This is a genomic window from Streptomyces sp. 4N509B (genome assembly GCF_052245655.1).
GTDB lineage: Bacteria > Actinomycetota > Actinomycetes > Streptomycetales > Streptomycetaceae > Streptomyces.
This window is the reverse complement of sequence record NZ_JBQQBZ010000035.1, coordinates 1-57,671: the sequence shown is the minus strand read 5'-3', so window position 1 is coordinate 57,671 and position 57,671 is coordinate 1. Positions and strand designations below refer to the sequence as shown.

Annotated in this window: 50 protein-coding genes; 29 read left to right on the top strand and 21 right to left on the bottom strand. The window is 72.3% G+C overall.

The annotated features are described in order from the left end of the window. Positions 1-11: 11 nt before the first annotated feature. Positions 12-980 (bottom strand): Acg family FMN-binding oxidoreductase, encoded by a 969-nt coding sequence (locus tag ACTWP5_RS25815; protein ID WP_443223516.1) that lies wholly within the window; start codon positions 978-980, stop codon positions 12-14. 279 nt (positions 981-1,259) lie between these two features. On the opposite strand from ACTWP5_RS25815, the gene ACTWP5_RS25810 reads away from it, so the two are divergent. Next, positions 1,260-3,962, top strand: a complete 2,703-nt coding sequence (locus ACTWP5_RS25810; RefSeq protein ID WP_443223533.1) for a bifunctional acetate--CoA ligase family protein/GNAT family N-acetyltransferase — start codon at positions 1,260-1,262, stop codon at positions 3,960-3,962. Positions 3,963-4,043: 81 nt separating this feature from the next. On the opposite strand, the gene ACTWP5_RS25805 is transcribed toward ACTWP5_RS25810, so the two are convergent. After that, entirely contained in the window at positions 4,044-4,898 is an 855-nt protein-coding gene (locus ACTWP5_RS25805) for a universal stress protein (RefSeq protein ID WP_443223515.1), read from the bottom strand. A gap of 305 nt (positions 4,899-5,203) precedes the next feature. Here ACTWP5_RS25805 and ACTWP5_RS25800 point away from each other — a divergent pair, with 305 nt between their 5' ends. After that, on the top strand, positions 5,204-6,205 hold the full coding sequence (locus tag ACTWP5_RS25800) for an Acg family FMN-binding oxidoreductase (RefSeq protein WP_443223514.1): 1,002 nt from the start codon (positions 5,204-5,206) through the stop codon (positions 6,203-6,205). A gap of 315 nt (positions 6,206-6,520) precedes the next feature. Here ACTWP5_RS25800 and ACTWP5_RS25795 read toward each other — a convergent pair whose 3' ends face one another. From ACTWP5_RS25795 to ACTWP5_RS25780, 4 genes are all read right to left on the bottom strand, one after another. Beyond that, entirely contained in the window at positions 6,521-6,679 is a 159-nt protein-coding gene (locus ACTWP5_RS25795; RefSeq protein WP_443223513.1) for a hypothetical protein, read from the bottom strand. Further along, the gene (locus ACTWP5_RS25790) at positions 6,676-7,032 is read right to left on the bottom strand and encodes an HD domain-containing protein (RefSeq protein WP_443223532.1); all 357 of its coding nucleotides are present in this window, start codon (positions 7,030-7,032) and stop codon (positions 6,676-6,678) included. The genes ACTWP5_RS25795 and ACTWP5_RS25790 overlap by 4 nt, the downstream gene beginning before the upstream one ends. Positions 7,033-7,192: 160 nt before the next feature. Beyond that, the gene (locus ACTWP5_RS25785; RefSeq protein ID WP_443223512.1) at positions 7,193-7,675 is read right to left on the bottom strand and encodes an SAM-dependent methyltransferase; all 483 of its coding nucleotides are present in this window, start codon (positions 7,673-7,675) and stop codon (positions 7,193-7,195) included. 32 nt (positions 7,676-7,707) lie between these two features. Beyond that, a complete protein-coding gene (locus ACTWP5_RS25780; protein ID WP_443223511.1) occupies positions 7,708-8,442 on the bottom strand; it encodes a hypothetical protein in 735 nt (244 codons plus the stop codon). A gap of 234 nt (positions 8,443-8,676) precedes the next feature. On the opposite strand from ACTWP5_RS25780, the gene ACTWP5_RS25775 reads away from it, so the two are divergent. From ACTWP5_RS25775 to ACTWP5_RS25765, 3 genes are all read left to right on the top strand, one after another. Next, positions 8,677-9,912, top strand: a complete 1,236-nt coding sequence (locus ACTWP5_RS25775; protein WP_443223510.1) for a methyltransferase domain-containing protein — start codon at positions 8,677-8,679, stop codon at positions 9,910-9,912. A gap of 806 nt (positions 9,913-10,718) precedes the next feature. Next, positions 10,719-11,960: an ATP-binding protein gene (locus ACTWP5_RS25770; RefSeq protein ID WP_443223509.1), complete on the top strand. Its 1,242-nt coding sequence runs from the start codon at positions 10,719-10,721 to the stop codon at positions 11,958-11,960. Positions 11,961-12,090: 130 nt separating this feature from the next. Then, on the top strand, positions 12,091-12,978 hold the full coding sequence (locus ACTWP5_RS25765; RefSeq protein ID WP_443223508.1) for a hypothetical protein: 888 nt from the start codon (positions 12,091-12,093) through the stop codon (positions 12,976-12,978). Positions 12,979-13,195: 217 nt separating this feature from the next. Here the strand turns inward: ACTWP5_RS25765 and ACTWP5_RS25760 are convergent, their stop codons facing one another. From ACTWP5_RS25760 to ACTWP5_RS25750, 3 genes are all read right to left on the bottom strand, one after another. Next, on the bottom strand, positions 13,196-13,462 hold the full coding sequence (locus ACTWP5_RS25760; protein WP_443223507.1) for a hypothetical protein: 267 nt from the start codon (positions 13,460-13,462) through the stop codon (positions 13,196-13,198). Positions 13,463-13,676: 214 nt separating this feature from the next. Next, positions 13,677-13,895, bottom strand: coding sequence for a DUF4287 domain-containing protein (locus ACTWP5_RS25755; RefSeq protein ID WP_443223506.1), 219 nt, complete (start codon positions 13,893-13,895; stop codon positions 13,677-13,679). A 29-nt stretch (positions 13,896-13,924) separates the two neighbouring features. Further along, positions 13,925-14,668 carry a DUF998 domain-containing protein gene (locus ACTWP5_RS25750; RefSeq protein ID WP_443223505.1) on the bottom strand — a complete coding sequence of 248 codons (744 nt, stop codon included), beginning with the start codon at positions 14,666-14,668 and terminating at the stop codon, positions 13,925-13,927. Between the two features lie 125 nt (positions 14,669-14,793). On the opposite strand from ACTWP5_RS25750, the gene ACTWP5_RS25745 reads away from it, so the two are divergent. Next, positions 14,794-15,441 carry a winged helix-turn-helix transcriptional regulator gene (locus ACTWP5_RS25745; RefSeq protein WP_443223504.1) on the top strand — a complete coding sequence of 216 codons (648 nt, stop codon included), beginning with the start codon at positions 14,794-14,796 and terminating at the stop codon, positions 15,439-15,441. A gap of 163 nt (positions 15,442-15,604) precedes the next feature. Here the strand turns inward: ACTWP5_RS25745 and ACTWP5_RS25740 are convergent, their stop codons facing one another. Next, positions 15,605-15,730, bottom strand: a complete 126-nt coding sequence (locus ACTWP5_RS25740) for a hypothetical protein (RefSeq protein ID WP_443223503.1) — start codon at positions 15,728-15,730, stop codon at positions 15,605-15,607. A gap of 71 nt (positions 15,731-15,801) precedes the next feature. On the opposite strand from ACTWP5_RS25740, the gene ACTWP5_RS25735 reads away from it, so the two are divergent. From ACTWP5_RS25735 to ACTWP5_RS25725, 3 genes are all read left to right on the top strand, one after another. Further along, the gene (locus ACTWP5_RS25735; protein ID WP_443223502.1) at positions 15,802-16,527 is read left to right on the top strand and encodes a helix-turn-helix domain-containing protein; all 726 of its coding nucleotides are present in this window, start codon (positions 15,802-15,804) and stop codon (positions 16,525-16,527) included. A gap of 184 nt (positions 16,528-16,711) precedes the next feature. Beyond that, entirely contained in the window at positions 16,712-16,912 is a 201-nt protein-coding gene (locus tag ACTWP5_RS25730; RefSeq protein ID WP_443223501.1) for a superinfection immunity protein, read from the top strand. A gap of 366 nt (positions 16,913-17,278) precedes the next feature. Beyond that, positions 17,279-17,503, top strand: coding sequence for a hypothetical protein (locus ACTWP5_RS25725; RefSeq protein ID WP_443223500.1), 225 nt, complete (start codon positions 17,279-17,281; stop codon positions 17,501-17,503). 268 nt (positions 17,504-17,771) lie between these two features. Here ACTWP5_RS25725 and ACTWP5_RS25720 read toward each other — a convergent pair whose 3' ends face one another. The 4 genes from ACTWP5_RS25720 to ACTWP5_RS25705 form a co-directional block, all read right to left on the bottom strand. Then, positions 17,772-18,305, bottom strand: coding sequence for a hypothetical protein (locus ACTWP5_RS25720; protein WP_443223499.1), 534 nt, complete (start codon positions 18,303-18,305; stop codon positions 17,772-17,774). 752 nt (positions 18,306-19,057) lie between these two features. After that, positions 19,058-19,324 (bottom strand): hypothetical protein, encoded by a 267-nt coding sequence (locus ACTWP5_RS25715; RefSeq protein WP_443223498.1) that lies wholly within the window; start codon positions 19,322-19,324, stop codon positions 19,058-19,060. Positions 19,325-19,478: 154 nt separating this feature from the next. After that, complete coding sequence (locus ACTWP5_RS25710) at positions 19,479-21,044, bottom strand: DEAD/DEAH box helicase (RefSeq protein ID WP_443223497.1); 1,566 nt, start codon at positions 21,042-21,044, stop codon at positions 19,479-19,481. A gap of 87 nt (positions 21,045-21,131) precedes the next feature. Further along, the gene (locus tag ACTWP5_RS25705) at positions 21,132-21,335 is read right to left on the bottom strand and encodes a cold-shock protein (RefSeq protein WP_018549505.1); all 204 of its coding nucleotides are present in this window, start codon (positions 21,333-21,335) and stop codon (positions 21,132-21,134) included. Positions 21,336-21,650: 315 nt separating this feature from the next. Here ACTWP5_RS25705 and ACTWP5_RS25700 point away from each other — a divergent pair, with 315 nt between their 5' ends. From ACTWP5_RS25700 to ACTWP5_RS25690, 3 genes are read left to right on the top strand one after another with little or no spacing between them, the layout of a single operon-like run. Further along, positions 21,651-22,541: an ABC transporter ATP-binding protein gene (locus ACTWP5_RS25700; protein WP_443223531.1), complete on the top strand. Its 891-nt coding sequence runs from the start codon at positions 21,651-21,653 to the stop codon at positions 22,539-22,541. Positions 22,542-22,600: 59 nt separating this feature from the next. After that, the gene (locus tag ACTWP5_RS25695) at positions 22,601-23,611 is read left to right on the top strand and encodes an ABC transporter substrate-binding protein (protein WP_443223496.1); all 1,011 of its coding nucleotides are present in this window, start codon (positions 22,601-22,603) and stop codon (positions 23,609-23,611) included. Between the two features lie 4 nt (positions 23,612-23,615). Beyond that, positions 23,616-25,787, top strand: a complete 2,172-nt coding sequence (locus ACTWP5_RS25690; RefSeq protein WP_443223495.1) for an iron ABC transporter permease — start codon at positions 23,616-23,618, stop codon at positions 25,785-25,787. 9 nt (positions 25,788-25,796) lie between these two features. Here ACTWP5_RS25690 and ACTWP5_RS25685 read toward each other — a convergent pair whose 3' ends face one another. Then, a complete protein-coding gene (locus ACTWP5_RS25685; protein WP_443223494.1) occupies positions 25,797-26,117 on the bottom strand; it encodes a hypothetical protein in 321 nt (106 codons plus the stop codon). A 315-nt stretch (positions 26,118-26,432) separates the two neighbouring features. On the opposite strand from ACTWP5_RS25685, the gene ACTWP5_RS25680 reads away from it, so the two are divergent. The 12 genes from ACTWP5_RS25680 (at position 26,433) to ACTWP5_RS25625 (ending at position 42,785) form a co-directional block, all read left to right on the top strand. Next, positions 26,433-27,299, top strand: coding sequence for an IclR family transcriptional regulator (locus ACTWP5_RS25680; protein WP_443223493.1), 867 nt, complete (start codon positions 26,433-26,435; stop codon positions 27,297-27,299). Continuing rightward, positions 27,292-28,641: an FAD-dependent oxidoreductase gene (locus ACTWP5_RS25675; RefSeq protein ID WP_443223492.1), complete on the top strand. Its 1,350-nt coding sequence runs from the start codon at positions 27,292-27,294 to the stop codon at positions 28,639-28,641. Before ACTWP5_RS25680 ends, ACTWP5_RS25675 begins: the two co-directional genes overlap by 8 nt. Before the next feature lie 10 nt (positions 28,642-28,651). After that, a complete protein-coding gene (locus ACTWP5_RS25670; RefSeq protein WP_443223491.1) occupies positions 28,652-29,956 on the top strand; it encodes an ABC transporter substrate-binding protein in 1,305 nt (434 codons plus the stop codon). Next, the gene (locus tag ACTWP5_RS25665) at positions 29,953-30,900 is read left to right on the top strand and encodes a carbohydrate ABC transporter permease (protein WP_443223490.1); all 948 of its coding nucleotides are present in this window, start codon (positions 29,953-29,955) and stop codon (positions 30,898-30,900) included. The genes ACTWP5_RS25670 and ACTWP5_RS25665 overlap by 4 nt, the downstream gene beginning before the upstream one ends. Further along, complete coding sequence (locus ACTWP5_RS25660) at positions 30,897-31,730, top strand: carbohydrate ABC transporter permease (RefSeq protein ID WP_443223489.1); 834 nt, start codon at positions 30,897-30,899, stop codon at positions 31,728-31,730. Before ACTWP5_RS25665 ends, ACTWP5_RS25660 begins: the two co-directional genes overlap by 4 nt. 16 nt (positions 31,731-31,746) lie before the next feature. After that, complete coding sequence (locus tag ACTWP5_RS25655) at positions 31,747-33,753, top strand: hypothetical protein (protein ID WP_443223488.1); 2,007 nt, start codon at positions 31,747-31,749, stop codon at positions 33,751-33,753. Then, positions 33,747-36,266 carry a family 78 glycoside hydrolase catalytic domain gene (locus ACTWP5_RS25650; protein WP_443223487.1) on the top strand — a complete coding sequence of 840 codons (2,520 nt, stop codon included), beginning with the start codon at positions 33,747-33,749 and terminating at the stop codon, positions 36,264-36,266. The genes ACTWP5_RS25655 and ACTWP5_RS25650 overlap by 7 nt, the downstream gene beginning before the upstream one ends. A 330-nt stretch (positions 36,267-36,596) precedes the next feature. After that, positions 36,597-37,931: a hemolysin family protein gene (locus tag ACTWP5_RS25645; RefSeq protein WP_443223486.1), complete on the top strand. Its 1,335-nt coding sequence runs from the start codon at positions 36,597-36,599 to the stop codon at positions 37,929-37,931. Further along, positions 37,928-38,974, top strand: a complete 1,047-nt coding sequence (locus tag ACTWP5_RS25640) for a hemolysin family protein (protein ID WP_443223485.1) — start codon at positions 37,928-37,930, stop codon at positions 38,972-38,974. The genes ACTWP5_RS25645 and ACTWP5_RS25640 overlap by 4 nt, the downstream gene beginning before the upstream one ends. 118 nt (positions 38,975-39,092) lie before the next feature. Continuing rightward, positions 39,093-40,349, top strand: coding sequence for an NAD(P)/FAD-dependent oxidoreductase (locus ACTWP5_RS25635; RefSeq protein WP_443223484.1), 1,257 nt, complete (start codon positions 39,093-39,095; stop codon positions 40,347-40,349). 10 nt (positions 40,350-40,359) lie between these two features. Next, a complete protein-coding gene (locus ACTWP5_RS25630; protein WP_443223483.1) occupies positions 40,360-41,298 on the top strand; it encodes a sigma-70 family RNA polymerase sigma factor in 939 nt (312 codons plus the stop codon). A gap of 272 nt (positions 41,299-41,570) precedes the next feature. Continuing rightward, positions 41,571-42,785, top strand: a complete 1,215-nt coding sequence (locus ACTWP5_RS25625) for a GDSL-type esterase/lipase family protein (protein WP_443223482.1) — start codon at positions 41,571-41,573, stop codon at positions 42,783-42,785. A gap of 100 nt (positions 42,786-42,885) precedes the next feature. Here the strand turns inward: ACTWP5_RS25625 and ACTWP5_RS25620 are convergent, their stop codons facing one another. Next, positions 42,886-43,683, bottom strand: coding sequence for a calcium-binding protein (locus tag ACTWP5_RS25620; protein WP_443223481.1), 798 nt, complete (start codon positions 43,681-43,683; stop codon positions 42,886-42,888). Between the two features lie 428 nt (positions 43,684-44,111). On the opposite strand from ACTWP5_RS25620, the gene ACTWP5_RS25615 reads away from it, so the two are divergent. The 4 genes from ACTWP5_RS25615 to ACTWP5_RS25600 all read left to right on the top strand — a co-directional run bounded on the left by ACTWP5_RS25615 (position 44,112) and on the right by ACTWP5_RS25600 (position 50,263). After that, positions 44,112-44,579, top strand: a complete 468-nt coding sequence (locus ACTWP5_RS25615; protein ID WP_443223480.1) for an effector-associated constant component EACC1 — start codon at positions 44,112-44,114, stop codon at positions 44,577-44,579. A gap of 7 nt (positions 44,580-44,586) precedes the next feature. Continuing rightward, complete coding sequence (locus ACTWP5_RS25610) at positions 44,587-47,313, top strand: caspase, EACC1-associated type (protein ID WP_443223479.1); 2,727 nt, start codon at positions 44,587-44,589, stop codon at positions 47,311-47,313. A gap of 4 nt (positions 47,314-47,317) precedes the next feature. After that, a complete protein-coding gene (locus tag ACTWP5_RS25605) occupies positions 47,318-48,844 on the top strand; it encodes an extracellular solute-binding protein (RefSeq protein WP_443223478.1) in 1,527 nt (508 codons plus the stop codon). Between the two features lie 180 nt (positions 48,845-49,024). After that, positions 49,025-50,263, top strand: coding sequence for an RtcB family protein (locus tag ACTWP5_RS25600; RefSeq protein ID WP_443223477.1), 1,239 nt, complete (start codon positions 49,025-49,027; stop codon positions 50,261-50,263). A 39-nt stretch (positions 50,264-50,302) separates the two neighbouring features. Here ACTWP5_RS25600 and ACTWP5_RS25595 read toward each other — a convergent pair whose 3' ends face one another. From ACTWP5_RS25595 to ACTWP5_RS25575, 5 genes are all read right to left on the bottom strand, one after another. After that, a complete protein-coding gene (locus tag ACTWP5_RS25595) occupies positions 50,303-51,241 on the bottom strand; it encodes a hypothetical protein (RefSeq protein WP_443223476.1) in 939 nt (312 codons plus the stop codon). A gap of 19 nt (positions 51,242-51,260) precedes the next feature. Continuing rightward, positions 51,261-53,393: a hypothetical protein gene (locus tag ACTWP5_RS25590; protein WP_443223475.1), complete on the bottom strand. Its 2,133-nt coding sequence runs from the start codon at positions 53,391-53,393 to the stop codon at positions 51,261-51,263. Then, the gene (locus ACTWP5_RS25585) at positions 53,390-54,328 is read right to left on the bottom strand and encodes a hypothetical protein (RefSeq protein ID WP_443223474.1); all 939 of its coding nucleotides are present in this window, start codon (positions 54,326-54,328) and stop codon (positions 53,390-53,392) included. The genes ACTWP5_RS25590 and ACTWP5_RS25585 overlap by 4 nt, the downstream gene beginning before the upstream one ends. A gap of 180 nt (positions 54,329-54,508) precedes the next feature. After that, entirely contained in the window at positions 54,509-55,183 is a 675-nt protein-coding gene (locus tag ACTWP5_RS25580) for a Crp/Fnr family transcriptional regulator (RefSeq protein ID WP_443223473.1), read from the bottom strand. Positions 55,184-55,384: 201 nt separating this feature from the next. Further along, complete coding sequence (locus tag ACTWP5_RS25575) at positions 55,385-56,071, bottom strand: hypothetical protein (protein ID WP_443223472.1); 687 nt, start codon at positions 56,069-56,071, stop codon at positions 55,385-55,387. A 219-nt stretch (positions 56,072-56,290) separates the two neighbouring features. Here ACTWP5_RS25575 and ACTWP5_RS25570 point away from each other — a divergent pair, with 219 nt between their 5' ends. Next, entirely contained in the window at positions 56,291-57,649 is a 1,359-nt protein-coding gene (locus ACTWP5_RS25570; protein ID WP_443223471.1) for a helix-turn-helix domain-containing protein, read from the top strand. Positions 57,650-57,671: the final 22 nt, after the last annotated feature.

Below are 57,671 nucleotides of genomic sequence, written 5' to 3'. Positions count from 1 at the left end.
TCGACAGCCGCTTACTCGACGGTGAGGACCTCGCGGACCGGGCGTCGCGGGGTCGCGGGGGACTCGGGACCGTAGCCCAGGCGTAGCACCATGTGAACGAAGCGCATCGCCGAGAGGGGGTCCCGGGCGAGCCAGCGCAGTTCGTCCCACTCCAGGGCGTGGGAGGTGAGGGAGGTCGACAGACCCTCGCAGGTGGCCTGGAGCAGGACGCGTTCCATCGCCTGCCCGGCCGTGAGCCAGCCTCGCGGGTGGTCGTCGCCGCCGCCGAGCAGGGCGAGCTGGGGCGTCTGCTCGAAGTCCGCGGAACGCCGGCCGGCCACGGGGGCGTGGCCCGCGAAGTCCCGCACCGGTGCCCGGCCGCCCCGCCTGCGGGGTCCGTAGGCGGTGTCGGGGACGCCCTCCCCGACACCGGCGTGGCGGGTCCAGCGGGCCAGTTCGTCGCCGCGCTCGGCGTCGACGGCGTCGCGGCCCTCCGCGTCGAAGACCAGGTCGAGCAGCAGTCGGACGTGCCAGCTGTCGGGGAAGATCAACTGCCCGCCCTCGCGACGGGCGGCCTCGCCGAGGGCGTCCCGCACCTCTGACGGGATCCTCCTCCCGGAGAAGGGCAGACGGCTGGTGTGGCGGCGGCGGATCGCCGGGTGGAGCGCCACCAACTCCGCGGAGGCGCCGTCCGTCGGGACCAGGCGGACGGTCGCCAGCAGCCAGGAGTCGGAAGGGTCGGGGAGCAGCCGGGTTCGGGGCTCGAAGTCCGCGTGGGCGGCGGCGACGCGCAGGTTGAACAGGGCGGCGCCACAGCCCAGGTGCAGGGCGCGCGTGGTGGGGTCGGCGTGCGGCATGACACGGCCGGGGTCCATGCGCACCTGGAGGGTGGCGCTGTCGCGCAGGAAGTGGAACCGCCACGGCTGGGCGTTGTGCATCGACGGGGCCGCCGCCGCGTCCGCGACGAGGGAGGTCAGCGTCTCGTCGTCGACGACAGGCATCGGAGTGGTCCTCTCGTGAGACGGGACCATCATCTGCTATCCCACTATTCCACTCATTGACTGGAAAGGGCGAAGGATCTGGGCGATGCAGAGAACGTTGCCGACCCCGTGGGCGGCGTGGACCCACGCACGGCGGCAGCGGGCGCGGCGCAGCGGGTGTGCAGGGATAGGAGCGGATGCGTGAGGCGGATCTCCGGGCGACGATGAGCCCGTGGGTGCGGGCCGCCGGCCGACGGCCGGGTGGACGGCCCGCGCGGCCGGCACGGAGCGGGAGTGGACATGGTGGACGCCGAGCAGCGCGCGCGAGGTGTTCACGCGTTGCTGACCGACGGCTCCACGGTGCTGATCAGGCCGGTGGAGCCGTCGGACCACGACGAGGTGCTGAGGCTGTACGAGGGCATGACGCCGCAGCACGTGCGGGCACGGTTCTTCTCCGCGGGGGCCCACATGGGCCGGCAGGCCGCCGACCGGATGTGCGGCCCGCCCGCGCCGGGATACCGGGCCCTGGCGGCGCTGGTCGCCGCCCGCGTCGTCGGGGTCGCGGAGTACCGGCGCGTCGAGCCGGAGTCGACGACAACCGCGGAGTTGGCGCTGGCGGTGGCCGAGGGCTGGCACCACCGGGGCGTGGGGACACTCCTGCTGGAGCACTTGGTGGACGCCGCCCGCGAGGAGGGGATCACGGCGTTCACGGCCGACGCGCTGGCCGACAACCATCCCGTGCTGGAGGTCTTCGCCCACCTCGGCCTGCCGGTCTCCCGCCGGTTCTCCGACGGCGAGGTGCACTGCGCGGTCCGACTGGACACCGACGACGAGCACTACCTGCGGGCGGTCGACGAACGAGCTCGCGGCGCGGACGCCGCCAGCCTCCGCTTCGTCCTGCGCCCGGCCTGCGTGGCCGTGGTCGGGGCGGGGCGCAGGGCCGGCTCGGTCGGGCGCGAGGTGCTGCGGAACATCCGCCGTTCCCGCTACACCGGGTTGCTGTACGCGGTCAATCCGAACGCCCACTCCATCGCCGCGGTGCCGTGTTTTCCCTCGGTGACCGCGCTGCCCCACACCCCGGATCTCGCGGTCGTGGCCGTGCCGCCCGACGCGGTGCCGGGAGTCGCACGGGAGTGCGGCGCCACCGGCGTCCGCGGCCTGGTGGTGCTGACCTCCGGCCTGGATCGCGGCCAGGGCACCGCCCTGCTGGAGGCCTGCCGCGCCCACGGGATGCGGCTGGTGGGCCCGAACTGCCTGGGCGTCGCCAACACGCACGAGGAGGTGCGGCTGGAGGCCACCTTCGCGCCGCCGTGGGACCACGGGAGCGGAACGGCCGGGGTGGCCGTGCAGTCCGGCGGGGTGGGCATCGCGCTGCTGCGCGGGCTGGCCGGGCTCGGCATCGGCACCTCCAGCTTCGTGTCGCTGGGAGACAAGTACGACGTCAGCGGCAACGACCTGCTGCGCTGGTGGGAGAGCGACGAACGCACCACCATGGCCCTGCTCCACCTGGAGTCCTACGGCAACCCCCGCGCCTTCTCCCGAACCGCCCGTCGTGTCGCCCGCCGCATGCCGGTGCTGACCGTCGACGCGGGGCGTTCGGAGGCCGGCCGCCGGGGGGCCGCCTCGCACACCGCCGCGGCCGCGACGCCGACCATGAGCCGGCAGGCCCTGTTCACCCAGGCGGGCATCATCGCCACCCGCAGCATCAACGAACTGCTGTGCACCGCTGCCCTGCTCCACGCCCAGCCGCTGCCGGCGGGCACCTCGGTGGCCGTGGTGTCGAACGCGGGCGGCATGGGCGTCCTGGTCGCCGACGCGTGCGTCGAGGCGGGCCTGGCCGTCCCGCCGTTCCCCGCCGACCTGACCACCGCGCTGGGCGGGCGGCTCCCCGCCGGGTCCGGCACCGCGAACCCGGTCGACGTCACACCGGCCGTCACCGAGGAGCAGGTGACGTGGTGCGTGGACCTGCTGGCGGGGCACCCGGCCGTCGACGCCGTGGTGGTGGCGCTGGTGCCCACCGCCGTGTCGACGGCGCGCGGGGAGGACCTGGCGCGCGCGCTCACCGACGCCGGCGAGGGCACCGCCCCCGTCGCGGCGGTCCTGTTCGACCAGGTCGAGTCGGTGCGTCTGCTGCCGGCGCCCCACGGCCGAGCCGTGCCCGCCTACGCCGATCCCGCCTCGGCGGCCCACGCCCTGGCCCACGCCGCCGGGCGGGCCCGCTGGCGCGCCCGCCCGGTCGGCACCGTACCCGAGCTGGACGGCATCGACCGGGCGAGCGCCGGAGCGCTGGTGGACGCGTTCCTGGCGCAGAACCCCGGCGGCGGCTGGTTGGATCCGACCGGATGCGCCGGTCTGCTCGACGCCTACGGCATCCCTCAGGTGCCCTGGGCCTGGGTGACCGGTGAGGACGAGGCCGCCGAGGCCGCGGCACGCCTCGCGGGGCCGGGTGGTCGGGCCGTGCTGAAGGCGTACGGGCCCGGCCTGGTCCACAAGAGTGAACGCGGTGGCGTCCTGCTCGACCTGGCGGGCGAGGAGGCCGTACGGGCCTCCCACCGCGAGCTCGTGGCACGCTTCGGGGACGCCATGGCCGGCGTCCTGGTGCAGGCCATGGCCGAACGGGGCACGGAGCTGATCGCCGGCGTCGTTCAGGACGAGGTGTTCGGCCCGCTCGTGCTCTTCGGCCTCGGCGGCACGGCCACCAACGTGTTGGCCGACCACGCCGCCCGCCTCGCGCCACTGACCGACCGCGACGCACACGACCTGATCACCGCGCCGCGCTGCGCGCCGCTGCTCCTCGGCCACCACGGCGCCCCGCCGGCCGACCTGGCCGGTCTGGAGTCGCTGCTGCTGCGACTGTCCCGTCTGGCGAGCGACCTGCCGCAGCTCGCCGAGGCTGACCTCAACCCGGTCGTCGCCCGGCCCGACGGCGTCACCGTCCTGGACACCCGCGTCCGCCTCCTGCCACGGCGGGCCCACGACCCGTACCTGCGCCGTCTGCGCTGACCGCCCCGGTCGCCAGCGCCGCTGCGACGCCACACCCACCCTGTGGCGGATGGCGGATGGCGGATGGCGGAGGTCGGTCGGTCAGGGCTGCGGGACGACGGCCACCGGACACGGCGCGTGGTGGAGCAGCGCGTGGCTGACGAGCCCCAGCCGCAGGCCGACCGCCCCGCGGCGCTGGTGCGCGCCGACAACCAACAGGTCGGCGTCCTCGGCGGCCCGCAGCAGCGCCGGCCGGGCTGGGCCCTCCAGACTCGCCTGCTCCACGGACACACGGGAGTGGCGGCCCACGGCCTCGGCGAGGGCCTCGTCCAGTACCGACCGGGCCTCCTCCGCCTGGCCGCCGGCCCTGGCCCGATCGTCAGAGCGCCACCAGGTGTACACAGCACGTAGCTCGCAGCCCCGCACCTCCGCCTCCCGGAAGGCGAACTCCACGGCCGCGGCGCTGTGGGGCTCGCCGTCCGCGCCGAGCACCAGTCGGCCGAAGCGGCCGGCCTGGGCGGGCACGCTGCCCCGCACGACGATGGTGGGGCAGGCAGCGCGCCCGACGACCCCGAGGCTGACCGAGCCCAACAGCATGCCGGTGAGTGGGCCCCGCCCGCGGGAGCCGACGACGAGTGCGAACGCCCGCCGTCCCTCGTCGATCAGGGCCTCGACGGGGTGCCGGGTCAGGACGTCGAGGGAGAGCCTGACGTCGGGCTGGCGGAGGGCGGCACGCTGCTCGGCCGCGGCCAGCACGTTGCGGGCCATCATCCCGCCCTCGGGCCGCTCGATGCCCACGGACGGGCTGATGCCCTCGTACCGCTCCCACAGGGAGGAGTACACCAGCCGCAGGGCGCAGCCGTGGCGCGCGGCTTCGTCCGCCGCCCAGTCCAGCGCGAGCAGGCTCGACTCCGAGCCGTCGACCCCCACCACCATGGGCTGCTCCACCGACGTCACCGTGGTCTTCCTTCCTTCGGCTCGGCCCCGGTTCCACCCTCCAGCACACCACCGCCACACGTGTCGCGCCACGCGAACCGGACACGGTCGGTCCCTGTCCGGAACGGACGGGCAGGTGGGCGAGCGTGCTGTTCGCTCACGCGAAGCGGCTGTGCGACCGTGGAAACAGGTCCGGGCGCGGTACCGGTGGGCGGGCAGCTCGCCCGGGGCGACCGTCGGGTCCGGCGGTCCCGGCACTCGTCCGCCCGACCGGCGACGGAGGGCGCGGGCCGCACCGCACAGCGAGCAGGGAGGAAGGCGGCCTCATGGCACACACCGCTTCGCTGGACACCGCCACGGCCGAGAAGCTGCTCTCCTCGGCTGTGGCCGCCCCCTCGATCCACAACACCCAGCCCTGGCGCTTCCAGGTCGACACGGCGGCCCGCACCGTGCTGCTCCGAGCGGCCACCGAGCGGCTCCTGCCCGAGGCGGACCCGACCGGACGCGCCCTGCACGTCTCGGCGGGCGCGGCCCTGCTCAACCTGCGCGTCGCGGCGGCCCACCTGGGGTGGCGCGCCGAGGTCCGGCTGCTGCCCGCGCCCGGTGAGCCCGACCTGCTGGCCGCCGTCCACCTCACGGACGCCGCCGACGGGCCCGAGCCCGAGCCCGGCTCACGGACACGGCTCTACGACGCGGTGTGGCGCCGGCACAGCAGCCGCTTCCCGTTCAGCAACCGCCAGCTGCCACGCCGGGTCGTCGACGGCCTCGTCGAGGCCGCCCGGCGGGAGGATGCCGCCCTCGCCTTCCCCGACCGGGACGAGACGACACGCCTGCTGCGGTTGACGGCTGAGGCGGAACAGCGGAACGCCGACGACGCCGCCCGGATGGAGGAGAGCCGAGGCTGGGTCCGGGAGGGCGCCCCCTACGGTCTGACCTCCGGTGCCATGGGCCCCGGGGACAGCGCCTGGCGCGTCCCAATGCGGGACTTCGGCGGCACGCGCCCCCTGCTGCCCACGCAGGTCTTCGAGCGCAACCCGATCATCGCCGTCCTGACGACCGACCACGACCGGCGCGCCGACTGGCTGCGGGCCGGGCAGGCTCTGGAGCGCACCCTTCTGGTCGCGACGGCGCACTCCGTGCGCACCTCGCTCCTCCATCAGGCGCTGGAATGGCCCGACCTGCGCGCCGCCCTGCGCCGTCCACCCGACCGAGCGGGCCACGTGCAGATGCTGGTCCGGCTGGGCTACGGCCCCGCCGGCCGCCCCACCCCCCGCCGCGCGGCCCGTGCCGCGAACGGCCCGGCCGGAGAGGGACCCCGGAGGCGGTGACCGGTCGCACGGCGACGATGCGACCGACCCGGAGCCCGGCCGAAGGCTCGGGGGATCTCGCCACCGTCGGGACGGCCGGGCCCGGCGGTGAGGTACCACTCGAAGGTAAGCAGCCCTGGGTCGGCCTGTTTCCGACTGTCCCTTGGTGCCCCTGGTCACACGGTGGTCATGGTGCCCTGCGTCAGCTCACGTCGATCGACGCCACGTCCTACGGTCCTCTGCTGGCGCCTTGACCGCTGCTCCTCACCCATCGCCTACGCGCTTGGCGCGACACGGACTGATTCATGTACTCATGACCGGGACGCCAGGGCGTGGTTACCGCAGATAGGTGCGCCGCCACTCTGCTGAGGACATTCCCTGAGCGGCGATGGCCAGTGCGATCGCCGACTGCGTCCTCAGCTTCGCTCGTGTGCCGTCGACCCACTCCTGGGCGTTGCGGTAGCCCTGTTCCACGTACTCGATCCCCTGGATCATTCACTCCAACCTGTCCGCGTCGTGGGACCATGAGCACTTCGAGGGAGTCGCCGTTCTCCTACTCGCCCACGATGCTGGACTCCTGCAGCTACGGCCGGATGAGCGTCAGCGACCTGGTCGGCTGTGACAGCTTCGTTCTTGGTCGCAGTGAGGTAGCGGCGTCCGATACACGGAATGTCGCCGACGCGGGTCTCCTTCGTGTCGTGGAAGGAGCAGCGCAGCCTTCGCAGGATCGGCTCCTCCAGCATCGCCAGCACGGAGCCGATGATCGCCGTACGAAAGCTGTGCTCGGCAATCGTCTCCGGATCCTTCACACCAGCGATCCCACCACCCGCTGCTCTGAGTGCCCCCATCTCCATAAAATAGGTGACCGAACGCCGTGTGTGCTGCTCCTCGATCCTGCGACGCCTCACCGTTGATCAGACCTTGATAGTTGGATGGGTGCGGGCAGCGAGCCGCAGACCGTCATGCGACAGTTCCAGCCCTGTGCTCGCGACACGGCACCTGAAGTGGTTAGTCCGCCGGGGTGGCGTAGTACGCGGCGAGCATCTCGGTTGGCCACGTGGGCTGGTGGACTTCGCCTCGTGGGCCCATCTCCTGGAACCAGGGCTTGATGTCGAGCACGGGCGTGCCCTCCACGGCGTCCAGGTCTTCGACGTGCAGGTCCAGCCCGTCGATCCTGAGCAGGCGGCAGCGGGAGACGCCCAGCCAGTTGAGGCGGCGCATGTTGCGGTGGGCGAAGATTCCCCCGGCCGGCCAGTTCGGGTTGTTCCGAGGGCGTCGCGGTTCGGGGTGAAGGTCGGTGGGGTCGGTCAGGTGGAAGCGGAAGACGACTTCGAGGTGTGAGAAGTCCTCCAGGCCGACGACGGAGCCCTCGTTGAACCGTGTGGGGTCGATGCGGATGATGGCTCGGCTGCCGCCCCAGTAGTCGTCGGTCGGCTCGGTCCGCCCGCCCACCACATGGGCCACGGGGACGACGGTGAACTCTTCGGACATCAGCGGTCTCCTCTGGGGCTTGCGGCAGTGGATCAGGCCGTTTGGGCCAGGAAGGCGGCGGCTCGGCGGTCGAGGTCCATGACGGCCGGGATCCCTCGCACCCGGACCGGCGAGAGGGCGCGGCGCATGTCTGCCGCGGTTCGCCGCGCGCGTGCCGAGTGGACGCCGTCCATGATGTCCAGGGCACGGGACCAGGTGCCGCATGCTTCCTCGATCGCGCCTTGCCGTGCTTGTACCGACCCGAGGTACCCCAGGGTCACCGCGTGGGTCCGGGTGAAGGAGGACGCCTTGCGGGTTCGGACGCTTCGGCGGAACTCGCGCCTGGCTCCTTCGAGATCTCCGCTGTCCCTCAGGACGCAGGCGGTCTCGTGAGCGAGGCTGGCTTCGCTGAAGAAGAACACCCGGCCTGGCTCAACGTCGCCGGGGGAAGCCGCGGCCAGGTTCAGAGCCTCGGTGGGGTGGCCGAGTTCGACCGCCTGGTGAGCCATGGCACGTAGCACGTGGCCGGCCATGGGGGCATCGTCGGCTTCCGCCGCGAGGCTGACGGCGATGGTGAAATAACGTTGGGTGATCGGGTGCTCGCCGTTGTCGCACGCCATCCAGCCGGAGAGGTAGGCCAGCTCGCTGGCGGCCGAGTACATCCCCCTGCGTACCTGGTCGTCCAGGAAGCGGCCACCCAGGTAGCGGCTTACGTCGGTCGTGAGGTACTGCACCACTGCGGTGCGGGCATGGCCGCCGCCGTGTCGCTGGTCGATGCGCGAGAACATCGCCACCATCTCCCGTACGGCGTGGAGGTCTCCTCGTCCCACCGTCCGCCGACTCCTCGGCTGGCGGACCGTGCGCTCGGCACGCTCCGTCCACCAAGCGGGAGCCGGGACGGCGAGAGCCGTGATCGAGTAGCAGCGGCCGTCAGGGCGTGCCTACGCCGAAGGTCCAAGTCAACCCTCCCCAGCTCGGTGAGCGCTGCCAGCGTATCCGCACGCCAGTCCAGCACACCCCGCATGAGCCTGCTGACCGCTGAGGAAGCCCGCACCAGCCTGACGCAAGCGCTGGTCTCCACCGGTGCCCTCCGCACCCCCGGGTGGCAGGCGGCCTTCGCAGCCGTGCCCCGCGAGGTCTTCGCTCCCGCCTTCTCCGTCCGCACCAGCTCGGGCATGCGCGACTACACCCTGGCCGACCCGGACTTCTGGTCCACGGTGTACAGCGACGACTCCCTGATCACCCAGCGCGACACCGAAGGCACCGCCACCAGCAGCTCCAGCCAGCCGTCACTGATGGCCCGCATGCTCGAAGCCTTCACCGTCAGCGAAGGCGACCGGGTACTGGAGATCGGCACCGGCACCGGATACAACACCGCGCTGCTGTGCCACCGCCTGGGCGCCGAACACGTCGTGAGCGTGGACATCGACCCGGCACTGACCGAAGCAGCCCGCCACAAGCTCGGCAGCATCGGCTACGAGCCAGAGATCATCACCGGGGACGGCACCGCCGGCCACCCCGCGAGGGGGCCCTACGACGGCATCCTGGCCACCTGCGGCGTCCACCGCATCCCCCGCGCCTGGCTCCACCAGCTCCGCCCCGGCGCCGTCATCGTCACCAACATCGGCGCCGGCATCGTCCGCCTGGTCATGCAGGACGACGGCACCGCCACAGGCCGCTACCTCCCCGAAGAAGCCGGCTTCATGCCCGCCCGCCCCACCAACGACCACACCACCCCCACCCCAGCCCACTACACCGCACAGATCGTCAACGCCCCCGGCCACACCCGCACCGAACCCCTCCCCGTACCCCCAGAGAAGGCCGCCGACTTCTACCACTCCTGGGCACTCAGCCGCACCATGGAAGTCGTACTGCTCCACCACGACGTCCTGGGCATGACCCTCCACAACGCGGACACCACCATCCACGGCCTCATCCACCCACCCACCCAGTCCTGGGCCCGAGCCATCCCCAACACCACCGGCACCACCGCCGACGTCACCACCGCCGGCCCACGCGACCTGTGGACCGAACGCCTCGACCTCCTCACCCCCTGGCTCCACGCCGGACGCCCCCGGACCCGCCGCCTACAGCCTGACCGTGAACACCACAGGCAAGCACACCCTGCGGCGGGAACCCGACAACCTCACCTGGACCTTCTGAACGAACCCACCGCAAGGACCTTCGCCCGACCGGGACAGGATGGAGACGTCAGTCGACAGCGGACGTCCGTGACCTGCCAGGCAATCCCGACGTGATCGGCTGTACCAGGAGCGTCGTACCCGTCAGCTCGGTAGAGCACCACCCCCGCGTCGCCGGTCTCGAAAGCCAACGGCAGCCCAGCCTGCCGCAGCGCCTCCACCACCGGCCTCACCAGGTCCTCCGGCAGCCGCTGCTGCCCTGGGGTGGGCGTGACAGGACCCACGCCGGGCGCGGCAGAAATCGGCGAGGACGCCTCGTGTGCGGCCGACTTCTTCGTCCTGCCGCCATCCTCACGCGGCCAGCACCCACGGCGCAGCGCCTTGACCGCACCGTCACCCCATTCCCCGCAAGCTCTCACGCGGCTCGCCAGCGCGGGCACAGCCGCCGGATGTGACGTTCTCCTGACATCAGGACCGCACAGTCTCAGTTCTGGTCTCATTCAGCGGCGTCCAGCCCAGACCATGAGCCTTATGGTGGGCGTCGCCGTCGCAGGTCAGTACGGCTCGGGGCCGTCACGGACACCGGGACGAACAGTTGGAAAGCGTGTTGGGTTCACACCCTCACGAGTTCGAATCTCGTATCCTCCGCTCAGCTCTCACCGGGCTGCACGAAGGGTCCGACCGTATCGCGGCCGGACCCTTCGTCGTCCCGTGGTTGCAGTTTTGGTTGCATTTACATCGGCATATTTGGGTCATATCGTCCATCGCGCCGCCGCGCCCCACTCCGTCACCCTTGCGCAAGGGGGCGGCACACGCCCTTGGTCGCCCTTTGTGGGAGCCGGGGTTCACTCGTGCGCGTGAGCGGGAGCCGTGAATGCGTAAAAACGGGAGTGGAGCGTGCGTGAAACTGGGATGCTTGAGCGATGAAACCCACCTACCAGCCTCGTTTGGTCGATGCGCTCATCGGTGAGCTCCTCGCGGAAGTACCCGCGGTGTCGCTGGTCGGCCCGCGCGCCTCGGGTAAGACCACGACCGCACGGCAGCATGCGCATTCCGTGATCCACCTCGACCAGCCTGGCGTCGCCGAGGTCTTCCGTACCGACCCCGACGCGGCGCTGCGGGGCCTTGCCGAGCCGGTGCTTCTGGACGAGTGGCAAGAGGCTCCCCAGGTACTCGGCGCGGTCAAGCGCGCCGTCGATACGGACCCACGACCTGGCCGGTACATCCTGACCGGATCGGTCCGGGCCGAGCTCGACGCGCATACCTGGCCGGGCACCGGACGGGTCATCCACGTGCCCATGGCCGGCCTGACCATGCGAGAGAAGGTGGGGGAGACCGAACGCCCGCCCTTTGTCGACCGGATCGCCGCGTCCGGACTGTCCGGACTGCGCCTGCCCGAGCGCGTCCCCGATATTCGCGACTACGTCGATATGGCGCTCCGGGGCAGCTTCCCGGAGCCGGCGCTAAGGCTGTCGGACCGCGGCCGTCGCCGCTGGTTCGATTCCTACGTCCAGCAGCTGATCACCCGGGACGCCGCCGCCGTCGAACCCCGCAGAGACCCCGAGCGGCTGCGCCGGTACTTCGAGGCACTGGCCCTGAGCACCGCCGGCGTCGTCGACCACACGACGCTCTTCCAGGCCGCCGGGATCGACCGCAAGACCGCCCTCGCCTATGAGCGTCTGCTGAGCAACCTCTTCGTCCTCGACATCACGCCCGCCTGGTACACCAACAGGCTCAAGCGCCTCGGACAGCACCCGAAGCGCTATCTCGTGGACCCCGCCCTGGCCGGCGCCGTGACGGGAGCCGATGCCGACACCGTGCTGCTCGACTCAGACCTGCTCGGCCGCCTCATCGACACCTTCACCGTCGCCCAACTCCGCGCCGAACTCCCGCTCAGCGATCACCATCCACGCATCTACCACCTCCGCCAGGACGGCGGGCGGCGGGAGATCGACGCACTCATCGAGCTCTCCGGGCACCGCGTCATCGCCCTGGAGATCAAGTCCTCCGGCAATCCCAGCCGCTCCAGTACCCGCCACCTTGCCTGGCTCCGGGACCAACTGGGCGACCGCTTCGTCCACGGACTGCTGCTGCACACCGGTCAGTTCATCCAGGAGCTCGACGACCGCATCAGCGCGGCACCCGTCGCCACCCTCTGGTCCTGAAGACGGCAACGGCACGGCAGCCGTGGTTGCAGTTCTGGTTGCGTTCGTATCGACACACTCTGGATGGGAGGCCCCGCCTGTTCCTCTTCAGACGCCTGACCTCTACCCGCCGATGCCTGCTGGTTGCCGGATGGCCGGCCTGGGCAGCTCTGAGGGCGAGCACGAGCGTCGGGAGGGGAATCGTGGCACGGAGGAAGTGGCTGGCCGGACACTGCTGAAGGCGTACCAGGACGCGAGGAAGGCCAAGGCCGCCGCCGAGCGGCAGGCGAAACTGGCGCGAACCGAGGTGCTGAAGGTCGAAGCAGTGGAGCGCACGACGCAGATGCGGGAGCGGATCCAGTCCCTTGAAGGGGTCCTCCTGCATCGGCCGACGAGTCTGTACAGTCACCGGACTGCCGTGGAGAACGCCTTCAACAGCAACGGACCGGACGGCCTGGTCGAAGCGCTCGGAGGAGCCCTGGCGGAGCTGCCCGATTCAGAGAGTCTGCGGGGTGAGTGGCGTGCCGTGTTCGCGCCCGAGACACGAGAACTGGTCGTAGAAATGGACCTTCCAGGGCAGGAGGTCGTGCCCGCGGTCGCGCAGTACCGCTTCAAGGCCACCGCACCGGCCGCAGTCGTCCCCCAGCCCAGAAAAGAGGTGGAGGTAAAGCAGCAGTACTCACGCCTCGTCGCCCGTCTGGCACTGCGCGCCATCAACGAGGTGCTGGCCGCCAGCCCGCCGTCGCTAGTCGATGTCGTCGCCTTCAACGACCACGTCCGGAGCAAGAACCGGGCCACCGGGAAGGCCATTCGCCCCTGCCTGGTCAGTGTGCGCAGCAGTCGTGCGACTTCGAGGACCTTGTGCTGGACGAACCCGCGCTCGACCCGGTCCAGTGTCTGCGCCACCTCAACGCCATCGTTTCTCAGCACCCCTACGACCTCGAACCGGTCCGCCCCGTGGTCACGTTCGACCTCAGCAGGTACAAGTTCGCTCCCGAAGTGGATGTCGTGGCCGGACTCGACAGCAGACCGGACTTGATGACGCTGGATCCCATCGAGTTCGAGCACCTCATCCGTCGGCTCTTCGAGGCGACCCGATGGAGGCCGCCCAGCGGGGACGAGTCGGCTTCCGGTGGGACCTCTGAGCGCGGACTGTTGGCTCCGTCTTCAACGGTCGGTCCGGGACGGCGCACCGTCCAAAGAATTCCTCCGTCCAAAGAATCCCTCCACCTCCTCCAGGACGAACCAACGTCGCCTCACACCCCACCGCCGAGCTCAACCAGGAGACCCGCCACCTCCACGGCGCGCACCCGCGGCTCCTGGCCCCGCCTGGAGCCAAGCACCAACGGCCCGAGGCGAGGTACCTCCACATCCCCTTTCGCACCGCACCCGGCGACCGGCACCTCACCGACGACGAACGGGCCGGCGTCGCCCGCCGCGTCCTCCACGCCGCCCGCCACCTCGACACCCTCCCCACCGTCCTGACCCACGCGGACGAGCAGACGGCCACCGACCACATCCACGCCTTCGGCACCCTCTTCGACGCCGCAGCCGATGCCGTGCCCGTCCCGATCGCGCTGACCAGCTCTCCCGGCAGCACCAACGCCATCGGGCTGCGAGCACCGCGCCGCACACCGTCCAGGAGAGGGTCCCGCCGCCTACGGCAACGGCCTCCGAAGAGCCCGAGGCCGCGCGCTCGGGTAACGCGACCGTCATCGCGGCGTTCGCCGGCAGGACTCAGCGCCGGGTTCGGGTGGTGACTGTGGCGAAGGCCGCGACCAGTGCGTTGGCGTGGCCGTGGCCCAGGCCGTGCTCGGCCTTGAGCCAAGCGACGAGTTCCATGTGCTTGGTCAGCGGTGACGCGCGAACGATGTCGCGCCACTCCTCTATCGGTCGGCCGTACTTCTTCTCGATCGCGGGGAAGTAGCTGGCGGGGCCTTTGGCCGGTGTGGTCACGGGGGAGGTCTCCTGTCGGTCGGCGGTGGTCATCGTGCGGTGCCGCGGGCGGCGGAGCAGGGGCGCTGCTGCCGCGCGGGGAAGGCCAGGCGGGTGGCGACGGCGCTGAGGCCGAGCAGGCCGAGCCCTGCTCCGGCGGTGAAGGCCGCCGCGGTCACGGCGGAGGCCGCGAAGCCCGCCAGGACCCCGGCCGGCAGGAGGCGAGCGACGAGCGCCCAGCCGCGCTGTCGGTGTGCGGCGAAGTGCCGGGCGAGCACGAGGAACGCCGCGCACAGCGCGAGATAGCCGACCGAGCCGGCCAGCATGTGAATGGCGCCGTGTCCACTCAGCGAGGTGGCCCTGCCCTCCGGGGTACCGGCGGGAAACCCGGCCCCCGGGTCGGCGCGGAAGACCCCGGCGAGCAGGAAGGAGACGCCGAACGCACCGAGCAGCCGGGGCACCCAGGTGCCGCCCGGAGCGTCGCGTAGCGCCTGGCGCGTCGCCACTGCACCGCCGATGACCAGCAGGCCGGTGAGGAGGAAGGCGGTGACCTGGATCCAGCCGAGGGGGCCGAGGCTGAGCTGGCTGAGGGCGTTGCGGGTGAAGTCGAACCCGTCCCGGGTCAGTCCCTGGGTCAGGCCCGCCGCGAGGAAGAGCGGGCCTGCCGCGACGCCGGCGGCGGACGCGAGCCGGGGCACCGGGCGGGCCGGGGGCACGTCGAGAGCGGCCGGGGGCACGTCGCGAGTGGCGGAGGGCATGTCGCGAGTGGCCGGGGGGTCGAGCGTCTGGGACATGAGAGGTCCTTCCTGGTCATGGCTGTGGAGGGCGGCCAGTCGGGTCCACTCGCCGCCGAACGCGACGTTAGCTTGTCTTTTGCAAGTACACTTTGTCAATCGCATCATGGGTTAGGATTTGCACCATGGCGACTCGGGAGTACAAGCAGTTCTGCGGCCTCGCCCGCGCGATGGAGATGGTCGGCGAGCGGTGGTCGATGCTGATCGTCCGCGACCTGCTCAACGGACCCCGGCGCTACACGGACCTGCGCAGGGGACTGCCCGCCATCCCCACCAACATCCTCTCGACGCGTCTGAAGCAGCTCGAAGAGGCGGGACTGGCCACCCGGCGCGCGGTGTCGCACCCCGAGCGCGCGGTCGTCTACGAGCTCACCGACTACGGGCGGGACCTTGAGCCGGCGCTCGTCGCGCTGGGCCGCTGGGGTGCCCGGACGATGACCGAGCCCCGCCCGGGCGAAGCCATCACCGCCGAATCGGTGGCCATGTCGTTCCGTACCACCTTCCGACCCGAACGGGCCCGGGGCGCCACCGTCGGCTTCGAGGTCCGCATGGGCGGGTTCACCATCAGCGCGCAGATCACCGACGGTGCGCTCACCGTCGGCATCGGCACGCATCCCGCGCCCGACCTCGTCGTCGAGCGTCTGTCCGGCCACCCGGTCCGCGAGCTGATGAGCGGCAGCAGGACCGCCGACGAGGTCCTCGCCGACGGCAGCGTGCGCGTGGACGGCGATCCCGCTCTCCTCGGCCGGTTCGCCGAGATGTTCCGCTTCTGATCAACGCTCCTTCCGAGGACGCCGGAAGAAGAGCTCGCTCTCCGGCGCGCTGAGAACGGCACACGGACGGGGTCGGCAACGTCAGCCCGCCGCGCCCACGGACTGGGCCAGCGACTGGCTGTGTCTCGACGGCCCGCCCGCGAGACCAAGCGTGGGTGGCTGATCAGGTGAGGCCCGCGACGCCGCGACGGGCGGCGCCGCGGGGTGGGCGGGTGTCCGTGTCGACGGACGGCCTGCCCGCCGCCGACCGGTTCGACTGGTGGGGGCGGTTGATGCGGGAGGAGGTCATGGGGGTGACGATGACCAGCGAACGTCCCGCGCGCTTCCGTGCCGGACTCGAGAGCATCGACCTCCCGACCGTTGGAGGCCACCTTCCGCGGCGATGGCCGCCCGGTCCGGGTGGGGATGATCCGCCTGCCCAGGGCGCTGCTGCCGTTTCCCTTCGACGCGCTGGACCGGCTGCTGGCCGAGCGCCTGCCCGTTCAAACCGGGTCGGGCGCGCTGCTGGCCCAGTACCTGTCCGGACTCCTGAAGCGCGCGTCGGAGTACGGACCGGCCGAGCTGGTCGGGCTGGGTACCGTCGCGGTCGACCTGGCGGTGACGCTCCTCGCCGGACGGCTGGACACCGCCCATGTCGTCCCGCCGGAGAGCCGCAGGCAGGCACTGCTGGCCAGGATCGACGCCTTCATCGAGCGCAACCTTCACGACGCCGACCTGCGCCCGGCCGACATCGCCGCACACCACCACATCTCCGTGCGCACGCTGCACGAACTGTTCCGGGAAAGGCCGGAGACGGTCGGTGCGACGATCCGCCGTCGCCGGTTGGAACACTGCCGGTCCGACCTCGCGGATCCGCGGCTGCGGCACAGGACGATCGGGGAGATCGCGCTGGGGTGGGGGTTCCGCCACCCGTCGGACTTCAGCCGGGCCTTCCGCGCCGCCTACGGCGTGCCGCCCGGAGGATTCCGGCAGGCGGCACAGGCGGCACAGGCGGCACAGGCGGCGCAAGCCACGCAAGCGGCACAGGCGGCACAGGCGGCACAGGCGGCACTGCGCGGTGCGCCGAACGCGCAACGGGTGCGCTGAGCGACAAGTAACACCGCACGCGTAGCTGATTCCCCGCCGACGGAGCGGTGCCACGATGCGAGGGAACGGGGAGCGGGAGCGGGGAGCGGGAGAACGGCGCCTGGCGTCGTACGCAGCCCCTTCTCCTCCCGTCTCGTCCCGTCCCGTCGCGGTCGTCGACATCCGAGGTTCTCTGGAGGGGCGCATGGAAATTGGGACGACACTGGTGGTGGTCGCGGCCGCGCTGTACCTCCTCCCGACGTTCGTCGCGTTCGGCCGGGGTGTTCGGAACGCAGGTTCGGTACTGGTCGTGAACCTGTTCCTGGGGTGGACGCTCGTGGGCTGGGTGGTGGCCCTCGCGATGGCCGCGCGGTCATCCGACGGTCGCCCGCGATCGATGCGCTGACGGTGACCGAGAAGGGCACCCCGGCTGCTGCGCGGTCTCGAGCGGTCACTTCGCGGCCGATTCCCGCTTCACGACTCAGGGGCCGGCAGGATCAACGACGATCTCGACGCCGGAGCGGCCCGGTCGAGGCCGCGGCCAACGCCCGCCACCGCGCCCGGCTACCCCCCGTTGACCGAGGGGGGACGTGGCCTCTCCCGTCGGTCACCACCGCTCGGCGCGTCCGACCTACGCCATGGACGGGAACCGCAGCTCAGGCCGCACTGCCCGCCCGTGCGCCCGCGGTGGTGCTCGCTGTCAGGGGCCGTACGGAACGGCGGACGCGCACGGCCGCCGTCAACGGAGGCTCGCAGGCGCATACTGGTCGCAATGAAGAAGCCAGTCGCGCCGAAGCGCCGCCACTTGCCCACCAGCCCCTTCAAGACCCCGGTGACGCCACCCCCCGAGCAGTTCGCGGTGGGCGACCAGGTGACACACGACATGTACGGTCTCGGCCGAGTGATCGGCATCGAGGATGACGTCGCGGCTCTCGTCGACTTCGGCTCGGTGCGAGAGCGGATCCCGAGCCCCTACACCAAGATGAGCAAGCTGTAGGACGGCGGTGCCCGGTCACGGCGGCCGGGCTCCCCTCATGCCTCATGGCTCTGTGACGGTCGAGAGGACTCTCGTCAACCAGCGCTCAGCCCTCACCGGGCTGTCACGAGGGCCCCGACCAGGATCGTGGTCGGGGCCCTCGTCGTCTCCGCCTCAGCTTCCGTCCCGGCTGTCCGTCTCAGCTGTCCGTCGGAGTCCGGCGCCACGTGGGTGGTGGGCCGCCGCGCCTCGCGGAGGCGGCGTGACCCTCGTCACGGGCTGGGCGGGGTCAGAGGTTGAACTCGGCTTCCAGGTCAGCCAGTTCGAGGCCCATGCCCTCCAGGCTCTCGAACTTGGTGAACTCCTCGGTCCGGTCGTCCCACTCGATCGACAGGGTGTCGTCGCTGGTGAGGGTGAACGTGGTGTTCGCCACGCTGCCGTCGGAGCAGGTGAGGAGCACCGGCTCCCAGTCAAGGCTGCCCTGGAGCCCGGTCGGGCTGGTGCAGGTGGTGCCCGTCGCCTGGTCCCCCCACAGGACGGCGTTCTCCGTCGTGTAGACCTCCAGGTCACCGGAGGTCCACAGGGCGTACCAGGCGCCGCCGCCACCGCCACCACCGCCGCCACCGGCCTCGGCCTCGGCCTCGGCACCTTCACCAATACCGCCGGTGGTCTCCAGCTCCAGGTCGGACAGTTCGCCCGCGCCGTTGCCGCCGGTGAGGCCACCGGTGGGCGGGCCGCCGTCGCCGTCGTCGCTGCAGCCGGCGAGGAGCAGAGTGGCCGCAATCGCCGCTGCCGGGGCGATGAGTCGCATACGCGTGTGCACTGGTTGTTCCTTGTTGTTGGTTTGACGAGATGGGTGATCGGGGCGGGACCCAGGCTCAGTTAGCGGGAGCCGGGGTCGCCGACGCAGACGACGTGGGACACGCCGGGGCGGAGTACGGGCCGGGCCAGTACCGTGCGGGTGGTCGGGCCGCAGGTGCGGTCGGGCCCGGTGCCTCGTCTCTCCTGAGCGTCCTCAAGGGGCGTCAAGGACGGCCTCGGTCAGCGGGTCGGTCTCCCCCGCCGGTGGCCGGCTCGTCTGCGCACTCGCAGTTCTCCACCGCACGCTGGCCGCACCAAGGCAGGCCACTCGCACGGCCGTGGCCGTGCCGGTGACGAGAAGCTGCGCATGATTCCCCCTGGTAACGCCACGTTCCCCCTGTGGCACGTGGCGTTGGAACCATCCTCGTGAGCACGCTTTCCTCTGGCTTTCACGGGACGCACGTCGCGCGTCGCACGTCGCGCGTCGCACGTCGTCGTCCCGGCTCGGAAGTCCTGTCCCTGACGTCCGCGGCGACCTGCCGTGATCACCCGGCTCGATCCGGACCCTCACGGCGGGGCGCGGAAGGTCGGCGTGTGGTCCGTCACCGTGGTGCCGTCCAGGACTGCCGGCGTCGGCGGCTCCCGGCGGCCCGCACGGGTCTTCGTGGCCGCCGGCCTTCTCGCAACGCCCCGAGCCTCCGTGAGTCACGGATCACGGGATCACGGGATCACGGGCTGCGATACGTGCGTTTCCACTGCTGGCGGTGTCGTCGGTCACCCTTGCCCCCTGCCGTTGAGGGACAGCAACGCGGTCAGCGGCGTGCCGGTGTTCCGCCGGCCCAGCAGGTCCCGGTGGACGGCCAGGCCGTCGTTCTGGACGACCGTCCCCAGGAGGTACGGCCAGATCGTCGACCACGAGGCGGCGGCGACGCTGACCAGCAGGATCCCACCGCCGACCGCCCAGTTCCCTCGCCCTCCCCACCCCCTGCGAGCCGACGTGCGGCGCTCGCGCTGCGTGGCCTTCGCGTCCCCCTCCGTCACCGTGTCCGAGCACGAGCGGGCACCCCCTCACGCCTTGCACAGAACGCGCCGCCTGGCGTCAGGGAGGAGAGGACACGCCTCCGCGAGAGCTGAACGCCGGCGGGGGCGCCGGGTTCGGTGGTACGTCCCGGACATCGGCTCCGGGACGTACCACCTACGAGAGGCCGTCCCCGGCGCCGCCAACGCCCGACGCGGCGTGGCCGGCGGAGGGGGCGGAGGAGGCGGAGGCGCGGCGGCCGCCTCGACGGGCGGAGGCCCGGCCCTCCTTCCGGGTGGTAGCGCCGCCTGTCGCCGCCCTGGCTCCGCCACCGTTGCGGAGTCGGCGGCCGGCTCGCCTGCCGGGCTTGGCGCCGGGCTTCCGGTCCGGGCGGGACGCCGTCGGCGTCGCCGGCCGGGGGGCTTCGATGACGACGGCGACACCGGAGGGCTCACGGGCGCCGGTGAGGGTGGCGAGGTCCGCGTCTCGCGAGGTGACGCGGGCCGTCCGGGGGCTGATGCCCGCGTCCGACATGAGCCGGGTGATGTCCCGTTTCTGGGCGGGCAGGACCAGGGTGACCACGCTGCCGGAGCCGCCGGCGCGGGCCGTGCGGCCACCCCGGTGGAGGTAGTCCTTGTGGTCGGCGGGGGGATCGACGTTCACGACGAGGTCGAGGTCGTCGACGTGTATGCCCCGCGCCGCGACGTTCGTCGCCACCAGGGCGGTGACCTCGCCCTTCCTGAACTGTTCGAGGGTGCGGTTCCGCTGCGGCTGCGAGCGGCCTCCGTGCAGTGCCGCGGCGCGGACGCCGACGGCCAGGAGCCGCTTGGCGAGCCGGTCAGCGGACCTCTTGGTGTCGATGAAGAGGATGACCCGGCCGTCGCGGGCCGCGATGCGCGTGGTGACGGCCTTCTTCTCGGTCTCGTCCACGACGTGGAGGACGTGGTGATCCATGGTGGTCACCGCTCCCGCCGACGGGTCCACGGAGTGCACCACGGGGTCGGTCAGGAACCGCTGCACCAGGCGGTCGATGGTGCGGTCCAGGGTGGCCGAGAAGAGCATGTGCTGTCCGCCGGGCCGTACCTGCTGTATCAGCCGGGTGATCTGCGGCAGGAAGCCCATGTCGGTCATCTGGTCGGCTTCGTCCAGCACCGTGATGCGGACGTCGCCGAGCACGCAGTCCCCGCGTTCCACGAGGTCGTTGAGCCTGCCGGGAGTCGCCACCACCACCTCGGCGCCGCGCCGGAGCGCACCGGCCTGCTTGGTGATGGACAGCCCGCCGACCACGGTGGCCAGCCGGAGGCGCACGGCCGTCGCGTAGGGGGTCAGCGCGTCGGTCACCTGTTGGGCGAGCTCGCGGGTGGGCACCAGCACGAGGGCGAGGGGGGCCTTGGGCTCAGCGCGCTGTCCGGCCGTGCGGGTCAGGAGCGCCAGCCCGAACGCGAGGGTCTTGCCCGAGCCCGTACGTCCGCGTCCCAGCAGGTCGCGGCCGGCGAGCGAGTTGGGAAGGGTGGCTGCCTGGATGGGGAAAGGGCTGGTCACGCCCTGCGCGGTGAGGGTCTTCAGCAGCTCTTCGGGCATTCCGAGAGCGGCGAAGTCCTCGACGGCGGGAAGCGCGGGTGTCGTGCTTTTCGGCAGCCGGAACTCCTGCGGCGACGACGCGGAGGGTGGGGGTGACGGGGTGCGCGGGTTCGGCTTCTGGTGCCTGCGGGACGTGCGGGATGTACGGGACGTGCGGGGCATGCGGTTGTCTGCCTTCCTGTAAACCACACAAACCGGGGTCCGCACCATGACGGTGCGGACCCCGGTGAGCGGATACGCGTCCCTCGATCAGGCGGGGACGATGTTCTCCGCCTGCGGGCCCTTCTGGCCCTGCGTGACGTCGAAGGAGACCCGCTGGCCCTCCTGGAGCTCACGGAATCCCTGGGCCGCGATGTTCGAGTAGTGGGCGAAGACGTCGGGACCGCCGCCGTCCTGCTCGATGAAACCGAAACCCTTTTCGGAGTTGAACCACTTAACGGTTCCCTGTGCCATGACTTTCTCCTTCTGTAGGCAGAGGCCCCATCCGGAGATTACCGGGAACAAACTAAAGCGCCTGAAGGAGAAGCATTCCCGTCAGGCGCTCATAGATTCATGGGTACCACAACTGCGACACTTGAACTCTAGCACAGCCCGGCGGCCCGTGGTGGACCAACGGTGCGCGCCCGGCGTTCCTCACAGCCTCTCGATCACCGTCACGTTCCCGCCCGGCCGCCGCCGCGAGGGCCGGGCGGGCGGCATCGAGCCGTGCCGTACACCGACCGGGGCGCTCGCGGATGTTAGGTATGCCTTACCTTAGTGCGCGTGACAGTGACATCAGGGGACGCCGCCCCCGTCGCCTCCGCCGTCCCCGCCGCCCTCCGGGCCGACGAGGTGCGGGCCGGGTACCGGGGTGCGGTCGTGGTGGAGGACGCCTCGGTGCGGCTGAGGGCCGGGCGTGTGACCGCGCTCATCGGGCCCAACGGCAGCGGGAAGTCGACGCTGCTGCGCACCATGGCCGCGCTCCATCCCGCGATGGCGGGGAGGGTCACGGTCGACGGCGACCGCGCCGGCGACGGCACGGGCGGCGGCATGGGTGGTGGCACCTCCGTCCGTGACCTCGCCCCGCGCGAGCTCGCCCGCCGCGTCACCCTGCTGTCCCAGGCACGTCCGACGCCCGGTGGGGTGACCGTGCGGGAGGTCGTCGAGTACGGGCGGCATCCGCACCGGCCCCGGTGGGGGTCGGGGGACGCCGAGGGGCCCGAGGTGGTGCGGCGGGTCATGGAGATGACGGGGGTGACGGAGCTCGCGCTCCGGCCCGTGAACAGCCTGTCCGGTGGCCAGCTCCAGCGCGTCTGGCTCGCGAGCTGCCTCGCCCAGGACACCCCGGTGCTGCTGCTCGACGAGCCGACGACCTTTCTCGACCTGCGCTACCAGGTCGAACTGCTGGACATCGTCCGCGACCTCGCCGACCGCGACGGCATCGCGGTCGGCCTGGTGCTGCACGACCTCGACCAGGCCGCCGCGGTGGCGGACGACGTCGTGCTGCTCGTCGACGGTCGCGTCGCGGCCGCCGGGCCGCCCGCCACGGTGATGACCCCCGAGCTGCTCACCCGCGCCTACGGCATCGACGTCGACGTCAGCCGCCACCCCGTCTCCGGCCTCATCCACACCCGGGCCCGCGCGCGCCATCACGACCGCCTCGGCGCCCCGCTCCCGTAACCACCGCACACGCACACGCACACGCCGCCGCCAACGCGCCCGCGAAGGAACGAACACCCATGAGCTCCATCAGACAGACAGCCGCGTCCGCTCTCGCCGCCCTCGCCCTCGCGGGCGCGCTGGCCGCGTGTGGCACCACGGAGGACCCCGCCGAGGAGGAGACCCCCGAGGGGTCCGGGGGCGCCGAGCCCATCACCCTCACGGACGCCCGTGACCGGGAGGTCACGTTGGACGGCCCGGCCGTGCGGGTGGCCGCCACGGAGTGGAACGTCGTCGAGTACCTGATCTCGCTCGGGGTCCAGCCCGTCGGCGTCTCCGACATCGAGGGCTTCGAGACGTGGAACAACTCCGTCGAGCTCGACGACGCGGCCACGGACATCGGCACGCGGGGCGAGCCCAGCCTCGACACGCTCGCGACGCTGGACCTCGACGCGGTCTTCGTCACCGACCAGCTCGTGGAGGGCGCGGTCGAGCAGATCGAGGAGAACGTCCCGGTCATCGTCGTCCCCGGCGGCGACGCGGAGGACCCGATCGGCCAGATGTTCGCGAACATCGACCTCGTCGCCCAGGCGACCGGGACCGAGGACGCGGCCGTGGAGCTGCGTGAGGAGTTCGACGGCGCCGTGGCCGACGGCCGTGCCGCGCTCGCGGAGGCCGGCGCCGAGGGCGCGACCGTGGCGTTCAGCGACGCGTACCAGGCCGGCGAGACCGTCTCGATCCGGCCGTTCGGCGAGGGCTCCCTGATCGGCGGCGTCCTCGGCGAGCTCGGCCTCGTCAACGCCTGGAGCGGGGTCGCGGGGCTGGAGTTCGACCCGGTCTACGGGCTCGGCCAGACGGACGTGGAGGGGCTGTCGGCCCTGCCCGGGGACAGCGCGTTCTGGTACATCGCCAACGCGAGCGAGACCGACGTCTTCGGGGAGACGCTCGCCGACAACTCCGTCTGGACGTCGCTGCCGTTCGCCGCGGACGCCGTCCGGCTCCCCGACTCCATCTGGATGTTCGGCGGCCCCGCCTCGATGGCCCAGTTCATCGACGCGGCGGTCGACGCGGCGGCGCACACCGAGAGCTGAACCGGTGACGACGACGGGGACGGCCGGCGCGAGGGACACGGCCGGCGCGACGGGGACGGTCAGCATCGCGGGCGCGGCCGGAACGAGCGGCGCGGCCGGCGCGACGGGCACGGCCGCCGCGGCCGGCGCCGCCGACGCCCGGCCGTCGGGCGGGCGGCTGCTCGCGCTGACCGGCGCCCTGCTGCTCGCCGCCGTGGTGCTGTCGGCGCTCCACCTGGTGCAGGGCACCGCCACCGTTGGCCTCGGCGACCTCCTCTCGTGGGTCCTGGGCCGCGACTCCGGGCTGGAGACCGCCGTCGTCGTCGAGTCGCGCGTGCCCCGTCTGGCGGCGGGGCTCGCGGTCGGTGTCGCCCTCGGCGCCGCCGGCTGCGCCCTCCAGTCGATCTCCCGCAACCCGGTGGCCTCCCCGGACATCCTCGCGGTCAACGGCGGCGCGCACCTCGCGCTCGTCGTCGCCGCCGCGACGGGCCTCAGCCTGCCGTTCGTCGGCGACATCACCCTCGCGTTCGTGGGCGGCCTCCTGGCCTCGCTCCTCGTCGTCGCGCTGACCGGCGGCGAGTACGGCACGGTGCGGCTGGTGCTCGGCGGCACCGCGGTCTCCCTCGCCCTGACCTCCCTGACGACGTCGCTGCTCATCCTCTTCCCCGAGGAGGGGACGGGCCTGTACGCGTGGGCCTCGGGCTCGCTGAGCCAGAACGGCCTGGGCACCGTGCGGGTCGTCGCGCCGATCCTCCTCGCCGGGGTGGCGCTCCTGCTGCTGTACGGCCGGCGGCTCGACGTGATGATGCTCGGCGACGACGAGGCCCGTTCGCTCGGTATCCCCGTGCGGCGCACCCAGCTCGGGGTGCTCCTGGTGGCCGTCGTGATGTCCGCCGCCGCGGTCGCCGCCACGGGGCCGATCGGCTTCGTGGGCCTGGCCGCGCCGGCGCTCGCCCGTCTCCTCGTGCCCCACGTGCCGGGGCTGCACCGGCACCGGGCGCTCGTTCCGGTCTCGGCGCTGACGGGCGTGGTCGTGATCCTGGGCGCGGACGTCCTGTTGCGCGCCGTCATGGGGGCGCAGAGCGCCGTCCGGGTGCCGACCGGGGTCGTCACCTCCGTGCTCGGCGGCCTGCTCATGGTCGCGCTCGCGCTGCGGCTGCGCGCCACCCCGATCGGCGGGGCGGTGCCGACGCTGGAGGTCTCGGGGACGGGCACCCGTCACCGGGCGGCGCTGGTCGCCGCGCTGGCCACGGGGCTGTTCGGCCTCGTGGTCGTGGCCGCGCTCGTCGGCGACCGGACGTTCCTCGTCGGCGACCTCGCGCTGTGGGTGCGCGGCGAGGCGGGCCCCCTGGTCAGCACCGTGATGAGCACCCGGGTCCCGCGGCTGGCCGCCGCGCTGCTGGCCGGCGTGGCGCTCGCCGTGGCGGGCACCACGATCCAGGCCGTCACCCGCAACCCCCTGGCCGACCCGAGCATCATCGGCGTCAGCGGCGGCGCCTCGCTCGGCGCCGTGCTGGTGGTGACGTTCACCCCGCTCGCCGGCTTCTGGGCGGTCACCGGGAGCGCGGGGGCGGGCGCGGCGGTCACCGCCGCCGTCGTCTTCGCGCTGTCGGCGCGCGGTGGCTTCTCCTCCGACCGGCTCGTCCTCGTGGGCGTCGGCGTGTCGTTCATGACGACGGCCCTGGTGACGATGCTGATCGTCGCCACCGACCCGTTCAGCGCGGCCAAGGCGCTGACCTGGCTGTCGGGCTCGACCTACGGGCGGTCGTTCGAGCACCTGGTGCCGCTCGGCCTCGTCTGCCTCCTCGTCGTGCCCGTCGCCTGGGCCGGCCACCGGTACCTGGACCTCGTCTCGCTCAACGACGACACCCCACGGGTCCTGGGCCTCAACCTGCCGCTGGCCCGCTTCGTCCTCCTCGGCTGCGGCGTGGTGTTGACGGGAACGGCCGTCGCCGCGATCGGCGCCATCGGCTTCGTCGGGCTCGTCGCGCCGCACGCCGCGCGGACGTTGCTCGGTCGGCGCCACCGGTGGGTGGTTCCCGTCGCGGCGCTGCTCGGCGCCGCGCTCGTCGTCGTGGCGGACCTCCTCGGGCGGACCGTCATCGCCCCGGAGCAGCTGCCCGCCGGGCTGCTCACGGCCGTCATCGGCACCCCGTACTTCCTCTGGCTGCTGCGCCGCACGCACAGCCGCGCGTAGGGCGCCGCCTCAGGGGAGGGCCCGCCGTCCGGGGACGTCGCGGGCGGCCATCCAGACGGTGAGGTCCCGGGCGATGTCGTTGACGCTGGCCGAGGTGGTGACCTCGTGCTCGTCGCGGCTGGTGTCGCGGCGGACGACCTCGTATCCGCCCTGGTCCCGCAGCACGGTCACGGAGGCGGACCAGACGGGGTCCTCCCCGTCGGGCCGGATCACCAGGAACGTGTTGTCGGCGCCGTCGAGGTCGCTGATCATCATGAACAGCGCGTCCTCGGACGGGTCGTCGACACGGTCGCCGTTCTCGCTGTCGGCGCCGTAGTAGCGGGCTCCCACCGGGCGCGCCTCCCTCCGCTCGTCCCACCGTGGTGGCGGTCAGCATCGCACGCGCTGGTGCGGTGCCCCTCGGGCGCGGCGTCCCTCGGGCGCGGCGGCCGGTGACCGGATGTCGCCCACGTCAACAGGTCCGCGACACGGACGCGTTGACGTCGCGACGCGCCACACGGCCCCGCGCGCCGCGTTGCCCCCTTCCCGCGCTGGTCCGCGCTGCCCCGCACTGATTCTCGTCAGACCTCTTGCCGCAGGTGAGAGGTCATGCCACTGTGGCCGGCGACAAAGTCGAATCGCCTTCTACATTGCAGAACGAGGACCATGAGCGCAGAGCAGAAGCCCGAACCCCCACAGGGCGGAGCCGTCAAGAGCCCGATCCAGACCATCGACCGGGTGGCGGCGCTGCTGGAGGCGGTGGCGAACGCGGGCCCGGCCGGGATCGGGCTGTCCCAGGTGACCGACGCGGTCGGGCTGCGGGCGACGACCGGCCGCACGCTGCTCTCCGCGTTGGTGATGCACGGGCTCGTCGCGCAGATCGAGACCACCCGCCGGTACGTGCTCGGCCCGCGCTTCTTCGAGCTGAACCGCACCTACACGCTCCACAACGACCTCGGCGCCGTCGCCGCCCCGGTGATGCGCGACCTGTGGGAGGCCACGAGCGAGACGGTGCAGCTGGCCACGCTCCAGCACGGCCGTCGGGTCGACGTGAGCGTGCTCGTCAGCCCGCAGCTGCTCAACATCAACCCCACCGCGATGCGCTCGGCCCCCGAGCCGGTCGAGCCGCTCATCCACACGGCGGCGGGCAAGGTGCTGCTCGCCGGGCTCCCGGACGCCGAACGCGACCGGCTGCTGGCCTCCGGCCGCACCACGTTCGACCGGGCGCGGGTGCTGCGCGAACTCGCGACGGTGTCCGAGACGGGGTTCGCGACCAACCACGAGGAGGACATCACCGGCGTCTGCGGGATCGCCGCGCCCGTGCGCGACCACACCGGGCGGGTCGTCGCGGCGCTGTGCGTCGGGTACCCGTCGGTCCGCCGCACCCCGGAGTACGAGGAGCGGCTGCGCGCGGCGACGACCGCCGCAGCCGCGGCGCTGTCGGGCCTGCTCGGCGCGCCGGAGGAGGGCCCGGAGGACCCGGCCGGCCCGGCGGACCAGGCCGGCCCGGAGGACCGGGGTCGTCGTGCGTGAGGAACTCGACGTGCTGGTCGTCGGCGGCGGCCCCGCCGGGATCTGCGCGGCGATCCAGTCCGCGTCGCTGGGCGCACGCACCGGCCTGGTGGAGAAGAACGGCGCGCTGGGCGGCACCACGACCGTCGCCGGAGTGGCGCTGCCCGGCCTCTTCCACGCCTGGGGCCACCAGGTCATCGCCGGAATCGGCTGGCGGCTGGTGCGCGAGGCGGCCGAGACGGCGGGGATGCCGCTGCCCGACTTCTCCCGCTGGGACCTGCCGCACTACCGCCTGCAGGTGCCGGTCAGCGCCCCCGTGTACGCCGCGATCGTCGACCGGGAGCTCCTGGCGTCCGGCGCCGAGCTGCTGCTGCACACCATGGTCGCCGAGGTGACCTGGACCGGGTCGCGGTGGCGGGTGGCGCTGTGCGGCAAGGAGGGGCTGCACGAGGTCACCGCCACCCGCCTGGTGGACTGCACGGGCGACGCCGACGTCGTCGGGCTGGCCGGGCTGCCCCGGATCAGCGCGCGGCACAAGCAGCCCGGCACCCTGATGGTCCGGTTCGGCGGCTACGACCACCGCACGCTCGACGGGATCGACCTGGCCGCGCTCGACCGGGCCTACGACGCCGCGCTCGCCGACGGGACGCTGCGCGTCCAGGACTTCCAGACCAGCGCCCGCCCGCTGCGCAAGCTGCTGCGCAACCGCGGCGAGAACGCCCTCCACATCACCGGCGTCGACGGCGGCACCAGCCGCGGGCGCACCGACGCCGAACTGGCGGGCCGCCGCGCGATGCTGCGGATCTTCCGCTTCCTGAAGGCGCAGCCGGGACTCGAGGGCCTGTCCATCGAGTCGTGGGCCGTCGAGACCGGCATCCGCGAGACGCACACCATCGACGGGATCGCGCGCGTCACCGTCGAGGACTACCGCGGTGGCCGGGTGTGGGACGACGCCGTCTCGTACAGCTTCTACCCCATCGACGTCCACCGCTCCGACGGCGACGGCATCGCCATCTCGCCGCTGGACCACGGCGTGGTGCCGACCATTCCCCGTGGCGCCATGGTGCCCAAGGGCTCACCCGGCTCGCTGCTGGTCGCCGGCCGCTCGGTCTCCGGCGACCGCGAGGCGAACTCCGCCTACCGGGTGCAGGCCTCGTGCATGGCGATGGGGCAGGCCGCGGGGACCGTGGCCGCCCTGTCGGTCCGCGACGGGACGGCCGTCGAGGACGTTCCCGTCCCCGCGATCCACCGCACGCTGCGCGCCACCGGCGCCATCGTCCCCGGTGACGTCGCCATCCCACCGCTCGCCGCCGGGCCGGAACCCGGGCGGCGTACCGCAGACACCCCGGCGCCCCGCCGGTGAAGGAGGAACCATGAGACGCAACGACGTCGTTCGTCGACGACGCGCCCGGACCGCCAGGACCGCGCTCGCGGGCGGCCTGATCGGCGCCCTCGCCCTGTCCGGCTGCGGCTTCGCCAACACCGGCGACGGCGGCGGCGGTGACGACGCCCCGAAGCTGACGACGTACACCAGCCCCGAGCAGAACACCGGCTTGGAGGAGCTGTACGCCGCCTACGAGGAGGGCGAGGGCGTCAGCATCGACGCCTCCTTCGCCGCCGTCGAGGAGCTCAACCAGCAGCTGCGCGTCCAGCTGACCTCCGGCACCGCGGCCGACCTCATCCGCGTCTCCCCCGGGTACTCCAGCCCCGTCTCGGCCGGCGTCCTGGGCGACGCCGACGAGCTGGTCGACCTGTCCGACGCGTCGTGGGCGAGCCGGCTCGACGACAGCTCCTCGACGCTGGCCCGCTCCGGAGACCGCACCGTCGCCTTCCCCGTCGGCCGCAACGCGATCGTCATGGCCTACAACACGGAGGTCTTCGAGGAGCTGTCCCTGGAGGTCCCCACCACCTTCAGCGAACTACTCGCCGTCTCCCAGGAGCTGGAGGACGCCGGAAAGACCCCGATCGCCACCGGGCTGACCGGCGGCGTCTACCTCCAGTTCTACGTCTACGCCCTCGCCGGCACCCTCGTCTACGGCGAGCAGCCCGACCTCGACGCGCGGATGCGCGAGGGGAGCACGAGCTTCGCCGAGGAGGCGGCCTGGACCGAGGTCTTCGACAAGCTGACACAGCTCAGCGCGTACTTCACCCCCGACGCCCTCGGCGTGCCGCCCGAGCAGGCGTTGCAGTCGCTGGCCCGGGGCGACGCCGGCATGTCCCTGATCGTGTCCGCCGCCCTGCCCCAACTCGCCGACTACGCGCCCGGCGGCGCCGACACCTTCGACGTGTTCGCGATGCCCGCCAACGACGACCCCGCCTCGACGCTGGTCCCCACCGCCCCCGACTTCCTCGCGGTCAACGCCGCCTCCCCCCGGGTGGACGAGGCCAGGGCGTTCCTCGACTTCCTCGCCGAGCCGGAGAACGTGCGGCGGTACGCGACGGCCCTGAACGTGCTGCCCGGCACGGGCGAGGTCGCCGACGCCGGGGACTCGCCGCTGGCCTCGGTGCTCCCGATGATCGACTCCGGCCAGACGGCGCCGTACGCCAACTACCTGTGGCCCAACGGCGACACCCAGCAGGAGCTGCTCCAGTCCGGACAGCAGCTGCTCTCCGGGGACATCGACGTCCCCACCCTGCTGGACCGGCTCGACGAGCAGTACGCGAAGGGCACGCCGTGACCACGTCCGCCCTGAGCAAGGCGCCGCGCGCCCGGCCCGCGCCGGCGCCGGCGGGGCCAGGGCGCCGCCGGACGGGGCGGCGGCGCGGCGCGCCCTACGCCTTCCTCGTGCCGGCCCTGCTGGTCTACGGCGTCGTGATGCTCTACCCGACGCTCGCGGGCGGGCTGTACGCCTTCACCGACTGGAACGGGGGCGCCGGGGGCACGGAGTTCGTCGGTCTCGACAACTTCTCCCGCCTGCTGTCCACGGAGTCCGCGCGCGCGGCGCTGACGAACACGCTGCTGATCGCGGCGGCCTGCACCGTCGTGCAGACCGCGGTCGGGCTCGCCCTGGCGTTGGCGCTCCACACCCGGCTGCGCAGCCGCAACGTGCTGCGCACGCTGTTCTTCGCCTCGGCGCTGCTGCCGCCGGTGATCATCGGCTTCCTGTGGCAGTACCTGCTGACCCCGACCGGGCCGCTGAACACCGCCCTGTCGAACGCGGGCCTCGGCGCCCTGACGCAGAACTGGCTCGGGGACGACTCGATCGCGCTCTGGGCGGTGATCGGCGTGATCATCTGGCAGAACGCCGGCATGTCCATGGTGATCTACCTCGCCGGGCTCCAGGGCATCCCGCAGGAGGTCCACGAGGCCGCCGCCATCGACGGCGCGGGCGCCTGGCAGCGCTTCCGCTCCGTCACCCTGCCGCTGCTGCTGCCGGCGACGACGATCGTGCTGTCGCTGACGCTCATCGGCAGCCTCAAGCTGTTCGACCAGGTCTTCGCGATGACCGGCGGCGGCCCCGGCTACGCGACCGAGACGCTGTCGGTGGTCATGTACAAGGAGGCGTTCGTCTCCGGCGAGTTCGGGTACAGCGCGGCGATCGCCCTCGTGCTGACCATGATCGTCTTCGCCTTCGCCATGGTCCAGCTCACGGCGCTGCGCCGGTTCGAGGTGGAGTCGTGAGGCCGGGCCGGGCGCGGGCGGCGCGCGGGGTGCTCGGCGAGCTGGGCATGATCGCCGTCGGCGTGCTGTTCGCGTTCCCCTTCTACGTCTTCGTCAGCATCTCGATGAAGACGCCGGCCGAGGTGGCGGACGACCCGCTGGGCCCGCCGTCCGGGCTGCACCTGGACAACTACACCACCGCGTGGCGCGAGGCGCGGCTCGGCCAGGCGCTGTTCAACTCCACCGTCGTCGCCGTCATCAGCGTCGCGCTGCTCGTCGCCCTCGGCTCGCTGGCCGCCTACACCATCGCCCGCCGCGCCACGCGGCTCTCCTACGCGACGTACGTCCTCTTCCTGCTCGGCATCATGGTCCCCCTCCAGCTGGGCATGGTGCCGCTGTACCAGCTGATGCGGGACCTGAACCTGCTCCAGACCTACACCTCGCTGATCATCTTCAACGTCGGCAGCCTGCTGCCGATGACGGTCTTCCTCTACGCGGGCTTCACCCGGGCGCTGCCGCGCGCCTACGAGGAGTCGGCCTACGTCGACGGGGCGGGCACGCTGCGGACCTTCGTCGGGATCGTCTTCCCGCTGCTGCGCCCGGTCACGGGCACGGTGGTGATCATCTCGGGGATCAACGTGTGGAACGAGTTCCTGACGCCGCTGCTCTACGTCGGCGGCAGCGCCCAGCAGACGCTCCCGGTGGCGATCTTCGCCTTCCGGGGCGAGTTCGCCACCGACTGGGGCGTGATCTTCGCCGGCATGGTCCTCGCGATCCTCCCGATCCTCCTCGTCTACTTCCTCCTCCAGAAGTCGATCATCAAGGGCTTCGCCTCCGGGCTGAAGGGCTGAAAGGACACCGACCCCGATGACCCACCACACCCCTGCCACGACCACCACCCGGCTCTCCCGAAGAACCCTGCTGCTCGGCGCGGGCGCCGGCGCCCTCCTCGGCGGCACCGGCCTTTGCACCGGCCTCACCGCCGCGACGGCCGGCGCCGCCACCCCCGCCGGCCGTGCCGGCGGCGCGGCCACGGCCTCGGCCTCGGCCGCGCTGCCGCTCCTCGCGCCGCTGCCGGACGGCGCCCCCGACCGCGCCCTGTTCTCCCACCCGGAGCAGCGGCTGGCCGCCTACCTGGTCACGCTCGCCCCGATGGTCAACGAGATCGTCGACGACGACCCGGCGCGGCGCGGCTGGATGGCGGGCGGCTGGTGGCGCACGCCCGCCGAGCCGTTCAACGCCCGCGTCCAGGAGCACGTCCACACCCTGAGCTGGTTCGCCACCACCGAGCGGCCGTGGAACCCCTACCACCGCGACCCCGCGCTGCTGGCCCGGCTCGACGCCGCGATCGGCCACTACCTCTCCCTCCAGCACGACGACGGCTCCTGGCCGGAGTACGAGCCGACGGAGCGCTCCCGCGCCGCGACCGCGTTCGCCCTCGGCTACCTCTCCAAGACCCTCCAGCGCCTCAGGTCGGCCGAGGTGCTGGCCGAGACCCGGCCGGCGATCAGCGCCGCGCTGCACCGGGCGATGACCTGGTTCCTCGACCCGGGCAACACCGGCGTGTGGCAGCCAGGGCCGATCGAGTTCGTCAACCAGCCGATGGCCGGGCTCGCCGGCGCGACGCTCGCCCTGCACCTGGACCCGGACCCGGCGCTGCACGCGCGGCTGCTGGAGCGGATCGCCGACATCGCCGCGCGGGGGCAGAGCCCCGCCGGCTACTTCTACGAGCCGCGCGGCATGGACATCGCCTACAACCTGAACGTCACGCTCTCGGAGGTCGTCGAGATCCTCGACCACGTCGACGCCCCCGAACTCGTCGCCATGGTCGAGCGCTTCGCGGACTGGCTCGGCTACAACCTGGTCCGCGAGCCGGACGGGGCCGGCTACGTCGCCAACACGGCCGGCTCCGCCCGCACCCCGATGTACGTCCTGGACGACGTCACCCCCGAGCCGCAGCAGCGCGACCTCGGCGCGTGGTTCACCCCGCTCGTCCCCGCGATGAGCGCCTTCTACCCCACCGCCGAGGACCGCGCCGCCCAGCGCGAGGCGTGGGCCGCCGAGACCGGCCCCGTCCCGGCGCAGGAACGCGGGGCGACCAACCCGCGCATCGTCGTCAACATCCCCTACGGCGAGGCGTACCCGAGCGCGGCGGCGAAGGCGGCGGCGATCGCGGCGCTGCCCTACCTGGCCACGGACCGCCTCACCGAGCTGCGCCGGGACCCGGGCGGCGAGGACCACCTGTTCGTCCGCCGGCCCGGCTACTACACGATGGCGCACTACGGCCCGAACGCGACGAGCCTCGTCCGCTCCGGGCTGTCGCTGATCTGGCACCCCGAGGCCGGGACGTTCGTCCACAGCGGGCACAACAGCAACGCCGACTGCTGGGCCACCGTCCTGCCGAACGGCGGCACCGACGCCGCCGCCGACCTCACCGTCACCTACCACGACGGCGACCCGGCCGACGGCGCGGTGCTGGCCCCCGAACAGCTCGCCGACGTCCGGGACCTCGGCGTCGCCTGGCGCACCCGGCTGGGCAACGTGACCGGCGCCGCCGTGCTGCGCGACTCCTCGATCACCAAGCGGATCACCGCCACCAGCGACGCCACCGAGCAGGTGCCGCTGGTGCTGCGGGCCAGCGACCGCCTCACCTGGATCGACGGCGGCGGCCGGGTCGAGGTCGGCGCCACCACGCGGGCGCGCGGCCTGCTGGTGCGCCGCGGGCGGGTCACCCTCGCCATCCGGTGGGAGCGGCGCCTGCCGGCGACCGTCACGGCCCTGGAGCGGACCTACTTCGCCGACGCCAGCCGACGAGCCCACGTCCTGCGGGTCGCGCACCCGCCGACGGCCGTGTTCCACTACCGGCTGTGGTGACGACAACGGTCGGCGGGCTGACCGTCGAGCACACCGCCGAACCCGTCGGCGTCGACGTGGTGCCGCGCTTCGCCTGGCTGGTCACCGACCCCGAGGGGCGGCCCGTCACGCCGGACGCGTACCGGCTGCTCGTGCGCGACGGGGACACCACCGTCTGGGACAGCGGCCGGGTGGACGGCGCGGACACCATCGAGGTCGAGTACGCGGGCCCGCCGCTGGCGCCGCTGCGCCGCCACCACTGGTCGGTGCGGGTGTGGGCGGGCGGACGGGAGCACACCGCCGCGTCGACGTTCGTCACCGGCGTCGTGGACGGGAACTGGCACGGCGCGCGCTGGGTCGCCGGGCACGACGACGCGGCGCCGCTGCTGCGCCAGGAGTTCGAGCTGCCGTTCGACCCGGTGGAGGCGTACCTGGTGGTCGCGGCGGGCGGGTACGCCCGGGTGCGGCTCGACGGCGAACCCGTCGAGCCGTTCACGCTCAGCCCCGGCTTCACCGACTACGACGTCCGCGTCCAGTACGTCGTGACCGACGTGACGGAGCGGCTGCGGGCCACCCGGCTACGGGCGGGAGGGCCGCGGGCGGGGCGGCACGCCGTCGGCATGGAGTTGGGCCGCGGCTTCTACGGCATGGCGCGGCGCACCACCTGGGACTGGCACACCGCGCCCTGGCACGGCACGCCCCGCGCCCGGCTGCTGCTGCTCGCCCGCGACGCGGCCGGCCGCGAGCACGCCGTGGTGTCCTCCGGCGCGTGGCGGGCCACGGGCGGCCCGACCCGCGCCGACGACCTGTACGCCGGGGAGGACTTCGACGTCCGCTTCGAGCAGGAGGGCTTCGCCGCCGCCGGGTTCGCCGAGGACGGCGAACGCTGGCGGCCGGCCCGCGAGGTGCCGGGCCCGCGCGGGCGGCTGGTGAACCAGCGTCAGCCCCCGATCGGGGTGACCGCCACGTTCGCCCCCGAGTCGGTCACCGAACTGGCGCCGGGCCGCTGGGTGTACGCCTTCCCCCGCGTCGTCGCCGGCTGGGTGCGCCTGGAGCTGCCCGCGGCGGACGGGCGCGGCCCCACCACCGTCGAGCTGCGACACGGCGAGGTCCTCCACCCCGACGGCACCCCGCGCGCCGAGGACGACCGCGGGTACTACGACGGGCGGTTCCAGACCCACCGCGTCACCGCCGACGAGCGGGCGCTCAGCTGGCAGCCGAGCTTCAGCTACCAGGGCTTCCAGTACGTGGAGGTGCGGGCGCCCGGGCTCGCCGCGCCGCCGGCGCTCACCGCCGTGCTGGCGCACACCCTGGTGCGCCGGACCGGCGCGTTCGCCTGCTCCGACCCGCTGCTCAACCGGCTGCACGAGCTGACCGTCCGCACGCTGCTGAACAACCTGCACGGCCTGCCCACCGACACGCCCGCCTACGAGAAGAACGGCTGGACCGGGGACGGCATGCTCGGCACGGAGATGTTCCTGCTCAACTTCGACGCGCACGAGCTGCTCGCGAAGTGGTCGCAGGACATCGCCGACTCCCGGCACGGCGCCGGCGCCCCGGCCGTCATCGCGCCGTTCGGCGGCTGGCGGCTGGACTGGTCCCCCGCTCCGACGTGGCACGCCGCCCTCGTGCTCGGCCCGTGGTGGCTGCACCGCTACACCGGCGACCGTCGGATCGTCCGCGAGCTGTGGCCCGACATGACGTCGTACGTGGAGTTCGAGCTGGCCCGCTCGCCCGGTGGCATCGCCGACACCACGCTCGGCGACTGGGTGAGCCCGGACTCCGACCCGGCGGTCGGCGTCCCGCCGGAGGACCACCGGATCGCCGCGACGGCGTTCCTCCACGCGATGACGCTCGCCCTCGCGTCGATGGCGGACACGCTCGACGAACCGGCCGAGGCGAGCCGGTGGCGGCGGGAGGCGGCGCGCGTGCGGCGGGCGTTCCGGCGGGAGTTCGTGACCGACGCCGCGCACCCGGCGCCCTGCGCCGCGCCCGACGCGCACGCGCCGGTCGTCGCGGGGCGCGGCGACGACGGGTTCCGGCAGTCCCACCACGTGCTGGCGCTGGCGCTGCGGCTGCTGCCGCCCGCGACGGCCCGGCGGGCGGCCGACGCGCTGGCCGCCGACGTCCGCGCCCGCGGGGGCCACCTCGCGACGGGCGCGCTGGCCACGAAGTTCCTGCTGCCGGTGCTGTCCGAGCACGGGCACCTCCAGACCGCGCACGCCGTCGCGACGCGCACGGCGTTCCCGAGCTGGGGGTACTGGGTCGAGCAGGGCGCGACGGCGCTGTGGGAGCACTGGCGCCTCGACTCGCGGTCGCGGGACCACTACTTCCTGGGCACCCTCGACGACTGGCTGTTCCACACCCTCGCCGGGCTCCGCCCGACCGAACCCGGCTGGGGACGCCACGCGCGGCCCGCTCCCGCGCTGCCCGACGGCCTCGACTGGGTGCGGGCGTCGGTGCGGACCCCCTACGGCGTGCTGCGCGCCGAGGCGCACCGGTCGGGGCCCCCGGCGGACCCCGACGCGGGGTAGGGCGCTCACGCGCCGTCGGGCGACGGCGGCGGTGGGCGGGGGAACGGCGTGGCGTGGCGCCGCCCGCGGGCGCCTTCCGGGACGCCTTCCGGGGCACCGAACAGGCCGACGGGCGGGGACGCCGAACAGGGACGCTGACCAGGGGCGCGACGCCCTCGGAAGGGCGGGAACGCCATCTCGCCACCGCGTTTGCCGTTCCTTTACGATGGGGGAGACCGTTGCCCGGACGACCGCTTGAGGAGCGTGCTCCGCCCCCGTGGACGAGCCTCCCAGTATCTGCTGTGTCACCCCACGCGCCTTCCCTCGTGCAAACGGGAAGGGGGTGACACGGTGATCGAAGTGCTGCTGTTGCTGCTGGCGATCGGGCTCATGCTGGCCTGCGCGGTCTTCGTCGCGGCCGAGTTCTCGCTGACCACGCTCGAACGCGGCGTGTTGGAGCGCGCCGCGGCGGACGGCGACAAGGGCGCCGCCTCCGCGCTGAAGGCCGCGAAGCGGCTGACGTTCCAGCTCTCCGGGGCGCAGCTGGGCATCACGGTGACCTCCCTCGTGATCGGCATGCTCGCCCAGCCCTCCCTGGCCGCCCTCATCGACGGCCCGATCGAGGCGGCGGGGCTGCCCGAGGCCACGGCCTCCTCCCTCGCCGTCGTGCTGGGCGTCGCGATCTCCACCGTGCTGCTGATGGTCATCGGCGAGCTGGTCCCCAAGAACTGGGCGATCTCCCAGCCGCTGCCCGTGGCCCGCGTGGTCGCCACCCCGCAGCGCGCGTTCACCGCCGCGTTCTCGCCCCTGATCCACCACCTCAACGAGACCGCCAACCGCATGGTGCGCCGCATCGGCCTCGAACCGGCCGAGGAGCTGGCCTCCGCCCGCACCCCGCAGGAGCTGGTGGCGCTGGCCAGGCACTCCGTCGAGCACGGAACGCTGCCGGCCGACTCCGGTGAGTTGTTCGTGCGGACGCTGCACCTGAGCGAGCTGACCGCCGAGAACGTCATGACGCCCCGCGTGGACGTCCACGCGCTGCACGTCACGGCCACCGCCGCCGACGCCGTCAACCTCACCCTGGCCACCGGCCACTCCCGGTTCCCGGTCTACGACGGCGGGCTGGACGACGTCACCGGCGTCGTCCACATCAAGAACGTCCTCGCCCTCGACGAGGCCGCCCGCGCCCGCACCCCCGTCACCGAGCTGGCCACGGAGCCGGTCCTGGTCCCCGACACGCTGCCGGTCGACCGCCTGCTCGACCAGCTGCACGCCTCCCGCTCGATGGCCGTCGTCCTCGACGAGTACGGCGGCACGGCCGGCATCGTCACGCTGGAGGACATCCTGGAGGAGGTCGTCGGCGAGGTCCGCGACGAACACGACCCCACCGAGCAGCCCGAGCTCTCCCGCACGGCCCCCGGCACCTGGGAGGCCGACGGCCGCCTGCGCATCGACGAGCTGGCGGGCATCGGCCTGGCCGTGCCCGACGGCCCCTACGAGACGGTCGCGGGGCTGATCACGACGCGCCTGGCCCGCATACCCGACCCCGGGGACGCCACCGAGGTGGACGGCTGGCGGCTGACCGTCCTGTCCACCGCCCACCACCGCGTCGAACGCGTCAGGATCGCCTCACCCGACGCCGCCGCGACGACCCCGTCGGCCACGGCGCCCGGGGGTGCGCGATGACCGGCCTCCAGCTCGCCGTCGGCGCGTTGACGCTGCTCACCAACGCGTTCTTCGTCGGCGCCGAGTTCGCCCTGATCTCCGTGCGCCGCGACCAGATCGAGCCCCTGGCCCAGGCCGGCCAGCGGCGCGCCCGCACCGTGCTGTGGGCCCTGACGCACCTGTCGCCCATGATGGCCACCGCCCAGCTGGGCATCACCGTCTCCTCCCTGGTGCTCGGCGTGGTCGCCGAGCCGGCCATCGCCCACCTGCTGGAGCCGGCGTTCGACGCCGCCAACGTGCCGCACGGCCTGGTGCACCCGATCGCCTTCGCCATCGCGCTGACCGTGGCCACCTACCTCCACATGCTCTTCGGCGAGATGGTCCCGAAGAACATCGCGCTCGCCGCCCCCGAGCGCACCGCCCTGGCGCTCGGCCCGCCGCTCGTCGCGCTCACCCGCGCCCTGCGGCCGGTCATCTTCGGCATCAACGCCCTCGCCAACACCCTGCTGCGGCTGCTGCGGGTCGAGACGAAGGACGAGGTCGCCTCCGTCTTCACCGACGACGAACTCGCCCGCATCGTCCGGGACTCCTCCGAGGCGGGCCTGCTCCAGGCCGGCGAGAGCCAGCGGCTGCGGGACGCGTTGGAGCTGGGCACGCGCACCGTCACCGAGATCCTCGTGCCCGCCGCCCGCATGGTGACCGTCGACCACCGCGTCACGCCACGGCAGCTGGAGCAGGCCGCCGCCGCCTCGGGCTACTCCCGCTTCCCGGTCACCGCCCCCGGCGGCGCCGTGCTCGGCATCCTGCACATCAAGGACGCCCTCGACGTCGTCGAACGCGACCGGCCCATGCCGCGCGAGAGCCTGCGGCCCGCCGTGCGGCTCGGCGTCGACACCCCGCTCGACGACGCCCTCACCGCCATGCGGGCCGCCTCCACCCACCTGGCGACCGTCACCAGCGACAAGGGGACGCTGCTCGGCTACGTCACGATGGAGGACGTGCTGACCGAACTCGTCAGGCCGAACGCCCCGCCCTCGCCCGCCGACCGCCGACCGCCGACCTGACCGCCGACCTGATCGCCGACCTGACGGCGTGATCCGCTTCACACCGACTCCTGTCAGGAAACGCGCCGCCGCCCCGTTCAAGGGGCACGCGAACAGCGCACCCGAGAGGAGCACCACCGTGAAGCACCGCATCCTCGTGCTCGGCGCCGGATACGCCGGGGCCTACGCGGCCGGAGTCCTGGCCCGCCGGCTGTCCCCCGCCGACACCGAGATCACGGTCGTCAACGCCGAGCCCACCTTCGTCGAACGGATGCGCCTCCACCAGCTGGCCTCCGGTCAGCAGCTGCGGACGCTCAAGCTCGCCGACGCGTTCGCCGGCACGGGGGTGCGGCTGCGTCTCGCGCGCGTCACGGCCGTCGACCCCGACCGGGCGACCGTCGCCGTGACCGACGAGAACGGCGACGACGAACTCCCCTACGACACCCTTCTCTACGCGCTCGGCAGCTCCGTCGCCGACCACGGCGTCCCCGGCGTGGCCGAGCACGGCTTCGACGTCACCTCGCGCGCCTCGGCGCTGCGGCTGCGCGACCGAATCGACAGCATCGACAGCCTCGGCGCGGGCACCGGCACCGGCACCCTGCTGGTCGTCGGCGAGGGCCTGACCGGCATCGAGAGCGCCGCCGAGTTCGCCGAGTCGCGTCCCGGCCTCTCCGTCGCGCTCGCCTCCCGTGGCGAGCTGGGCGCACAGCTCTCCCCCCGGGCCCGCCGCCACCTGCGCCAGACGTTCGAGCGGCTCGGCGTCACCGTCCACGAACACGCCACCATCGCGGCCGTGGAGCCGACGCGGGTCATCACCGCCGACGGCACCGCCATCCCGTCGCTCGCCACCGTGTGGGCGGCCGGTTTCGCCGTCCACCCGATCGCCGCCGCGAGCGGGCTGGAGGTCGCCGAGAACGGCCAGATCGTCGTCGACGACGCCATGCGGTCGGTCTCGCACCCGAACGTCCACGCCATCGGCGACAGCGTCCGCGCCATCGACGAGAACAACGGCCGTCCGCTGCCGATGTCGTGCGCCACGGCCGGCGTCACCGGCATGCGGGCGGTCGACGCGATCGTGGCGGAGCTGACCGGCCACCGGGGCTCCAGCCGGAAGCTGAACTACGTCGGCAACCACATCAGCCTCGGACGACGCGACGCGATCATCCAGATGGTCGACGGCGAGGCGCGGCCGAAGTCCTGGTTCCTGGGCGGCCGACCGGCGGCGCGCGTCAAGGCCGGCGTCCTGCGCGGCGCCCTGTGGAGCATCTCGCACCCGACGTTCGGGATGCCGAAGCGCAGGCGCCCCGCGAACGCCGCCGCGACCTCCACCGCGCACACCACCGCGCACACCGCCGCGAACGCCGCCGGGAAGGTCGGAGAGAGGCTGACGGCGTAGCGTGCCGTCCATGGACAGCGTCGCCACCGACCGCTTCGAGGCCAGCCGGGACCGGCTGGCCTCCCTGGCGTACCGCCTGCTCGGCTCGGCGAGCGACGCGGAGGACGCGGTACAGGACGCGTTCCTGCGCTGGCAGGCCGCCGACCGCGAGCTGATCCGCGTGCCCGAGGCGTGGCTGACGAAGATCGTCACCAACCTCTGCCTCGACCGGCTCCGCTCGGCGCACGCGCGTCGCGAACGCGCGGTCGGGGACTGGCTGCCCGAGCCGCTCCTCGACGGCGACCCGATGCTCGGCCCCGCCGACACCGTCGAGCAGCGGGAGTCGGTCTCGTTGGCCGTGCTCATCCTGATGGAGCGCCTCTCCCCGGTCGAACGGGCCGTCTTCGTGCTGCGCGAGGCGTTCTCCTACGGGCACGGCGAGATCGCCGAGATCCTCGACATCACCGAGTCCTCCAGCCAACAGCACCTGTCCCGGGCCCGGCGCCGCGTCACCGCCGATCGGCGCGGCGGCGAGGTCGACGCCGCGTCCGCGCGCAGGGTCGTCGAGGAGTTCATCGCCGCGGCCTCGTCGGGCCGCACCGATCGGCTGGTGGCGTTGCTCACCGACGACGCGTTCGTGATCTCGGAGGGCGCCGGGCTGGCCGGGAGGATCCTGCGGCGCCAGACGGCAGAGAGCGTCGCCTCCGCCATGCGCGCCGGCTTCAGGCCCACGCCCGCGAAACGACGCCTGGTCGGTGGCTCCCCCTCGATCCACGTCGAGTCGGTCAACGGCTCCCCCGCCATCCTCGCCGTTCTCGACGACCAGGTCGTCGGCGCCGTCGCGTTCGACGTCAGCGACGACGGCAGGGTCGCGGCGCTGCGCGGCTTCGGTGCGGCCCGCCTCGACCGCCTCACGGCGGCGTGGCGGCGGCGTGGCCCCACCGGGCCGCCGATCATCGCCGAGTGGTGACCGGCGGGCGAACGCGTTCCCGCACTCCCCTGCGAGCAGTCCCCCGTTTCCGTGACGAAGCGGTGCAACGGGGTTGAACCACCTCCAACCTCGACAGAATCCCGACGCGGGTGTGTCCCGAGCGGGAGCCCGTGGTTCTTCGTCCCTGACGAGGAGGGCTCGCGATGTCGAGTGTCCGAGGCCGTGCCCGTGTCCGAGGCCGTGTCCGTGTCCGTGTCCGAAACAGTCCCCGAAATGGCGCCCGAGGTCGTGCCCGAGCCCTGTCGAGAAAGGTGCTCGTCGCCGCGACGGCCCTGGTCCTCACGGCCCTCGTCACGGTCTCCGCCGCCGTCGCCGACTCGCCCGCCGTCGCCGACTCGCCCGCCGTCGCCGACTCGCCCGCGGTCGACGAGCGCCCCACCGCCGCCGTGTCACTCGGCGACAGCTTCATCTCCGGCGAGGCCGGACGGTGGCAGGGCAACGCCGTGCCGACCAACCTCGCCGGCGACCGGTGGGGCACGGACCGCGCCGCGTACGACTGCTGGTGGGACGGCGCCTGGTGCTCCCACGACGCCAGCCGCGTCTACGGTGACTCCGCCGAGAACGGCTGCCACCGCTCCGACACCGCCGAGATCCTCTCCGCCGACCTCGACGTCGACCACCGCGTCAACCTCGCCTGCTCGGGCGCCACGACCCAGAACGTCATCCGCGCCTCGCACGGCGGCCAGAGCTACAAGGGCGAGGCCCCCCAGGCCGACCAACTCGCCGAGGTCGCCGCGGAGTACGACGTGGAGCTCATCGTCCTGTCCATCGGCGGCAACGACCTGGGCTTCGCCGACATCATCGCCGCCTGCGTCAAGGGATTCCTGATCCCGCCCGACGGCGTCCCCTGCCGTCCCTCCCAGGAGCCGCTGCTGTCCAGCGCGCTGGCGCGGACCGAGCCCCTGATCGGCACGACGATCGACGAGATCACGGCGGTGATGACCGACGCCGGACACGCCGAGGGCTCCTACGACCTCATCATCCAGTCCTACCCATCGCCGGTCCCCGAGGGCGCCGACTACCGCTACCCCGAGACCTACGAAGGACGTCTCGTCACCGGTGGCTGTCCCCTGTTGAACAGCGACTCCGACTGGACGAACCAGTCGGTGGTGCCCCTGATCTCGGACATGATCCGCCGGGTCGCGGAGGACCGGGGCGTGCGGTTCCTCGACCTCAGCGGCGCGCTCGACGGGCACGAGGTCTGCTCCGACACCAGCGCCCAGGCCACCAGCTCCAACTCCCTGACCAACCCGCTGCCGGCCGCCGAGGCCGAGTGGGTGCGCTTCCTGGTCATCGTGGAGTCGCAGGGCGATCGGCAGGAGTCGATCCACCCCAACGCCTACGGGCAACAGGCGCTGGGCGCCTGCCTGACGCTCGCCGTCCAGCAGCCGGACACGGCCGAGATCAGCTGCGTCGCCAGCCCGGGAGGCGGGCCCTCCGCCATGCGACTCGTCGCCGGCGGCTGAAGGGCGGTCGCCGCGCGCCGGCCGGGGTCCCTCCCGAACGGACCCCGGCCGGCGTGTTCGGCTCCCCGCCGGCACTCCGGTGGTGACGGCGAGGAGAGAGCTAGTCGGGGAGGAGTTCGTTGGTGCCGGAGCCGCCGTCCAGCAGGTCGGTGCCGGGGCCCCCGAGCAGCAGGTCGTCGCCGCCCTGGCCGTGGAGGGCGTCGTCGCCCTCGCCGCCGCTCAGCTCGTCGCGGTCGGCGCCGCCGTACAGCCGGTCGTCGCCCGCCTCGCCGTACAGGTGGTCCGCGCCGTCCAGGCCGCGCAGCACGTCGACGCCGTCGCCGCCGTACATCGCCTGGCCGCCGGCACGGCCGATGATCCGGTCGTCGTCGGGGCCGCCCTCGCCCAGACCGGTGGGGTACAGCGTGTCCCGGCCGGTGCCGCCGTACAGCACGCCCGCGTCGCGCAGCGTGTCGTTCCCGGCGTCGCCGTACAGCCAGCCTGCGCCCTCCCCGTCCAGGATGTCGTCGCCGTCGCCGCCGTAGCCGTGGCTGTCGTCCCCGGCGTAGAGGCCGAGTTGGTCGTCGCCGTCGAGCAGTTCCACGACGACGCTCGTCCAGGAGGTCCCCGGGTCGTAGGACGGCAGGGTGCAGACCACGTAGGTCGGGTCGTCGGCGAAGGGGTGCTCGCAGCCCTCGCCCGCCGTGATCGGCACCCGGTCGTCGAACACGTACTCCGCGGGCCCGCCGGGCCCCTGGAGGACCACCAGGTCGTTGGCCTCGCCCGGTCCCGCCGTGTAGTGGATGTCGTGGCCCCCCGAGAAGGCGACCAACGCCGCCTCGCTCGCGTGCGCCTGCGGCGCGGTCAGCCCCACGGTGGCTAACACGAGCGCGCCCAGCGCGATGATGCTTCTTCGCATGTACTCACTCCCTCGGACAACGGCCCCGAAGGCCGGTGGTTGGGTCGCGGTACGAGGTCTGACTCCCGGCGCTCGCCGGAGGTTGTGGCTGACGCGCCGGAAGCGGGGGCGGCCCGGGAGCGGGCTCGGTCAGCCGTGGGCCATGGCGGCGCGTTGTTACCTCGTGGCGGGTCTCCGGGACGCGGCCGTCGGGGCGGCGAGCGCGGCCCTGGTGTGGGCGAGGTCGTGGAGGTGCGCTGTCTAGGGTCTCAGCAACCGTGGGAGTCGACGCGGGGCAGGAGTTCGGCGGTGAACGGTCGCACGCATGCGCCCGGGGCATGTTCACCAGACACATATCACTCTGGGTTGTTTCGAAGGCCAGAACAGTGGTGATACTGACTACCGCGAGCGGGCAGGGTTGACGGCTCGTCGGACGCCTGGGGGACCGCATGGCAGACGGGCCGAAGACACCCGGGGCCTCGAAGGGCAGGGTCAACACCTTCGCCGAGTTGCGGCTCGGCATCGAAGGCGCCCGAGACGACGAGTCGACCGCGGCGGAGAACCGAAGGCTGCACCGGTGGCTCACCACCGACCGCGAGCTGAACGACCGCGAGGGATTCAGGGTCACACGGCACAAGAACCCCGAGGCCGGCAAGGGGGGCATGGGCACGCCCATCGAGGAGATCCTCGTCGGCTGGGACACCACACACCGGCCCGACGTGGCCCTCGCGCTCCTGGGATCCCTCCAGGGATACCTGATCAACCTGAGGAACCTCTCCCGCACCATCGTCGTCCGCAGCCATCTCACCCGCGACGTCCTCACGGAGCTCACGTCCGACAACGCCCTCCCGCAACGCGAGCTCAAGCAGCGAGCCGAGCGGCTGGCGCGAGAGTGGCACGACCACGGCGCCGGGTGAGGCTCCCATGGCATTCACCTCCCCGCCCCCCTTCTTTCCCGTCCCCGAAGAGACCCAGGTTCTCCTCATCGGCGTCTCCCGTTACGCCCACCACCCCGAGCTCCGGTCCGTCGTGGCCAACGTCACGCAGCTGGAGAAGGCCCTCACCGACGGCAACCAGGGCAGACTCCCCACCACCGTCGTCCGCCCACTGCTCGACCCCGAGCACGACGAGGTCTTCCCCGCCGTTCAGCGAGCCGCCCGCGAGGCGAAGGACCTGCTGCTGTGCTACTTCGCGGGCCACGGCCACCTCGATCCCAACGCGCCCGACGAGCTCTATCTGCTGCCGCGCAACGCCCACGGCACGGATCCGACGTCTCACGCGATCAAGTACACGCTGTTGCGCGACGAACTCGCCACGAGCGACGCCCGGCACGTCGTGCTCATCCTCGACTGCTGTTACTCGGGCAGCGCCCGCCCGCCCAAGGGCGGTGGCACCTTCACACTCATCACCTCCTCCAGGGAGCAGCGGCCCCAGGACTCGGGAGACGGCACCAATCCCACACCGTTCACCGCCGCGTTGCTGACGGTGCTCCGCGAGGGCGTCTCCCCGAACGTGATGGTGACCGTGAACCGGCTCGCCGCGCCGCTGAAGCGGCTGGCCGCCAAGGACGCGGAGCAGGCCGAGCGCGCGGACTCGGGGTACGCGCCCGTCGGCGACTGGGACCCCAACGTCGTCACCGTCAACGGGCCGGGCGACACCGTCGTCTCGCACGTCCTCAAACGCCCTGGCCGCTCGTTCGGAGAGGGCGTGCGCCAGTTCGCGGAGCGCCAACGGCGTCGCGTCACGCGCCTGCATCCGCTGCGCACCCTGCTGGACGGCACGGCGCCCCTGACGCGTCGCTGTTCCGCTCTCGCCCTCCTCCTCACCCCGCTCGCCACGGCCTGCTGGCTGCTCTCCACATGGTGGGGTACCCCGCCCCCCACCCAGTGCGGCATTCCCCTTCAACTGCGCGTCGTCACCACGCCCGAGTACGAGGAGCCGCTGGCTCAGATCATGGCCGAGTTCGAGCAGGCGTTGTGGCCCACGGCGGACGACGACGAGAGGGACCTGGGGATCAGACCATCTGGTTGTCCCCAGGTGGACGCGTACGTCTTCTCCTCCTCCGGCAGCGCCGTGACCGGCGCCCTGGCCAACTCCGCGAGCTGGGCTGACCCGAAGGAGTGCCCGACGGGGGCGGTTCCCGGCCCCGGGACAGGAGCGGACCCGGGAACGGAAACGGGAGCGGAATCGGAGTCGGGTACCGAGGCGGAGGCCACAGCTCCGGTCGACTGCCTCCGGCCGCTGTACGACATCGGTCCCCTGCCGGACGTGTGGTTCGCGCCGACGCCCGCCTCGGCAGGGTTGCTCACGGACGAGATGGCCACCTCCCAGGCCGAGGCGTGGCTGGGGAAACCGCAGGTCGTGGCCCGGTCCCCCGCTGTCCTGGCGGTGCCCGGGGACCTGGGCGCGGTGGCTGAGGAGACCGGGACCTCGCTCCAGGAGTTGCTCGACGCCACCGAACAGGAGGGCCTGACGGTCCGCCGCGCCGATCCCGCGTCCTCCGCTGCCTCCCTCGCGTTCGGCGTGGCGGCGGAGCGGACCGGTGCCCCGCTGGTCGACACGAGCGTGCCGTTGCCCCTCGACGACGACACCCTCCTGTGCGGCCTCGCCGATGCCAGCCCGACCGGCGGGAGCGTGGGCGCGGAGGGCCAAGGCGGCGAGGACGAGTGGCCCGCGCTCCTCCTCGCCGAGCGCTCCGTCGTCTCGCTCGTCGACCGCCAGCACGCGGCCGCGTGCCTCACCGCCGACGTCGACGTCGACGACGCCGACTACACCGCCTACTACCCCGACGACGTCGCACCCCTCGACCTCAGCCTCGTGCCGGTGTTCTGGGACGGCGGGGACCAGGACGAGACGGAACGCCGCGCGGCCATCGCGGAGCTGGCGGACTGGCTCCGCGAGGAGGAAGGCAGGTTTCACCTGGAACGCCACGGCTTCCGCGCCCCTGACGGGAGCGTCAGCAGCGAGGCGGAAGTGGGCGGCGAGGTACCGCTGCGCAACGGCGCCTTCTCGGTCGAGGGCGTGCGGACCGGTGACCCCCTGACGGCCCGGGACGCCGACGCGTACCTGACGCGCCCGGCAGCCGAGCGCAGGCCACTCGACGTCGTGTTCGTCATCGACCTCTCCTCCAGCTCCTACGCGGGGAACCGCGTGCGACTGACCGACTCCGCTCTCGGCGAGGCCGTCACCGCCCTCAGCGACGAGTCGCCAGGGGAGGAGCACGGGCAGCCCGACAGGTACGCCGTCCTCACCGCGCCCGGTGACGCGGGCGGCGGCATCGGCGACCCGCTCGGAGCCCTTCACGCGCACGGGGTGGAGGCGGTCGAGGAGACGATCAACGGGTTCTCCGCCCTCCCCACGAACGCCCCCGTCGAGGAGGCCGTGGAGGAAGGGCTGCGGCTGCTCGGCGACAGCGAGGCGAACGGGTACGCCCCGGTGCTGGTGCTGATCACCGACGACGAGGACAGCGAGGCGCAGCCCCGTCGGAGCATCGCGCCCCAGGTTCCGATCGTGCTGGTGACCTTCGGTGCGTCGGGGTGCGACAGCACGTTCAACGAGGAGCTCATCAAGCAGGAGGACCTGTGCGTCGACTCCTCGCTGAACCAGGTCGCGGCGCTGCGGGGCACGTTCACCGACCAGTGGGGGTCGTAGGGCCGTGACAACGACAACGACAACGACAACGGGACCGGGCACCGGATCGGGAACGAGCGACCGTCCACGCCGCCTCCCCGGCGCGACGTACCGTCGTCGTGGCACGACGCGCCGGTCCCTCGCGCTGGCACTGGCCCTCGCGGCGACGCTCTCCGCGACGGCCGGAGCCTGTCGCTCGGAGGACGAGGAGTCGTCCCTCCCCGACAGGCTCACGGACAACCGCCCGTTGGTCGTCGCCGGAAACGCCGCCTCCACCAGCGCCAAGGGCAGGGATGTGTTGCGGGAGATGATCGATCGATGGAACGAGCAGGACGGCGTACGGCCGGCCGAACTCGTGCGGCTGCCACAGGATGTGGACGCACAGCGCAGCCACCTCATCGCGACGCTCCAGTCGGGCCAAGCCGACTACGACGTGCTGATGCTCGACCCCCCGTGGATACCGGAGTTCGCGGAGGCGGGCCTGATCCGGCCCCTCGACGCGGCGCTGCTCGACCCCGTGTTCACGGCCGGGGCCGAGGAGTCGGCCGAGTGGGACGGCGAGGTCTACGCGGTGCCGTTCATCACCGACGTCGGCCTGCTCTTCTACCGCACTGACGTGCTGGCGGACCAGGGCGTGAGCGAGGACGACCTACGGAACGCGGAAAGCATGGCCGGGCTGCTCGGCAGGTTCAACGAAGCCGAGGACCTGCCCTCGTACGTCACGCAACTGGCGCCCTACGAGGGCCTGACGGTCAACACCCTGGAGGCCTTCTGGAGCACCGGCATCGACCTCGTGGACGAGGAGGGTGACTGGGCGGGCAGCTCCGAGGCGTTGCGCGAAGGGCTCGCCACGCTGGAGAACATCGCGGACGAGGGGAAGACCAGCGAACTCGCCGACGAGGCCAACGAGCCCGCCGCGCTCCAGGAGTTCATGGAGCCCGGCACGGCGATGATGCGCGGCTGGCCGGACTCCTACCACCAGCTGCCCGCCGGCCAGGGATACGGCGTCACCGCCCTCCCCGGCTCGACGGCCCTGGGCGGGCGCAGCCTGGCGATCGCGGCCGAAGGCGAGCACGCCGAGGACGGCGAGGGGGACCAGGACGTCCGGGACGCCGAGGAGCTGATCAGGTTCCTCACCCACGACCGCGCCAACCAGAAGGCGCTGCTGGAGGCCGGCTCCCCCGCCGCGTTGCGCGCCGCCTACGAACTACCGGCGCCCGAGGGGCGGCTGTGCCGCGAACCTCCCTCGGTGCTGCGCCCCGCCGGGGCGGACGAGGAAACCCGGGACGCGGCCCAGGCGCGGGAGGTGAAGGATGCCGAGAGGACCTTCAACAACCTGCTGTGGTGCGCCCTGCGCGAGGCCCGCTCCCGGCCGGAGACCGAGAACTACGCGGCGTTCTCCCAGACCCTCCAGGGTGAGGTGCACGACATGATCACCCAGGAGTCGGTGAGTCCCGACCAGGTGGCCGGTTGCCTGGAGGTGCTGCTGCCGCTCACGCTGCGCGGAGAGCCGCTGGAGGAGGACAACTCGGTCGACGCCTGTGCCTACTGACACCGTCCCCCGTCTCCGACACCGGTGGCGGCCCCTGCCCGGGCCCCGGCCCCGAACTCGACGGCGACCCGCGGCGGGCCGGCCACCCGGCGAAAACCGGTTGCTCCCCAACCCACCCGTCAGGTCACAATGAGTGACCAACGACCATTCGTCCGGGGGGACATCGGGGGAGCCACGACCATGGCCAGAAACACGACCACGAAGACCGCGAAGACCGCGACCAGCACGAGCTACACCGAGCTGCCCGGCGCCCGGATCCCGATCCGGATGTGGGCGGACCCGGCCGGCGTCGAGGACGTCGCCATGCGGCAGCTGCGGAACGTCACCACGCTGCCCTGGGTACGCGGCCTGGCCGTCATGCCCGACGTGCACTACGGCAAGGGAGCCACCGTCGGCTCGGTCATCGCCATGGAGGGCGCGGTCTGCCCGGCCGCCGTCGGCGTCGACATCGGCCGCGGCATGTCGGCCGTCCGCACCTCGCTCACCGCCGACGACCTGCCGGACGACCTCTCCCGGCTGCGCTCGCGCATCGAGGAGGCCATCCCCGTCGGGCGGGCGATGCACGACGAGCCGGTCGACGCCCGCCGTCTCCACGGCCTGCCCACCGCCGGGTTCGACGACGTCTGGTCCCGTTTCGACGGCGTCGCCGACGCCGTCTCCTTCCGCCGCGAGCGCGCCCGGAAGCAGCTGGGCACCCTCGGCGGCGGGAACCACTTCGTCGAGGTGTGCACCGACACCGAGGGCGTGGTCTGGCTGATGCTGCACTCGGGCTCGCGGAACATCGGCAAGGAGCTGGCCGAGCACCACATCGGCGTCGCCCAGGGCCTGCCGCACAACCAGAACCTGGTCGACCGCGACCTCGCCGTGTTCGTCGCCGACACGCCGCAGATGGCGGCGTACCGGCACGACCTGTTCTGGGCCCAGGAGTACGCGGCGATCAACCGCAGCATCATGATGGCGCTGCTGAAGGACGTCGTCCGCCGGGAGTTCAGGAAGGCCGCGCCGCGCTTCGACGAGGTGATCTCGTGTCACCACAACTACGTCGCGGAGGAGCGGTACGACGGGATGGACCTGCTCGTCACCCGCAAGGGCGCCATCCGCGCGGGCAGCGGCGAGTACGGCATCATCCCCGGGTCGATGGGCACCGGCTCGTACATCGTCAGGGGCCTGGGGAACGTCGCGTCCTTCCAGTCCGCCTCCCACGGCGCCGGCCGCCGCATGAGCCGGGCGGCGGCCAAGCGCCGCTTCACCACCCGCGACCTCGTCGAGCAGACGCGCGGCGTGGAGTGCCGCAAGGACGCCGGCGTCGTCGACGAGATCCCCGGCGCCTACAAGCCGATCGAGCAGGTCATCGACCGCCAGCGCGACCTGGTGGAGGTCGTGGCGAAGCTCCGCCAGGTCGTCTGCGTCAAGGGCTGACCGTCCGGCCGCCCGGCCAGGGCGGTCAGCCCGGTGTCATCACCGCGCGCTGGTCTCCCAGCTGTCAGCGGCCTCGTCCTCATGCGGGGGCGTCCCGCGGCCGATGCGCAGGAGACGATCACGCAGGAGCTTGGAGAGCTCGCGTCTCTCCTCTTCTGAGAGAGCGCCGAGCAGTCCGGCTATCTCGTCCTGCCAGGTCGTCTCCTCGCGTATCAGCGCCTGGTTGCTGACTGTCCACTCCAGTACCTCACGGACCTGCTCGGGCTGGCTCAGGAGCCACAACGCCACGAGGGAGACTGGTCCGTTGCGGATCGCGTACAGGCAGAAGTCGTACTCCTGCCGACGGCTGGGCGTCCACGCCGAGGGGAAGCCACGTCCCCCGGAAGGTGCTAGCAGCAGTTCGCCATCCGGTTCCCGGGTCCGCACATCGGCGACGCGATAGGTGAGGCCACAGTCGCTGAGGTGTTTCGGTCGCGACATGTGACGTAGCACCTCCGCGGCATCCATCGGTCGCGCGGCGGCGGCGAGCTCGCTCTCCAGTTCCTGGAGCCGATGAGCAAGGCTCTGGCTGACGACGGCCCAGCCGTGTTCGACCTGCGCTCGCACGACCAGTGCCGGGTCGTGAACCCACCAGTGAACGTGCACGCTGACGGACTCGGGCGGACCGTAGGTGGGGGTTAAGCGCACCGGTCGCGCTGCGCGCGACTCCGCGAGGCGGACGCGGTAGGCGGCCGTGTACCCGCCCAACAGCACAGGGTCGGCGTGTCCCTCGGCCTCGCGGGCGCGTCCCGCACCAGCCGGTTGTGCAGACGAGTACCGACGGGGCCACATCACCTGGTGCAGTCCAGTGCGGTCCAGCAGCACCAAGGCTTCGTCGGAGCGACGCGACCAGCGCTGACGCAGGATCTCGCGCCAGGCCGCTTGGGGTGCCTCACGGAAGAGCGGGGTACGGTTCTCCGGTTCGACGGGGGTGGTCATGTCGTCCTCACCTCAGTCCTCATGCTGTGCCTCCCCTTGTGCCGTTCCGCCAGAAGTTGAGCGCTCTACGAGCGATGGAGCGCCCGGCGAGACCGGTGTCCTCGTCCTCGTTGATCCGTACGAAAAGGCGAAATTCGCCATGGCGCGTATGACCCGCAAGTGCGGAGAGCAGGAGCTCGACGGCCGCCCGCGTCCGCTCGTCGCCATTTCCGCCGATGCGGCACCACACCAGCACCGTGCGGGCGATCGTCTCGAACAGCTCATCGTCGTTGAGCGTCTGGCGCGTCAACGTGAGAATTCTCTCGGGGACGTCGGCCGTGCCGGTCGCGTCGTGAGCCTCGCTCGTCCGGAGCAGCTGCGCGACCACCCACGGCGTCTGATACCGCAGAAAGTCCCCGAACGCCGGAAGAGCGAGTCCTGCGCGGCGCTTGTCGTCCGCCCATGTCGCCAGCGTCTCGAGTACACGAGTCTGGTTGCCCGCCGCGGACAGGGCCATCAGAGCGTCCTTGACGGCCCATCTGACGCTGGCCTCGCCCTCAGCCTCACGATCGAGAGGGCTCGTCAGGCGGCCCAGTAGCCGCAGGGCCTGGTCGGGGCGCGAGATCCCGTAGTCCGTGCCACAGGCGTACGCCACCGTGCCTCGCAGCTTCCAGTCGCTGGCTGTGCTCCACTGGCTGAGGCGATGTCTGACCTCCCACACCAGGACGGGGTCCTCCGCCGCCATCCCCAGGGCATAGGCCGCGATCGCCCGTGTCGTCGCCCTGGGGCTGTCGGCGAGAGCGCGGATGTGGCGCAGCGCCTGCCGCCCTCCACCCCAGCTGGCCGCCATGCCCATGAACCGTCCCACCGCCTGTGCGAGCTCAGGATCGGACTTGACATCCTTCAGCCACCGGGTCATGAGTGCCGCGGTCTGCCCATACTCACGCCAGAGGTGGCGAAGTACGGCCTCTCGGCGCCCGTGCCGAACGAAGCGCACCGGCTCGACGGTGTAGCTGTAATCCGACGAACGATGGATCTCCTGTGGCAGAACGCGCGCACTGACATCTCGTAGGAGGTCCTCCAGGGACTGACGGAAGGCGAAGCGAGGATTCGGACGGGGGGTGGAGGATCCGCTCGTCCCGCTGCCGTCGCTCTCGTGCAGCACGGAGTCAAGTTGTCCCTCCGCTCGCTCCAGAAGGAGCTCTGCCTGTTCGCGGACGATGCGCTGATCGAGCCCTTGGAAGACCGCGGTGGCGAGGAGGAAGGCGAGGCTGTCCGGCTTGTCCCGCAGGCCGGCGAGCAAGTGCGGGACCTCCTCCCGCGCCAGAAAGCTCAGTCGTTCGCGGAGCGCGGCGGCATCGGTGTTTCCCGCGCTGATCTCGGACACCAGCTCGGCCACCTGTGCGGGCGTCAGGTCCGGAGCGAGCAACTCGTCCAACAGGCCGGTGTCGAGTGCGCCCAGAAGCCTCGTTCGCTCGGCCGCGTCCGGGACGGCGTGTCGCAGACGAGCGTCGAACACCGTTCGCGGAGGCGGCGGAATGCACATCTGAGGCGAGAGGTCGTGCTCCTGCCTGAAGTCACGCAGGACCCCCGGGCTGGCAGCGAGCACGATCACCATGCGGGCGTCCACCGCTCGTAGGCGCTGGCGCAGCCGATCGACGGCCCAACGCCGGAGTGGCTGGTGCAAGGAGGCACCCGCCACGAGGTAGCCGCGTGTTCCGTCTCGCGCGGGACGCCACTGTGCGAGTTCGTCACCGCTCTCAACGGCGCGCAACGCGCTGCTTCCGCTGTGTCGTAGCAGCAGGTGGAGTGCCGCGGTTCGGCGTCCACTGCCGGGCTCACCGGCCAGGAACAGCAGACGCGAGTCAAGCCGTGTGAGGGCCTTGTCGAACCAATCCGGCTCGGCGAACCCGGCACGCGCGGCGTCGAGTTCCTCCGCGGAGATCGGCCCTTCCCGGGACTCCGCAGGACGCCGCCCCGGTCCGCCACTCGCACCGCCCTGGTTGTGCAAGTGTTGACTGCCGCTCATGTTGCCGGTGTTGATGACGCTCGACTCCGCGTAGATGATGAACGCCCGTTCGTCGGCCGGCCCGTCCTCCAAGGCGTCCGCCTCCGAAGCGCCGTCCGCTCCAAGCGCGTTCTCCGGCTCGGGCGGTTTCTCGGCGGCGCTCACGTCAGGTACTCCTCGTCACCATCGACGCGGTCGCCATATCCGTCGTACTGGTTGTTGGTCAGGGTCTGCCCTCCCGACACGGTGCCGGTGTTCACGATGCCGCGGTCGGCTCGCACCGTCTGCGGCGTGGGCGGCGCGGCACGCCTGCCTCGTCGCCGTGTCGCGGCCGTTCGCCCAGTCGCCGAAGCATCGGCGTCGTGTTCCGACACACCCGTGCGGTGGTCAGCGATCACCCGTTCCCCGAGAATTCGGGAGTCGTACAAGCTGCCGGACGGTGCAGGGACGTAGAGCCAGGCACGCTGGTCGAAGTTCTTGCCTTCGACCGTGGCCGGCACCTCGATGAAGTGGTCCGTGTGCCGCCCGGTGTACCCGCTTGCCACGGCATCCTGGAAGCATCGATCAGACAGGATGGCGGCGACCTGGGTGACGTTCTCCCTGGAGGAGGCCAACATGGCCTTGACCGGTCGGGAGTCGAGCAGCCGGTGGGTGTCGTTGCGTGCCGTACCGTTGCCGTCGAATTCGCCTCCCGAATCGGGAAGCGGGCCGATGTGCAGGCTGACACGGAGGCGGATGCGCACCGTCCCGGCGGAGTGCACGTTGAACTCGGTCAGCGACTCCTGGAGGGCCATCAGCCAGGGGTGGATGACGAAGGGCATCTGGGCCGGATCAAATCCGAAGACATATCCGTCACCCGTCGAGGCAGGGAACCTCCTGTCCTCCCAAACTTCGGCGAGCCCGGCCCGGCCGAAGGAGATCTCCAGGATCTGCGGGATGGCCTCACTGATCGCGCCGTGCTCGATGGCCGGATAGCCGGTGAAGTCCTTGGCATCGACGGCGACGATGCCACGGTAGGGGGGCAGGCGACGGCTGCGGAGGTGGGGGCGTGCCGTCGCTTCGGGAAGCGCTCCCGAGAGCTCTGGTGTGGGGTTGTTCATGCGGATGCTCCCTCTGTCTGCTGCTACGCAGCGCTGGGTGGCGCGTGACGCGGGCCCCATCACCGTCCTGGCCCACTCGCGCCGGTTTACGTTGAGTGAGCTTCGCGGGATCGTGCGGCGTGGTGCGCACTCGCTGTGCACAACGGAGGTGAGGCCACTCACAGCGGAAGGGTGGAGGACTCAGCCGGAGGCGTCGAGAGTCTCCCCGGCCCGTCGCAGGGCGTCGAGATCCCTGATGACGATGCTGCGACGGCTGATCCCGACGCCGTGGGTCTCCAACTCGGCGAGCTTCGCGGTGACCGTGTTACGGGAGATGCGCAGGTACTGGGCCAGGTCGTCACGGCTCAGTCGGAGCGTGAGCGGGTCGTCGGCCTGGCCGGACATCTCCGCGATCCTCACCAGGGTCGACACGAGTCGTGGGAGGGGGTCGCCGCCCGTGCGGGCGCGGTCGGACTCACCAAGGCGCCCTAGGGCATACCGTGTCAGTGCGGGAAAGAGCTGGTGACTTGTCGCGAACCTCATGAACGTCGCTCGGTCCACTACCGCGACGCGACAGGCGGAGACGGTTCTGACGCTGGCCAGTCGTCCCCCGCCGCCAAGAACGGCCCCTTCACCGACGAGTTCGCCGGGTCCTCGGAACGCCAGGAGGATCAGATCGCCGTTCCGTTCGGTCCTCACCACCTTGACGATGCCGCTGACGACGGCGAGGAGATGCGTCCCGGGATCCCCCTGGCGTAACAGCAGGTCGTCAGCTGGATGGTGGCGTTCGAAGGCGGTCCGCAGCAGCGCACGCCACACGGCGTCCCCCACGATGTCATGCAGTGTCTGACCCCAGGGCTGCGTGTCCCTCCCCATAGGTTTGACTCTAGGGAAGTCATCCCATCCGCACAGTGGGACAAAGCGACCCGGTGGCGCCCACCCGGTACGCGTGAATGCGCATGCCCGCAGACAGCTCTCATGCGCCAAGTGGACGTGTTGCGTGTGCCGTATCCGCGCGGCCCGGTGGCCGGGCCTTCCCGCCCCCCGGCGGGAAGGACCGGCTGTCGTGGTCGGGGGTCAGTAGAGGCGGTTGACGGCGATGGTCGTGGTGCGCTTGAAGTCGGCGACGGGGGCGTCGGTGAAGTCGCCCATCTGGCCCCAGCGGACGATGGTGACGGTGCGGCCGTCGCGTCCCACCGAGAAGAGGTGGATGTCGGAGGCACCCCACTCGGTCACGGTGTGGACGCCCTGGACGCGTGCGCCCTCCTCGACGTCCACCGTGCCGTAGCCCCGCCACTGCGCGGAGACGTCCGGGTACTCCTGCTCGGTCCGGGTCGCGCACTGCCGTATCGCGTCGTTGAGCCGGGACGCCAGCTGCTTGGCGGCGGACGGGGTCGGCGTGACGACGGTGACCTGGACGGCGTTGGCGTCCACCTCGGTCCAGTACTCGCGGTGGCGGGTGTTCTCGCCGTCCGGGATCTCCTCCCCGAAGCAGAACGGCGCGTGCTCGGGCGCGCCGGCCGTGACCCGGCCGGCCGACCAGGCTGAGGACGGGTGCGGCGGCAGCTGGCGTGCCAGGAGGAAGCTCGGCGTGAGGTCCCTGGTGGCGGTCGTGGCCCTCGTCGTCTCCTCGCCGGAGGCGTCCTGCGGCGTGGCGGCCGAGACGTTGCCGGACAGGAAGGCGGCCGTGGCGACGACGGTCACGGTGAGGCCGCTGATCGCTGCGGCGCGGGCCCGGCCGAATCGGCGGGTGCGGGTGGTCATGGTGGGTCCCCCCTCGGATGATGTGGTCGATGGATCGGTACGGTCGGTCGCGTGTCCCGGTCCGTGTGCAGGGAGCGTGCGCGACGTCGGCGCGCGCCGGCAATGCCTGCGCGGGAACTCGGGACGGTGGAACGGTTCCACCCACGGTGACCTGCGGTTTCGCCAGGCCCTGGAACGTGGTGGTGGAACGGCCGAGGACGGGAACGGACGGGGGCGGTCGTGGTGAGGCCACGAGAGGTCGAGGACTTCGCGGCGCTGGTGCGAGAGCTGAAGGAGCGCAGCGAGCGGAGCTACGGGGCGCTGGCGCGGCGGTTGAACGTCAGCGCGTCGACGCTGCACCGCTACGGCTCCGGCGACGCGGTGCCGGCGGACTTCGCGCTGCTCGAACGGTTCGCCCGGCTGTGCGGCGCCACGCCGGCCGAGCGGGCGGAACTCCACAGGCTGTGGATGAACGCGGCGGAGACACGGCGGAGTCGCGAACGCGGGGCGGGGGACGCGCCCGAACGGGCGGAGGAAACGGAGCAGGCCCGGACGGCGGGCAAGGCCGGGAAGGCGGCAGCGGCGGACGGTTCCGGGGGCTCCGGGGGCTCCGGGGGCTCCGGGGGCTCCGAGGAGGAGAGGCGGACGCGCCGGGGGGCCTCGGACCGCGAGCGAAGCGGGGCCAGCGGCGACGGAGGGAACGGAGGCGACGGAGGGGACGGAAGGGCCGGGGGAAGAGCAGCAGGCGCCGGGGCCAGGCCCGGTGACGGGCCCGGCGCGCCGGACGGCGGGCTGGGCGGCCGACGTGACCGCGCCGCCCGGCGAGCACGGCGACCCAGGTGGCGGGTGGTGGCGCCGGTGGCCGGTGCCGTCGCCGTCGTCGTGGCCGTGCTGGTGGCGCTGCTGGCGCCCGACGGCGGGACCGACGACACGGAGCCGGGCGACGCGACACCGGCCGGGGGGACCCCGACGCCGGAGCCGCTGGCGTGGACCGTCAACTCCCACGCGTGGCGGTTCGGCTGCGACCACGCCTACCTCGTCGACCGCCCGGAGACCGAGGTCCCCCCGCCGCCGCCCCAACAGGACGCCAGGGCCTGGGCCGATCCACTCGACGCGCGGCACGCGGGCGACACCGTCGTGCGCGTCACCGTCCAGGGCAGCGGCGACGCGACCGTCGTGCTGGAGGCCCTTCACGTGCGCGTCGTCGAGCGTGACGCCGTGCCCACCCGGGGCAACGTCTACCTCATGAACGACGGCTGCGGCGGCGCTCTGACACCGCGCAGCTTCGAGGTCGACCTCGACGCGGACCGCCCCCTGGTCCGTTCCCTCCCCGGCAACGACACCGGCACCGAACTCCCCGCCCTGACGTTCCCCTACCGCGTCTCCGCCGACGACCCCGAGGTCCTGCTCGTCCGGGCCGAGACCGTGGCGTGCGACTGCCTCTGGTACCTGGAACTGGAGTGGTCGAGCCAGGGCCGCTCCGACACGGTCCGCATCGACGACAACGGCCGGCCGTTCCGCACGGTCGGCGTCGAGGAGCTTCCGCACTACCGCTACGACACGATCCTCGGCGGCTGGGCCCCCCTTGAGGAGGAGTGACGCCGGCACCGTGACACCCACC

Excerpts from the sequence above, each read along its gene's own strand:
- ACTWP5_RS25800 (WP_443223514.1), top strand. The coding sequence starts at position 5,204 with ATGGCACACACCGCTTCGCTGGACACCGCCACGGCCGAGAAGCTGCTC.
- ACTWP5_RS25785 (WP_443223512.1), bottom strand. The coding sequence starts at position 7,675 with ATGTCCGAAGAGTTCACCGTCGTCCCCGTGGCCCATGTGGTGGGCGGG.
- ACTWP5_RS25640 (WP_443223485.1), top strand. The coding sequence starts at position 37,928 with ATGACCGGCCTCCAGCTCGCCGTCGGCGCGTTGACGCTGCTCACCAAC.
- ACTWP5_RS25680 (WP_443223493.1), top strand. The coding sequence starts at position 26,433 with ATGAGCGCAGAGCAGAAGCCCGAACCCCCACAGGGCGGAGCCGTCAAG.
- ACTWP5_RS25705 (WP_018549505.1), bottom strand. The coding sequence starts at position 21,335 with ATGGCACAGGGAACCGTTAAGTGGTTCAACTCCGAAAAGGGTTTCGGT.
- ACTWP5_RS25810 (WP_443223533.1), top strand. The coding sequence starts at position 1,260 with ATGGTGGACGCCGAGCAGCGCGCGCGAGGTGTTCACGCGTTGCTGACC.
- ACTWP5_RS25745 (WP_443223504.1), top strand. The coding sequence starts at position 14,794 with ATGGCGACTCGGGAGTACAAGCAGTTCTGCGGCCTCGCCCGCGCGATG.
- ACTWP5_RS25655 (WP_443223488.1), top strand. The coding sequence starts at position 31,747 with ATGACCCACCACACCCCTGCCACGACCACCACCCGGCTCTCCCGAAGA.
- ACTWP5_RS25610 (WP_443223479.1), top strand. The coding sequence starts at position 44,587 with ATGGCATTCACCTCCCCGCCCCCCTTCTTTCCCGTCCCCGAAGAGACC.
- ACTWP5_RS25780 (WP_443223511.1), bottom strand. The coding sequence starts at position 8,442 with ATGTTCTCGCGCATCGACCAGCGACACGGCGGCGGCCATGCCCGCACC.
- ACTWP5_RS25795 (WP_443223513.1), bottom strand. The coding sequence starts at position 6,679 with ATGATCCAGGGGATCGAGTACGTGGAACAGGGCTACCGCAACGCCCAG.
- ACTWP5_RS25790 (WP_443223532.1), bottom strand. The coding sequence starts at position 7,032 with ATGGGGGCACTCAGAGCAGCGGGTGGTGGGATCGCTGGTGTGAAGGAT.
- ACTWP5_RS25740 (WP_443223503.1), bottom strand. The coding sequence starts at position 15,730 with ATGACCTCCTCCCGCATCAACCGCCCCCACCAGTCGAACCGGTCGGCG.
- ACTWP5_RS25620 (WP_443223481.1), bottom strand. The coding sequence starts at position 43,683 with ATGCGAAGAAGCATCATCGCGCTGGGCGCGCTCGTGTTAGCCACCGTG.
- ACTWP5_RS25710 (WP_443223497.1), bottom strand. The coding sequence starts at position 21,044 with ATGCCCCGCACGTCCCGTACATCCCGCACGTCCCGCAGGCACCAGAAG.
- ACTWP5_RS25695 (WP_443223496.1), top strand. The coding sequence starts at position 22,601 with ATGAGCTCCATCAGACAGACAGCCGCGTCCGCTCTCGCCGCCCTCGCC.
- ACTWP5_RS25765 (WP_443223508.1), top strand. The coding sequence starts at position 12,091 with ATGGCCGGCCTGGGCAGCTCTGAGGGCGAGCACGAGCGTCGGGAGGGG.
- ACTWP5_RS25595 (WP_443223476.1), bottom strand. The coding sequence starts at position 51,241 with ATGACCACCCCCGTCGAACCGGAGAACCGTACCCCGCTCTTCCGTGAG.
- ACTWP5_RS25815 (WP_443223516.1), bottom strand. The coding sequence starts at position 980 with ATGCCTGTCGTCGACGACGAGACGCTGACCTCCCTCGTCGCGGACGCG.
- ACTWP5_RS25615 (WP_443223480.1), top strand. The coding sequence starts at position 44,112 with ATGGCAGACGGGCCGAAGACACCCGGGGCCTCGAAGGGCAGGGTCAAC.
- ACTWP5_RS25670 (WP_443223491.1), top strand. The coding sequence starts at position 28,652 with ATGAGACGCAACGACGTCGTTCGTCGACGACGCGCCCGGACCGCCAGG.
- ACTWP5_RS25580 (WP_443223473.1), bottom strand. The coding sequence starts at position 55,183 with ATGGGGAGGGACACGCAGCCCTGGGGTCAGACACTGCATGACATCGTG.
- ACTWP5_RS25630 (WP_443223483.1), top strand. The coding sequence starts at position 40,360 with ATGGACAGCGTCGCCACCGACCGCTTCGAGGCCAGCCGGGACCGGCTG.
- ACTWP5_RS25600 (WP_443223477.1), top strand. The coding sequence starts at position 49,025 with ATGGCCAGAAACACGACCACGAAGACCGCGAAGACCGCGACCAGCACG.
- ACTWP5_RS25775 (WP_443223510.1), top strand. The coding sequence starts at position 8,677 with ATGAGCCTGCTGACCGCTGAGGAAGCCCGCACCAGCCTGACGCAAGCG.
- ACTWP5_RS25750 (WP_443223505.1), bottom strand. The coding sequence starts at position 14,668 with ATGTCCCAGACGCTCGACCCCCCGGCCACTCGCGACATGCCCTCCGCC.
- ACTWP5_RS25725 (WP_443223500.1), top strand. The coding sequence starts at position 17,279 with ATGAAGAAGCCAGTCGCGCCGAAGCGCCGCCACTTGCCCACCAGCCCC.
- ACTWP5_RS25730 (WP_443223501.1), top strand. The coding sequence starts at position 16,712 with ATGGAAATTGGGACGACACTGGTGGTGGTCGCGGCCGCGCTGTACCTC.
- ACTWP5_RS25770 (WP_443223509.1), top strand. The coding sequence starts at position 10,719 with ATGAAACCCACCTACCAGCCTCGTTTGGTCGATGCGCTCATCGGTGAG.
- ACTWP5_RS25575 (WP_443223472.1), bottom strand. The coding sequence starts at position 56,071 with ATGACCACCCGCACCCGCCGATTCGGCCGGGCCCGCGCCGCAGCGATC.
- ACTWP5_RS25585 (WP_443223474.1), bottom strand. The coding sequence starts at position 54,328 with ATGAACAACCCCACACCAGAGCTCTCGGGAGCGCTTCCCGAAGCGACG.